Here is a 57,671-nt window from a genome sequence, read left to right as displayed (position 1 = left end):
GCAATAAAGATAGTTGCTACCCCTTGCATAATTGCTGTACCATCCATATTAATTGTCGCACCTAAAGGTTGAACAAAGGATGCAATTTCAGGTCTCACTCCCATTTTCTTCGTACATCTTAGTGATACTGGTAACGTTGCTGTCGAACTAGAAGCACTAAATCCAAGCGAAATCGCTGGAATAAATGCTTTGAAAAATTTCAATGGACTTGTTTTCCCTATAAATTTAACTGCCGATCCATAAACTACAAAGAAATGAATTGCGAGTGCTAACAATACGATAAAGAAGTACATACCTAATTGTTTAATAGCACCAAAACCTGCTCCTGTAAATGCATGTGCAACTAAACCAAACGTACCAATTGGTGCAAAGACACTCATAATCATTGTCACGATGTACATGAGTACTTCGTTGGTTTGTTCAAAAAATTTATGTACCATTTGTGCTTTGGAACCAACCATAATAAGACCGACCCCAATAAAAATAGCAAATGTGATAATTTGAAGCATATTTTCATCAGTCATTGATTGTAATGGATTCTTTGGAAATAAATTAATTAAAGTTTGATCGAACGATTGACTGGCTGCAGCACTTTGTGAGCCCTCTTCTTTATCTAAAGTTTTTTGATAACTAGAAACATCTTCACTATTTAATAAATCAGATTTACCTTCTCCTGGATTAAATATCAATGCCAAAACCATAGCAATTGTAATTGCTAAAGCTGTAGTTGCTAAAAAGAATGTAATTGTTTTTAAACCTATACCACCAAGTAGTTTCGGGTCCCCAACCCCTACCACTCCTAAAACGATTGATACAAATACTACTGGCACTACTAACATAAATATTAAATTCAAGAAAATTTGTCCAATAACATTAAACACGTATTTATCAACATTAATTACGAATGCAGACTGTGCAAACATATTAAAAATTGAACCAATGGCAATACCTAATATTAATGCTATGACAATCTTCATTGAAAGGTTTTTTGTTTTCATTGCATTATCCCCCCTATTGTTTATTACTCTGTATTATATAGTAATTTTATATAAATAAAAGCAAAATTTGAAAATAATTACAAAAAAATGAATCCGCTTCCAACACTGTAGATTCGCTATATTATATGAGATTGTTTTGCATCGCATATATCGCTGCTTGTGTGCGATCAGTTACTTGAAGTTTGTTAAAAATATGGCTCACATGTGTTTTTATAGTTTTCTCAGAAACAAATAATGATTCTGCAATTTCTTTATTTGTTTTACCTTTAGTCATCTCTGCTAGCACTTCAGATTCACGCTTTGATAATTTATTAGTAAAATGTGGCTTTTTACTCACCGCTTCGATGACACTTTGCGCTTGAGGGTGTATCGTTTTCTCGCCTGAAAGTACTTTCTTAATTGTTTTTATTAATTGGTCTGGCTCTACATCTTTCATCTCGTATCCATCTGCACCCTTATCAATTGCGGAAATGACATGTTCATCGTCCACATAACTTGTAAGGACTAAAATTTTCACTTCTGGATACGACTTTTTCATCATTTCTGTAATTTCAATACCATTCATTTCTGGCATAACTAAATCTAATAATACAATATCAGGTAATTCATTTGTTTCTAAATATTCAAAGAAAGATTTACCGTCTGAAAACCCTCCTATAACATCTATATCATCAACAGTATATAATAGGAATTCTAATCCTTGTCTTACGATATGATGATCATCCACGAGTATAATTCGATGCATGTTAAACTTCCTTTCAAAAAAACTATAATGGAACTGCTATATGAATTGTAGTGCCTTTATTTTGAGCTGAATCTATTTCTAATTTACCATTAATCAATTTTGTACGTTGTCTCATATTACTTAAACCATGAGAGTCTGGTGGATTAGATTTATTAATATTAAATCCTTTGCCCTGATCTACTATATCAATAGTTAGATAGCTATCTTTTTGAATCAACGATAACTCTATTTGTTTGGTACCACCATGTTTTTTTGTATTATTCATTGCTTCTTGTATAATACGATAAATATTTTCTTCAATTATACTTGGCAAATTGATCAGACCATCTACTTTAACAGTTAATTCAAGTTGTAAAAGCATGCTGTATTTTTTCAGTGCGTTAACTAAACCTTGTTCTAATCCAACTGGCTTTAATTGCCAAATCAAAGCTCGCATCTCGTTAACAGCTTGTTGACTTGTTTGTTCTATCACTTGAAACGCCTTGCGTGATACTTCTTCATTAGTAATTCCTTCAGCTGCATGGGCTGTTAATTTTACAGAAAAAAGCATTTGATTCACTGAATCATGTAAATCCCTTGCTAAGCGATTTCGTTCACTTATGCGAGCTGCTTCTTTTTCTTGATCCGTTAGCCAAATACGTTTGATTGCAGAGCCAATTTGAAATGCTACAGACTCAAGCATTTCTAAATCTTCTTCACTATAATGCGTTGTATGTGGTGTAGCAACGTTTAAGAGTCCGAATTGTTCTTCCCCTGACCTTAACGGTACAGTTGCATGATGCGTGACACCATCTGTTTCATCATGATATGCACGGTTTGCAAGGTTGATACGCGAACAATTAATGATATTAGAAGCTTTGGTCAATTTCTTATTTTGATAAGCTTGAACACACCAGCACGTGCCTTCACACATATATTTACAATTTTGTTTGGCTAATGCGCCTGGTAAATCTATATGAGATACAAGCTCATGTTGACCTGAATCATCAATAAAGAAAATCCAGCCTGTTGTAAACTCGCTTCCTTGAATTAAAGACTTCAATGCACCTTGCATCATACTATATGTTTCTGTTTCTACATTTAAAAATTCTGCAATTTCTTTTAATAAAGCAAGTCTAGTCGGTTTTTCCATTTAACCAGTCCATTCTTTTTATACAATATTACTTTACATATATTATACAGACTCATAAACTAATTGAAAAATATAGTTACGATTAACCTACAAAATGATTTAATTAACAATAAAATAAATTTCATAGAATTACTATGTCTAATATTTTTAACACGTTGTTTATGGTATGATTATATATGATAATCAAGGAGGATACTATGAAATTTGAAATCCCTATTAAATATAATCAATTAACATTGAGAGAAATTTTTCAACAATTGCACTTACCAAAAAAAGACTTACATAATTTAAATATGTCTAAGTTAATTACAATTAACGATGAACCGGCAACATTAATGTCTAAAGTAAACACTGGTGACATAGCTTATATTCCTACACCAGAAGAAGTAAGCAATTATTTACCAAGTTATCGCTACGCTCAGATTTATTACGAAGATGACGATATCGCTGTTGTAATGAAACCAAAAGGTGTTAAAACACACCCGAATGATTTAAAAGAGAGTAATACACTCATGAATCACGTTATCTATACAGTCAAGAGTGATTACGTTGAGCCAATACACCGCTTAGACCAAGAAACAGTTGGTTTATTGATTGTTGCTAAAAATCCATTAATGAAGAAAATTTTAGACCGTATGTTGGAAGAAAATGAAATTGATCGTATTTATAAAGCAAATGTGCACAGTTTATTACCTATCAAACCACAAACGATTGATATGCCAATTGGCAAAGATAAATTCCACTCAAATAAACGTAGAGTGTCACCTACTGGACAAACTGCAATTACACATATTATTAATTCTAAAATGATTAAAGAAGATGTAAGCGAAGTAGATTTAAAATTAGATACAGGTAGGACCCATCAAATTCGTGTTCACTTAGCTGAAATTGGCCATCCAGTAATTGGTGATCCATTATACGGTAATTCAACACTAAGACAACTTCAATTAAATAGTTATAAAATTGAATTTATCCACCCACTTACGCAAGAAACAATTTCAGTAAGTATGGACGATGAAATTTAAATCATATTAATATATTACAAAAAAAGCCAACACCTTCTATTTAAAGAAGCGTTGGCTTTTTAAAGTATTTTTTATTTTGGTTCAACCATGTCTTCAGGTTTGATCCACTGTTCAAATTGTTCTTCGGTCACATGACCTGATTGTATCGCAGATTCTTTTAATGTAAGACCTTCACGGTGTGCTTTTTTAGCAATACTTGCAGCATTTTCATATCCAATATGTGGATTTAGAGCAGTCACTAGCATTAATGATTGGTTTAAATAATTATCTATATTTTCATGAATTGGCTCAATACCAACTGCACAATTTTCATTAAATGTTTGCATACCATCTGCTAATAAATAAATTGATTGTAATGTATTATGCAAAATGACAGGTTTGTATACGTTAAGCTCAAAATTACCTTGAGAACTTCCAATACCTACTGCAGCATCGTTACCCATAACTTGTACTGCTACCATTGTTAACATTTCACATTGTGTCGGATTTACTTTTCCTGGCATAATAGATGAACCTGGTTCATTTTCAGGAATAGATAATTCAGCAAGCCCTGCACGCGGACCTGATGCTAGCCATCTTATATCATTAGCAATTTTCATCAAGTCAGTTGCTAATGCTTTTAAAGTACCATGTAATTGAACCACTTCGTCGTGTGCTGTTAAAGCATGGAATTTATTTTCAGATGATACAAATGCATAACCTGTATTTTTTGAAATGAATTTAGCTACTTTATCGCCAAATTCTGGATGTGCATTAATACCTGTACCTACAGCTGTACCGCCAATCGCTAAATTTAAAATGTGTGCTTTTGATTCGCCTAATAAAGTTTCACATTTATCAAGCATGAAACGCCATCCACTAATTTCTTGTCCTAAACGAATAGGTGTTGCATCTTGTAAATGCGTACGTCCAATTTTTATAATATCGTTAAATTGTTCTTCTTTTTCTTTAAAAGTATCACGCAACGCTTTTAAAGCTGGTTCAAGTTTTGTTTCTACTTCATTATATAATGCAACATGCATTGCTGTTGGGAATGTATCATTTGAACTTTGTGATTTATTAACGTCATCATTCGGATGAATCGTTTCATCACTGCCTTGTGATTTTAAATATTCATTAGCTACATAGCTCACAACTTCGTTTACGTTCATATTACTTTGTGTGCCACTACCTGTTTGCCAAACCACTAATGGAAAATGTTCATCTAGCTCTTTATTAATGACACGGTCACAAGCATAAACAATGGCATCTTTTTTAGCATCTGATAGTTTTCCTAATTCATTGTTAGCTAAAGCTGCCCCTCTTTTTAACTGAGCAAATCCGTAAACAACTTCAATTGGCATTTGTTCTTTACCTACTGGAAAATTGCGTTTACTTCTTTCTGTTTGAGCACCCCAATATTTATCTGCAGGTACTTCAATTTCACCGAATGTATCATGTTCAATTCTAACTGACATTTCAAATTCTCCCCTTCATTATTCGTTATTCAGCTTTAGTATAGCATTAATTATTTTAAAGGGGCAATCGTATTATAGAGCGTTTACATATTATTTTATTTTAAACTGTATTTCTGAGTTATTATTTTACTTTATTAACTAGAACACTTCACTTTTCTATAAAAAAATACCGCCAAAATCAATAAGATTTTACGGTATTTTTCATAAATCATCTAACACTATGAAATTTAACTTTCTTTAGTAATGTTTATTTTGTTGAATTGTACTTTTGCTGCTTGTATTACGCCTACTGCTGTTAATATGAGTAGAATCGCACCGATAACCATAGTAACAGGACTAATCGTAACTAATGTACCTAAGAACCCAGTTAAACCATTATAAAAATCTCCTAATGGTTTAAATAACAATACAGTTATTACAATACAACATATCACACTTATAATAATTCCTGTTTGATTACCTTTAACAAACGTAGAAGCATTAACTTGATCAACAAGTCCACGCGATAAATTTATCTGCAATTTTATAACTTTAAATAACACGGGTAAGTAGAGTGCACCAATTGCCATAGGAAAGCCTTTAATAGAAATTAAATTAACAATGACAGCACTAATCATAATGTATTTCCAATACTTACTTAACATATGTATAAGTCTCCTTAAATCTAATAATGATATAATAATAACACATTCACTTTTAACTTGGCATTTCTTTTTAAATTGAAAATAATTTATCGTGTTATTTAAAAATCGAAAAGTTAAATATTCATCTTCTTAAAATCTCGATTGCTATAAAAAGACATAGAAATAGCCCTTTGTGAATAACAAATTCAACAAAGAGCTAAATTAAAACTAATCTTTTAAATCTGAACGAACTTCTGGATCATGGGATTTATCTAACTTAGCTTCATCATTTTCCTCAGAAATTTGCTCCATTTCCTTACCAAGTTCTACTACATCTTCGTAGTCACTGACCATTTCATTTTCAGGTTCAGATGCATCATTTTGTAAATGCTTATTATCTTTTTCGTTTGTCATACCTATCACCTCACATTTTTATATTAAGCAAAACGTGCTGTGAAATAATGTCTTACATCTTCAGGTAATCCTTCTGCTGCCGCTTCATCTAAAACCACATTTACCATACGATGTGCTTTTAGATCTGAAGGTTCAAAGTTTGTTTTACCATTTTCTTCATATAATTTGTGAACAACTTCTTTTTTGTCAGCGCCAGTGATAATTAATATAACTTCACGTGCTGAAAATAGACCTTGTTTTACACTTACGTTCAATTTACCATTAGTATCAATTGATAGTACTTGTGTAATCAATTTACCTTTATTTTCTTTTGTTTTAATTTTATCACTAATAAATGATTCAGTGTCTTCATTAAATGAAACATTATAAATTTGACCTTCAGGTACACCTAAAGCTTCAAAATAAGATTTATTATCATCATAATCTAAAATGTTGATTTGACTAAAGTCTACAGGATGATTATCTACATTTTTCTTTAATTCATCTAATACTGGTGAATTATCATTGGAAAGGTGTAGACCTGCAATAGTCGTCGGATTGTTGTTAAATTGTTTTCTTAATATATCTGCAGCATATTCAGCTACAATTTTTTCATTTTCTAAAACTTTAAAGTTCATTGCCATAGTAATTACACTCCTCTTTTTTATTAAGACGCGTTCTAGCATTATTTTTATTAATACCCTTGATGTAATGGAGATAAACCACAACATCACTAATGTATCAATTTAATTAACTAAATGCTAAGTTATAAGACTTATCTCTATTATACAAATCTACCACATTATTTTCATTCATTTAGCGCATTCATTAATGTAATTCTGGAAAACTTTGTTGTCGTAATGCTTCGTAAATAAGTAATGATGCTGTATTAGATAAGTTTAATGATCTAATATTATCATTCATAGGAATACGTAATGCCGTTTCTTGATACGTTTCTTTCACCCAGTCAGGTAATCCTGTCGTTTCACGTCCGAAAATAAAGAAATGATCATGAGCAGTATCAGTAAAATCAAAATCTGAATATGTTTTCTTTCCAAATTTAGTTAATAAATAATAAGTGCCCTCTGTTGCTTCAAAAAAGTCTTCGATACTTTCATGATAAGTAATATTAACAGTTTCCCAATAATCTAAACCAGCACGCTTTAACATCTTGTCATCTGTACTGAAACCAAGTGGCTTAATCAAGTGTAAATGTGTATATGTACCTGCACATGTTCTTGCTATACTGCCTGTATTACCTGGTATCTGTGGTTGATATAATACTATGTGATTTGTCATTCTATTTTTCGCTCCTCGTTTCAAGTCCTTTTAACATTTCAATTTGAACCTCTTCTAGTTCATTTTCATAATGTTGTTCAACAAATGGTCTAGCAGCCTCGCCTTGAATTTGTCCTATCGCCCAATATGCTGTAGCTCTGATCATAGGTCTTGGATCATCTAACGCAACATCTTGTAATTCTGGTATTGATGTTTCTTCTTTAAAATGTGCTAAAGCAATAATTGCATTACGTTGAATCGGTTTCTTACCTCTCCATGCTCCTGCTAAATGACCATAAGTATTTTTAAATTCTTTATTACTCATTTTTAATAAAGGCACGAGTCTTGGTTTTAAAATTTCAGGTTCTAATACTATATCGTCATGTTGTGTGTTAATCCCTTTATTTTTCGGGCACACTTGTTGACATGTATCACATCCATAAAGTCTATTACCAATTTTATAACGATATTCATCTTCGAGATAGCCTTTCGTCTGGGTTAAAAAACTAATACATTTCTGACTATTTAACTGTCCATCTCCAACGAGTGCTCCTGTTGGACAACGATCGACACAAATCGTACAATCGCCACAGCTATCGATTAACGGGTCATCAGGAGCAAAAGGTATACTAACTAGCATCTCGCCTAAATACGTCCATGTGCCAAGGTCAGGATTGATGACAAAGCCATTTCTTCCTACAAACCCAAGCCCTGCACGTTCTGCTACAGCACGATCAGATAATGCTCCCGTATCTACCATTGATTTAATTTCAACGTCTTCTACTCTAGATTGTAAATACTCACCTAATTTGTCTAACCGTTTTCTCATAATAGTATGATAATCTTGCCCCCAAGAAGCTCTGGCAAACATACCTCTTCTGTCTCCACGGACACTTTTAGGCGCACCTTTTAATTTATTTGGATAACCAACGCCGATTGCTATAATAGATCTCGCTGTTGGCAAGTTTAATTTCGGTTCTGTTCTTAACTCTATATCAGATTCTTCAAAACCAGATGCATAACCTTTTGCATGATAATCCACTAACTTTTGCTTCATTTCATCGAAAGGATCAGCTGTCGTAAAACCAATACTATCAATACCAATTGAATGGGCATAGTCTATAACATCTTGTTTTAATTGGTTTAAATCCATTTTCATACACCCCACCTTAAAAACATACATTCTACAGTTTAACACATTCGTATGGCTTTAGAGTATTAGCTATAATACTTTTATTATAATTTAAATATAAAAAATTAAAAGACCAAATCAATAACATAAGATTGATTTTAAACAATCCTATGTTACCAATTCAGTCTTATTATTAAATAATTACAAAACTCTTGATAAGAAGTTTTTCGTTCTTTCATGTTGTTGGTGGTCAAAGACTTCTTCTGGTGTCCCAGACTCAACGATGACACCATCAGCCATAAATACTACTTTATCACTTACATCTCTAGCAAAATGCATTTCATGGGTTACAACTACCATTGTCATCCCCTCTTTAGCTAGATCTTTCATAACTTTCAATACGTCTCCTACAACCTCTGGATCAAGCGCTGATGTCGGCTCATCAAACAATAGAACTTCAGGGTTCATCGCTAATGCTCTAGCAATTGCTACCCTTTGCTTTTGACCACCAGATAATTGTGCTGGATATGCATCAGATTTATCCTCTAGACCCACTTTTTCTAATAACAACTGGGCCTCTTTTTTCAAGTCATTTTGATTCTCTTTTTTTAATAAACTAGGCGCTAAAATAACATTATCTATTACTTTTTTATGCGGAAATAAATTGAAATTTTGAAATACCATCCCCATTTGTTGACGCAATTTTTCTAATTCTGTATCTTTACTCGTTAAATTATTGTCTTTAAATATAACTTCACCACTTGTTGGCGTCTCTAGTAGATTCATGCAACGCAGTAAGGTACTTTTCCCACTACCTGAAGGACCTATGATTGCTACTACTTCGCCTTGATTTACAGTAAAATCAATACCTTTTAGAACTTCATTTTTACCAAATGACTTGTATAAGTTTTTAATATTAATCACTAACTTTCAATCTCCCTTCAAAGAAATACATAATTCTAGATAATGTAAATGTGAGAATAAAATACAGTATAGCTGCTATGATCAATGGTGTGAACGGATCAAATGAGGCACCTTGAACAACTTGTGCATTAAACATAATTTCACTAACACCGATTACAGATACTATAGAAGATTCTTTAATTACTGTTACAAACTCATTACCTAAGGCAGGTAAAATATTTTTAATAGCTTGTGGTAATATAACTGATTTCATAGTTTGGCCATAAGATAATCCTAAACTACGTGCAGCTTCAGTTTGTCCTTTATCTACTGCATTTATACCGGCTCTAATAATTTCAGCAATATATGCAGAACAGTTAATTACAAGCGCGATCATACCACAAATTAATGCAGAAATATTTAAACCTAATACTGCAGTTGTACCGAAATAAACTAAAAATACTTGCACGAGCAATGGTGTGCCTCTTAAGAATTCAATATAGGCGGAAGCTAACCATCTTAAAACTCTAACTTTACTTAGTTTTAATAACGCAATAAATGCACCAAACACTGCACCTAGCACTACTCCCACAATTGAAATGAGTATCGTATTTTGAATACCTTTTATAAAGAAGTTTCCATATTTAGTAAAGAAATTTCCTTCGTCCTTTTTCATTGCTTCTGCAGCTGATGCTTTATAATCTGCTAGTAAACCTTTATCTTCAACATCTTTAATAGTAGTATTAAGTCTTTGCATTAATTCAGGGGAATTTTTAGGTACTGCAATTGCTGTTTGTTTCGTACCTTCATTAAATTTCACGTCATCTGCAAATGCTAAATCTTCATTTTGTTTCAAGTAAGCTTCTGCAACTGGTCCTTCAATAACCATCCCGTTTATTTTGCCACTCTTCAATGACATGATAACTTCAGGTACTCTCGTTAAAGATTGTATCTGTGCATTTTCAATTTCTGTTTGAGCAATTTTTTCTTGTTGTGTTTGTTTTTGCACACCAATTTTTTGATTAGCAAAATCATCTATATTTTGAAATCTTTCTGCCTCAGACTTTTTAACAATCATTTTTTGTTCAACCGTCATATATGGATTTGAGAAATCTACCTCTTTTTCACGTTCAGGTGTTGGTGTCATTCCAGAAATGATTAAATCGATTTTCCCAGTTTTAATTGCTCCTAACAAACTATCAAATTGCATATTAACAATTTTTAGCTTTACATCATTGTCCTTTGCAATTTTCTTTGCCAAATCAATATCAATACCGGCATATTCAGATTTACCATTCACATTATGTTCAAATTCATAAGGTGCATAATCTGCAGATAAACCTACTCTCAATTCTCCACGTTCTTTAATTTTATCCCATTGATCTTCTTCTGCTGCTTGAGCATCAGGATTTATGTATGTAATTATGGCGCTAATAAATATAATAAAGACCATAAATAGTTTAATAGTGTGTTTCATCATGGTTAACCCCTCTCTATATAATTAATTATTATACATAATAACGTAATATTATTCAATAACTTTTTATACAAAAGCTATCTATAATAGTGATTTTTTTATAAAAAAGACAAAATATGCATTATTTATGTATAAAAAAAGACCTAATATACATTAGGTCAATTAAAATTACTGTTTAGGAATTTCAAAACTGTATATGTCATCAGTATATTTACCAATGAATTTTTTACATAACTCATGAACAAAAAATGCTGCAACAAAAGGAATAATGAAATAACCAAAAATTAATAATATGATATTCATTGTTGGATCTCCAGACATACGGTTAAAGGCGTTAATTGGCCCTACAAGTCCGGTATAACCAAAACCAGCTGACATCGGTGTACCTTCAATCCCAATAAAGTAAGCAATCAAGCCACCTATAATACCATTAATTGTTAAGGGTATCGCGATAATTAAATGTCTGAAATAGACAGGTATCATCATCTTAGCTGCACCAATAATTAATACTAGATTCACACCAGCACCATTAACTCTTATTGATCCAAATAGGAATGTAACACAGGCTGCAACAATTCCCATATTAGCTGCACCACTACCTAGTCCAGATAGACTAATTGCTGTTGCAATAGCTACTACCGATATTGGCGTTACCATCAGCAATGAATAAGTCACACATATTAACACTGACATCAATAATGGATTGAGTTCAGTGAATGAATGCACTATATGGCCTAAACCTTTTGTAACATTAGATACATAGCTTAATGTATATAGACCAATAATTCCGCTTACCACAGGAATTATGACTGGTAACAAGATCATTTCTAATGAGCCCAATTTATTCTGTAATATTAAGTATAAAAAGCAAGCAATAATTACAACCAAAATAGTATTAATAATATCACCAATACCATTTAGTATAAACCCATCAGGAGTAATTTTAACAGCTCCACTACCTAACATAGCAGAAACACCTATCATCGTAGCCCCTGCACCATTAAATTTAAATTGATGTGCAGCTAACACACCTATAATAAAAGCCATAAATGATTGAATCAAAACTACTAATTGATATATTGTTTCTAATAATTCATTACCTTCTTTAAAGAATTTTAATAGTTCACCTAATAATGCATTAGGTATTAACGCAATAACTACCCCTGCACCAACAGCTTGTAAGATATTAGCAAAAAATTGCCTTCCATTTGGTTTAGTTGTTTTAATTTTGGTTGATTTAGTTTTAACCATTGAATTTTCCTCCAAATATAACATTAGACTAATAATATTATACTTTACCAAAAACTACAATATTTACTTTAATTATATTAATATTGCATAGCTTATGTTATAAAATGATATTAAGCAATTGAGTAAAATAATTAAAGGCATTAGCATTTAACAAACTTTAAACATAAAAAAGCAATCCCATCTTATGAGATTGCTTAACATGTACATCTAAGTACGTTATATATACCGGCGGTCGGGATCGAACCGACACTCCAAATCAATGGAACGGGATTTTGAGTCCCGCGCGTCTGCCAATTCCGCCACGCCGGCCCAATTAAATAAATAAAAAACTTCCTATGTGGAAGTATCAATGGAGCGGAAGATAGGACTTACACCTATACCTCATTCCGGGAAGGAACGTGTTCTAAAAGTTGAACTACTCCCGCATGAAAATAATATTAAATTTGGAGCGGAAGATAGGACTTACACCTATACCTCGTTCCGGGAAGGAACGTGTTCTAAAAGTTGAACTACTCCCGCATGGGATATAATTAAATTTGGAGCGGAAGATAGGACTTACACCTATACCTCGTTCCGGGAAGGAACGTGTTCTGAAAGTTGAACTACTCCCGCATGGGATATAATTAAATTTGGAGCGGAAGATAGGACTTACACCTATACCTCGTTCCGGGAAGGAACGTGTTCTAAGAATTGAACTACTCCCGCATATTGATGGAGGCGGCAACCGGATTTGAACCGGTGATAGAGGTTTTGCAGACCTCTGCCTTACCACTTGGCTATGCCGCCAATAAAAAACTGGGCTAGCTGGATTCGAACCAACGAGTGACGGAGTCAAAGTCCGTTGCCTTACCGCTTGGCTATAGCCCAAAAATACAAAGGGCGGATGGTGGGGATCGAACCCACGAGTGTCGGAACCACAATCCGATGTGTTAACCACTTCACCACAACCGCCATGGCAGGGGCAGTAGGAATCGAACCCACATCAAAGGTTTTGGAGACCTGTATTCTACCGTTGAAATATGCCCCTATTAAATTAAAGTTATATGGTGGAGGGGGGCAGATTCGAACTGCCGAACCCGAAGGAGCGGATTTACAGTCCGCCGCGTTTAGCCACTTCGCTACCCCTCCAAAAAGATGGTGCCGGCCAGAGGACTTGAACCCCCAACCTACTGATTACAAGTCAGTTGCTCTACCAGTTGAGCTAGGCCGGCTTGCATTAAAATGATTCAGGACAGAGTCGAACTGCCGACACATGGAGCTTCAATCCATTGCTCTACCAACTGAGCTACTGAACCATAACAATAATGGCGGTCCCGATGGGATTCGAACCCACGATCTCCTGCGTGACAGGCAGGCGTGTTAACCGCTACACTACGGGACCTAAAATAAAAAATTGCGGGAGGCGGATTTGAACCACCGACCTTCGGGTTATGAGCCCGACGAGCTACCGCTGCTCCATCCCGCGGTAATAATATTAATGGCGGAGGAAGAGGGATTCGAACCCCCGCGGGCCGTTAAGCCCCTGTCGGTTTTCAAGACCGATCCCTTCAGCCGGGCTTGGGTATTCCTCCAAAAATATTAGGTAAATAAATTATATTCAATTATTATAAAAATGGCGGAGGAAGAGGGATTCGAACCCCCGCGAGCCGTTAAGCTCCTGTCGGTTTTCAAGACCGATCCCTTCAGCCGAACTTGGGTATTCCTCCAAAAAAATTATATGGACCTTGCAGGATTCGAACCTGCGACCGAACGGTTATGAGCCGTTAGCTCTAACCAACTGAGCTAAAGGTCCTAAATATAATTTACAACTAATAATTAGTGGCGGTGGAGGGGATCGAACCCCCGACCTCACGGGTATGAACCGTACGCTCTAGCCAGCTGAGCTACGCCGCCGTTGTAATTTAGATTGCATTTAAATATATGGTGGAGACTAGCGGGATCGAACCGCTGACCTCCTGCGTGCAAAGCAGGCGCTCTCCCATCTGAGCTAAGCCCCCATATTATTTTAAGGATATCGGGAAGACAGGATTCGAACCTGCGACCCCTTGGTCCCAAACCAAGTGCTCTACCAAGCTGAGCTACTTCCCGTAAAATAGTGCGCCCGACAGGGGTCGAACCTGTAACCTCTTGATTCGTAGTCAAGTACTCTATCCAGTTGAGCTACGGGCGCATAATTCTATTTTTATGGGATAATGCCGAGAACCGGAATCGAACCGGTACGGTGATCTCTCACCGCAGGATTTTAAGTCCTGTGCGTCTGCCAGTTCCGCCACCCCGGCAAAATAATGGAGCAGAAGACGGGATTCGAACCCGCGACCCCGACCTTGGCAAGGTCGTATTCTACCGCTGAACTACTTCTGCATATGCGGGTGAAGGGAGTCGAACCCCCACGCCGTGAGGCGCTAGATCCTAAGTCTAGTGCGTCTGCCAGTTCCGCCACACCCGCGATATTAAAATAATGGTGAGCCATAGTGGGCTCGAACCACTGACCCTCTGATTAAAAGTCAGATGCTCTACCAACTGAGCTAATGGCTCAAAACATGGTGCCGGCCAGAGGACTTGAACCCCCAACCTACTGATTACAAGTCAGTTGCTCTACCAGTTGAGCTAGGCCGGCTATTAAAAATAAATGGTGGAGGATGACGGGTTCGAACCGCCGACCCTCTGCTTGTAAGGCAGATGCTCTCCCAGCTGAGCTAATCCTCCGTATAAATTGCCTGGCAACGTCCTACTCTTGCGGAACGTAAGTCCGACTACCATCGGCGCTAAGGAGCTTAACTACTGTGTTCGGCATGGGAACAGGTGTGACCTCCTTGCCATTGTCACCAGACAATGAACTGTATAAAAAATTATACATTCAAAACTAGATAGTAAGTAAAATTTGATAATGCCAAACAAAACACTTTTTAAATTTGATTAAGTCTTCGATCGATTAGTATTCGTCAGCTCCACATATCGCTATGCTTCCACCTCGAACCTATTAACCTCATCATCTTTGAGGGATCTTATAACCGAAGTTGGGAAATCTCATCTTGAGGGGGGCTTCATGCTTAGATGCTTTCAGCACTTATCCCGTCCATACATAGCTACCCAGCGATGCCGTTGGCACGACAACTGGTACACCAGAGGTATGTCCATCCCGGTCCTCTCGTACTAAGGACAGCTCCTCTCAAATTTCCTGCGCCCACGACGGATAGGGACCGAACTGTCTCACGACGTTCTGAACCCAGCTCGCGTACCGCTTTAATGGGCGAACAGCCCAACCCTTGGGACCGACTACAGCCCCAGGATGCGATGAGCCGACATCGAGGTGCCAAACCTCCCCGTCGATGTGAACTCTTGGGGGAGATAAGCCTGTTATCCCCGGGGTAGCTTTTATCCGTTGAGCGATGGCCCTTCCATGCGGAACCACCGGATCACTAAGTCCGTCTTTCGACCCTGCTCGACTTGTAAGTCTCGCAGTCAAGCTTCCTTATGCCTTTACACTCTATGAATGATTTCCAACCATTCTGAGGAAACCTTTGAGCGCCTCCGTTACTCTTTAGGAGGCGACCGCCCCAGTCAAACTGTCCATCTGACACTGTCTCCCACCATGATAAATGGTGCGGGTTAGAAATCCAACACAGCAAGGGTAGTATCCCACCAACGCCTCGACGTAAGCTGGCGCTCACGTTTCAAAGGCTCCTACCTATCCTGTACAAGTTGTACCGAATTTCAATATCAGACTACAGTAAAGCTCCACGGGGTCTTTCCGTCCTGTCGCGGGTAACCTGCATCTTCACAGGTACTATGATTTCACCGAGTCTCTCGTTGAGACAGTGCCCAAATCGTTACGCCTTTCGTGCGGGTCGGAACTTACCCGACAAGGAATTTCGCTACCTTAGGACCGTTATAGTTACGGCCGCCGTTTACTGGGGCTTCGATTCGTAGCTTCGCCGAAGCTAACCACTCCTCTTAACCTTCCAGCACCGGGCAGGCGTCAGCCCCTATACATCACCTTACGGTTTAGCAGAGACCTGTGTTTTTGATAAACAGTCGCTTGGGCCTATTCACTGCGGCTCTCCTGGGCGTTAACCCTAAAGAGCACCCCTTCTCCCGAAGTTACGGGGTCATTTTGCCGAGTTCCTTAACGAGAGTTCGCTCGCTCACCTTAGAATTCTCATCTTGACTACCTGTGTCGGTTTGCGGTACGGGCACCAAAATTCTAGCTAGAGGCTTTTCTTGGCAGTGTGAAATCAACGACTCGAGGAAACAATTTCCTCTCCCCATCACAACTTGACCTTAAGAGTGCCGGATTTGCCTAACACTCAGTCTCATTGCTTGGACGTACAATCCAATAGTACGCTTCGCCTATCCTACTGCGTCCCCCCATCGCTTAAAACGAAATTTGGTGGTACAGGAATATCAACCTGTTATCCATCGCCTACGCCTATCGGCCTCAGCTTAGGACCCGACTAACCCAGAGCGGACGAGCCTTCCTCTGGAAACCTTAGTCAATCGGTGGACGGGATTCTCACCCGTCTTTCGCTACTCACACCGGCATTCTCACTTCTAAGCGCTCCACATGTCCTTGCGATCATGCTTCAACGCCCTTAGAACGCTCTCCTACCACTGTCCTTACGGACAATCCACAGCTTCGGTAATATGTTTAGCCCCGGTACATTTTCGGCGCAGTGTCACTCGACTAGTGAGCTATTACGCACTCTTTAAATGATGGCTGCTTCTAAGCCAACATACTAGTTGTCTGGGCAACGCCACATCCTTTTCCACTTAACATATATTTTGGGACCTTAGCTGGTGGTCTGGGCTGTTTCCCTTTCGAACACGGACCTTATCACCCGCGTTCTAACTCCTAAGATAAAATTGATTGGCATTCGGAGTTTGTCTGAATTCGGTAACCCGATAAGGGCCCCTCGTCCAAACAGTGCTCTACCTCCAATAATCATTACTTAAGGCTAGCCCTAAAGCTATTTCGGAGAGAACCAGCTATCTCCAGGTTCGATTGGAATTTCTCCGCTACCCACAACTCATCCGCTCACTTTTCAACGTAAGTCGGTTCGGCCCTCCATTCAGTGTTACCTGAACTTCAGCCTGGTCATGGGTAGATCACCTGGTTTCGGGTCTACGACCAAATACTCAACGCCCTATTCAGACTCGCTTTCGCTACGGCTCCACATTAACTGCTTAACCTTGCATCAAATCGTAACTCGCCGGTTCATTCTACAAAAGGCACGCCATCACCCATTAACGGGCTCTGACTACTTGTAAGCACACGGTTTCAAGTTCTATTTCACTCCCCTTCCGGGGTACTTTTCACCTTTCCCTCACGGTACTGGTTCACTATCGGTCACTAGAGAGTATTTAGCCTTGGGAGATGGTCCTCCCGGATTCCGACGGAATTTCTCGTGTTCCGTCGTACTCAGGATCCACTCAAGAGTGAACAAACTTTCGACTACAGGATTATTACCTTCTTTGATTCATCTTTCCAGATGATTCGTCTAATTTGTTCTTTTGTAACTCCGTATAGAGTGTCCTACAACCCCAACAAGCAAGCTCGTTGGTTTGGGCTCTTCCCGTTTCGCTCGCCGCTACTCAGGGAATCGATTTTTCTTTCTCTTCCTGCGGGTACTAAGATGTTTCAGTTCCCCGCGTCTGCCTTCAGATATGCTATGTATTCACATATCGATAACACGACATAACTCGTGTTGGGTTTCCCCATTCGGAAATCTCTGGATCAAAGCTTACTTACAGCTCCCCAAAGCATATCGTCGTTAGTAACGTCCTTCGTAGGCTTCTAGTGCCAAGGCATCCACCGTGCGCCCTTAATAACTTAATCTTTTCGACCTTCAACACGATAAAATCGGTTGAAAACCTAAAATGTTATTAATCTGTGAGTGTTCTTTCGAACACTAGCGATTATTTCTATTTTTTTGAATTCAAGCTTTTTAAAACTCTAATTCACTCGGTTTTGCTTGGTAAAATCATAAATTTTACTTACATATCTAGTTTTCAATGTACAAATTAAATTCTTTATGGTGGAGACTAGCGGGATCGAACCGCTGACCTCCTGCGTGCAAAGCAGGCGCTCTCCCATCTGAGCTAAGCCCCCATAGTGCTTATAAAATTCTAAATGGTGGGCCTAAGTGGACTCGAACCACCGACCTCACGCTTATCAGGCGTGCGCTCTAACCAGCTGAGCTATAGGCCCATTTCGATGTTGAATACTCGTAATGAGCATTCAAAACTGAATGCAATATGTCAATGTCATTCCTCTTCATCTTCTCAAGGAAGATGTTCCGAATATATCCTTAGAAAGGAGGTGATCCAGCCGCACCTTCCGATACGGCTACCTTGTTACGACTTCACCCCAATCATTTGTCCCACCTTCGACGGCTAGCTCCATAAATGGTTACTCCACCGGCTTCGGGTGTTACAAACTCTCGTGGTGTGACGGGCGGTGTGTACAAGACCCGGGAACGTATTCACCGTAGCATGCTGATCTACGATTACTAGCGATTCCAGCTTCATGTAGTCGAGTTGCAGACTACAATCCGAACTGAGAACAACTTTATGGGATTTGCATGACCTCGCGGTTTAGCTGCCCTTTGTATTGTCCATTGTAGCACGTGTGTAGCCCAAATCATAAGGGGCATGATGATTTGACGTCATCCCCACCTTCCTCCGGTTTGTCACCGGCAGTCAACCTAGAGTGCCCAACTAAATGCTGGCAACTAAGTTTAAGGGTTGCGCTCGTTGCGGGACTTAACCCAACATCTCACGACACGAGCTGACGACAACCATGCACCACCTGTCACTTTGTCCCCCGAAGGGGAAGGCTCTATCTCTAGAGTTTTCAAAGGATGTCAAGATTTGGTAAGGTTCTTCGCGTTGCTTCGAATTAAACCACATGCTCCACCGCTTGTGCGGGTCCCCGTCAATTCCTTTGAGTTTCAACCTTGCGGTCGTACTCCCCAGGCGGAGTGCTTAATGCGTTAGCTGCAGCACTAAGGGGCGGAAACCCCCTAACACTTAGCACTCATCGTTTACGGCGTGGACTACCAGGGTATCTAATCCTGTTTGATCCCCACGCTTTCGCACATCAGCGTCAGTTACAGACCAGAAAGTCGCCTTCGCCACTGGTGTTCCTCCATATCTCTGCGCATTTCACCGCTACACATGGAATTCCACTTTCCTCTTCTGTACTCAAGTTTCCCAGTTTCCAATGACCCTCCACGGTTGAGCCGTGGGCTTTCACATCAGACTTAAGAAACCGCCTACGCGCGCTTTACGCCCAATAATTCCGGATAACGCTTGCCACCTACGTATTACCGCGGCTGCTGGCACGTAGTTAGCCGTGGCTTTCTGATTAGGTACCGTCAAGATGTGCACAGTTACTTACACATTTGTTCTTCCCTAATAACAGAGTTTTACGATCCGAAAACCTTCATCACTCACGCGGCGTTGCTCCGTCAGACTTTCGTCCATTGCGGAAGATTCCCTACTGCTGCCTCCCGTAGGAGTCTGGACCGTGTCTCAGTTCCAGTGTGGCCGATCACCCTCTCAGGTCGGCTACGTATCGTTGCCTTGGTAAGCCGTTACCTTACCAACTAGCTAATACGGCGCGGGTCCATCTATAAGTGATAGCAAAACCATCTTTTACTTTAGAACCATGCGGTTCCAAATGTTATCCGGCATTAGCTCCGGTTTCCCGAAGTTATTCCAGTCTTATAGGTAGGTTACCCACGTGTTACTCACCCGTCCGCCGCTAACTTCAAAGGAGCAAGCTCCTTATCTGTTCGCTCGACTTGCATGTATTAGGCACGCCGCCAGCGTTCATCCTGAGCCAGGATCAAACTCTCCATAAATGAATTATGATGTTTGATTAGCTCATAAAATACTAATTTGTGTGTTATCTCTAACACGTTTGAACCAACAATTTAATGTTGTGTTCGGAATTAACGTTGACATATTGCAATTCAGTTTTCAATGTTCATTACTGTGTTAATGCGTTACAAGAAATAATTATAACATTAAGTTTTTGTTAAGTCAATAATAAATTTCTTTTTTTATTTATTAAGTTTGTTGCGTTTTTTAACTCAACATTTAATATTGTATATCCTTTTAACTGATTTAACAAGTGTCAAATTTACACTTTGTAAAAACTTCGTTGACTCGGTTGTTTTGCTATTGTGTCTTGTTTCGACGACTTTTTTATAATATCAAGTTTATTCACAACCGTCAATAATTTCCAGTAATCTTTTTAGTTAAATTTTACCTTTGTGATGTCTATTTATTGTTTTTATGTATTAAAAGTTTATTTAGTGTAAATATATCGGCATATTTCTTAACTTAATGATGTTGTTTTACTTTCTGTTATATATAGAAGGAACTAGAATGCATATCAATAAGAAACGGCGCCATTACCGTATGTACTCAACTTTTCTAGTTTACCATCATTCAACATATTCAATATAAATAAGTAAGTACAAAGAAAAAAGAAAACTCATTTGTTTTAAAAATGAGTTTTCCCTTTTCTTATATCATTAGTATAGCTGGATACTAGATAATGTTTTCTTTCTTCTATTGGCTGTTTCTTTTATCTTGGCAGTCTTTGCATAACCCATATATTTCCATACGGTGATGCGTTACATTAAAGTCTGTTACGTGCTGCGCTAATTGTTCTACTTCATCAAGTTGTGGATAATGGAAATCCACTATTTTTCCACAATTATCACAGATAACGTGATAATGATTATGTGTACTGAAGTCAAAACGGCTTGAAGAATCTCCGTATGGTAATTCTTTTACTATACCAATATCTTTAAAAACACGTAAATTATTATATATTGTAGCAACACTTATATTTGGAAAATCAGGTGAAAGTGCTTGATAAATCTCATCGGCTGTAGGATGTGTCTCTGAAGCAATTAAAAATTTCAATATTGCTTGTCGTTGAGGTGTTATTCTAATGCCATTATTTCTTAAAGACGCAATTGAATGTTCTAGTTGATGTTCAACTGTTTCCATCTCTGCACTCATTTCACTCACCATCTTTCTATTTAAGAATAATTATTACTTAATATAAATATAACTGTTTGATGTGTGAAATGTCAATCTTCATTGCTTAAAAGTCTTTAATAGCCTTGTTTAGGTTCCACTTCATTCTCAATTAAATGTCCCTTATTGAGAAAATGGTTAAGATTTTTAATGAATATATCCGTAACCTCACTCATATTTTCTTTGCCGTTACCTGTGATATGCGCAGTAATAGTAATATTATCTAATGAATATAATTCATTACTTGGAGTTAAAGGCTCATTTTCGAACACATCTATATATGCGTGTCTAATTTGTTTTTCTTTTAAAGCTTCAATTAATACACTTTCATCAACAATTGTCCCTCTGCCTACATTTATAAATAATGTTGTTTCATTCATTAATTCGAAATGCGCTTTTGTTATGAGGTGTATAGTCTGCTCAGTTTCAGGTAGTGTGTTAACAATTATGTCCGCTTCGGTTAAAGCATTAGAAAGTTCATTTAATGCGAAGGTCTTACTAAATCCCTCTACTGAATGACCATTTGTATTGATACCAATGACTTTCATATTCATTGCGTTTGCAATATTTGTCGTATATTGAGCGATACTTCCTGTACCTAGAAATAAAATTGTTTCTCCACTCACTCTTGAGCCCGTAAGTTTTGAATCATAATATCTATTTTGTTGATTAATATAGGAAGTCCTCATTTTTTTATAGTCATCTAATATATAAGCTATAATAAATTCTGACATTTGCTTGGCATGTATACCTTTACCATTAGTAAGTAATATATTATGTTTATCAATATAATCTAAAGGTAAACTATTCACACCTGTTGAATACCATGCCATCCATTTAAGGTTTGGACAATTTTCTAAAAATGATTGATTAAGTTTACCATCATAGCCGAATATTATATCTAAATCTTTCTTATCTTGTTCTTCTATTTCAGAAACACCCTCTGTAAATACAAATTCGACAGCTGGATATGCTTCTATTAATTTAGATTCTAAATCTCCCATTCGTTTCAAACTGACAGCTTTCATCTATGTTCACCCCAAGATTTCTTTTAGTTCATCCATTTGTGTTTTAACTTTAACTTTTTCAATTACATCTATTATAATACCATCTTCATCAATAACAAATGTAGTTCTTACAATACCCATCGATTCTTTACCAAATGATTTCTTCAATTGATAGACACCCACTTCTTCTGACAGTTCATAATTCTCGTCCACTAATAAATCAAAGTTTAAATCTAGTTTTTGGCTGAAATTTTCGTGTTTCTTTTTACTATCTCCACTAATACCATACACTTTGGCATTTAAATCATTAAAGATTGCTAAATTATCTCTAAAATCACATGCTTCAGTAGTACATGTAGGTGTATTATCTCTTGGATAAAAGTAAAGTACAGCTTTACTTCCTTTTATAGATTCATTAGAAATAAACTCTCCCTTTTGATTTTCTAGTTTAAATGATGGAAATTGATCGCCTTTTCTTAACATTTAACTCACCCTATTCCTTTTTATTCTTAATTTTATGATACGATAATAGACGAAATTATTAAATTAAAAGAGGTTGATATGTATGAAATTTACTGAAAGTGAAAAACTTCAAAAATTATCTAATGAGTATATTCTAGGAGGAGTCAATTCACCCTCTCGCTCATATAAGGCAGTTGGCGGTGGCGCACCAGTTATGATGCGCTCTGGTCAAGGTGCATATTTGTTTGATGTAGATGGAAATAAGTACATTGATTATTTACAAGCTTATGGCCCTATTATTACTGGTCATGCACATCCACATATTACTAAAGCTATTCAAGAACAGGCTGCACAAGGTGTATTATATGGTACGCCTACAGAACTAGAAATTGAATTTGCTAAAAAATTACGTGATGCTATGCCTTCATTAGAAAAGATTAGATTTGTTAATTCAGGTACAGAATCAGTTATGACTACAATCCGTGTCGCCCGTGCTTATACTAAAAGAACTAAAATTATCAAATTTGCTGGTCAGTATCACGGTCACTCTGATTTAGTTTTAGTTGCTGCCGGTAGTGGGCCTTCTCAACTAGGTTCACCTGATTCTGCTGGTGTTCCTGAAAGTGTCGCTCAAGAAGTAATCACAGTTCCTTTCAATGATATTGATGCTTATAAGGAAGCTATTGACTATTGGGGTGAAGATATTGCTGCCGTATTGGTTGAACCTATTGTTGGTAATTTTGGCATGGTTAAACCTAAACCTGGTTTCTTAGAACAAGTAAACGAACTTACTCATAATAATGGAAGCTTAGTTATATATGATGAAGTCATTACAGCATTCCGTTTCCATTACGGTGGCGCACAAGATCTTTATAATGTATATCCTGATTTAACAGCCTTCGGTAAAATTGTTGGTGGCGGTTTACCTATAGGTGGATATGGAGGAAAGCAAGATATTATGGAACAAGTAGCACCTTTAGGTCCAGCATACCAAGCTGGTACCATGGCAGGCAATCCACTATCCATGAAAGCTGGCATTGCACTTCTAGAAGTATTAGAGCAAGAAGGCGTTTATGAAAAATTAGATGCATTAGGTAAACGTTTAGAGGATGGGTTGCTTTCATTAATTAAAAAACATAATATTACTGCTACAGTAAATAGAGTGTATGGTGCCCTAACATTATATTTTACAGATGAAACAGTAGAAAATTATGCTCAGGCTGAAAATACTGATGGAGATGCATTTGCTAAATTCTTTAAATTAATGCTAAATCAAGGTATTAATCTTGCTCCTTCTAAATTTGAAGCTTGGTTTTTAACTACTGAACATACGGATGAAGACATTGATTCAACATTAAAAGCGGTAGATTATGCATTTAGTCAAATGGTATAAACTTGAATTTTACACCCAATCGTTGTATAACAAGTATAAACATTATTTTATTAAATATATTAAGGAGCGGTACATTTGAAATTAGGAGCCCGTATTCTCAAAACAGGTATCGCAATTATACTTGCTTTGTTTATCGCTTCTCTATTACCTGATGAAGCTGGTTTAAAAGCCATTGCTGCAGTCAGTGCTGTCATTGCAATGCAACCAAGTGTTTTTCGTTCAATAAAAACAATTGGGGAACGAGCAATAGGTAACCTTGTTGGTGCTGTTTTAGCAGTAGTGATGGTTACGATATTTGGGAATAATATTGTAATCATGGGTGTTACAGTAATTTTATTAATTGCAATCCTGTTTCGTTTCAAATTGGAACATGTTGCTACGCTAGCAAGTATAACTGCTTTAATTATTATGGGACAACATACTGGTAACTTTTATGTTTCTGCCTTTTATAGATTTGTACTTGTTATGGTTGGTGTGCTTAGTTCTTCAGCAGTAAACCTTTTATTTCTACCACCTAAATTTGAATCTAAAATTTACTATAATTCATTGAATATCTGTTCTGATATTTTTGTATGGTTTAAATTGGTTTTAAATGACACCTCTGAGTATCATCACATTAAAGAAGATAGAGGGTTAATTGTTACTCGTATTGATAAACTCGAAGAAACTTTAGGTTATTATTCAGAAGAAAAACCATGGACTAAAAAGCAACTGTATGCACAAAATAGGAAAAAAATTCTTTTTAAAGAATTAGTCCGTAGCACTCGGAGAGCCTATGAAGTGTTGAGAAAAATGAATCGTTATCAAAATGACCTTCATAATTTAAATAATGAATTACTTTTGCAGATTAAATTAGAAATAGACACATTGATTGCATATCACGAACAAATCTTCATCAGTCTTTCAAAAAAGGCACGGTATGATGTAGATCAACTTGATAGTCAGATTTCAAATCCACAGAAGAAAGATTTGATGGATGCATTTCAAAAAGAAATCATTCAAAATCCTTATCAATCAATGTACTCATATACTAATATTATGCAAATTATTTCAGCAATTGAAGAATATCGTTATATTTTAGAACATTTAGATAGACTACGTATTAGTTTCTTCACGTACCATCGAAATGATAATGAAATTGATATACTAGAAGAAGACTTCGATTTATAAATAAAATACCCTTTGAGCTTAATTTCCATCTGCTCAAAGGGTATTTTTATCGTTTAACGCAAAAGCGCACTCAGTATACGTTAAAATACCGAGTGCGCTTTTAAATATTTACTGACTATAAATTTTGAATACTATATAGATGTTCGTATGCACCTTTTTTAGCTAATAATGCTGAATGTGAACCACTTTCAACAATTTCACCATTTTCTACAACAACAATTTTATCAGCATGTGTGATTGTAGATAATCTGTGGGCAACAATAAGTGTTGTACGATTTGCACTTAATACACTCAAGGCATCTTGAATGATAGACTCACTTTCTAAATCAAGCGCGCTCGTCGCTTCATCTAAAATAATAATTGGCGGATTATTTAGGAAGATACGGGCAATAGAGACACGTTGTTTTTGTCCACCAGAGAGTTTAACCCCTCTTTCGCCTACTTCTGTATCGTAACCTTGAGATAATTCCATGATAAAATCATGCGCATTGGCCATTTTAGCAGCGTTAATAACTTCTTCATCTGAAGCATCTGGTTTACCTAATAATATATTTTCTTTAATTGTATCCGAGAATAATATATTATCTTGTTGAACTAAGCCAATTTGTCTTCTCAAGCTACCTGTTAAATATGACTTGATATTGGTACCATCAATTTTTATTTCGCCTTCGGTAACATCATAGAACCTAGGTATTAAATTGATTAAAGTAGATTTTCCTCCACCACTCATACCAACAAATGCCACAGTTTCACCTTGATTAATTTCTAAATTAATATCTTTAAGGATATTTGCTTCATTTTGATCATATTTAAACTTAACATTAGTTAATTCGATGTGTCCCTGTTTTATTTCTATTGGCAGTGCACCTTTTTTGTTTTTAATGTCGTAATCTTCATCTAAAAGTTGGAATACACGGTCCATTGACGCAAAACTTTGTGTCAATGTTGTAAATGAAGAAACTAATCTACGGAGAGGACCAAATAGTTGTTCAAGATAGCCCACGAAAGCAGCTAAAGTACCTACTGTTATCGATCCATTGATTGCTAAGAACCCACCTGTACCAATAACGATTAAAGGTCCAATATCTGTAACCGTATTAATTGCTGAGAATGAATAAGCATTCCAACGCGTATGATTAAACGCTCTTTGTAAGAAATTTTGGTTATGTTTATCAAAATTTCCTGCTTCATTATCTTCAATCGCAAAACTTTTTATAACTGACATCCCTTGTACACGTTCATGTAAGAATCCTTGTACTTCTGCCAATGCTTGTGATCTCTTTCTTGTTAAACTTCTCAAACGACCAAAGAAGAAATACACAGTTAAAATATATACAGGGAATATAATAAGTGCGGCTAAAGTTAACTGGACATCTAAGAAGAACATAATAGTTAATGCAATAATAATAGTTATGCAGTCAAGCCATATATTCATTAAACCAGTTAATATAAAATCTTTAGTTTGCTCAACATCATTAATAACCCTTGAAATAACTTGCCCTGCTTGGTTATTCGCATAAAATCTTGAACTCAAAGCTTGCAAATGATGATAAAGCTTTTTACGTATATCATATAAAATTTTGTTACTTGTCCACTGTGCTAGATATTGTCTTAAAAACTCAATTGGTGGTCTTACTATCACAAAGATAAACGCTGCTATACCCATTGCAACTAATAATTTTGTGATTTTTTCTTCTACTGTTATAGCGCCATTATTGATAATATCGTCAATGACATATTTAATTAATAATGGAATCAGCATCGGAATACCAAATTTTAGAATACCTACAAGTATAGTGGCAATGATTCGCCATTTATATGGTCGAACAAATTGTAAATATCTGCGAATCATAAAACGATTCCTCCCCACACTATATTTGCAAATGAAACAGCCTATGTTGAAGGTCCAACTAGGCTGCTAATTTATGCACTATCTAAAGTTGTTTGACAATTTCATTTGCGAATACGAATATTTTATAGCAAACTTAATTTTTTCTTGTTTGTATTGTTCACATTCATATCACTATAAATGATAATTAAATTAAAAACATTAAATCTGCTTAATAATTTCTAACTTTTTTGTATCGTTCTCGCCAAACTTTAATAAAGTCTGGAGCAAACGGACCTTTCTTCTGTTCAATCCATTGCTGTAAAATATCTACATTTCTTCTTAAAATCACGTCGATATCAGATGAATAATTCATTTGTTTCATATGCTGCTCGTATTCATCTTCGTCTAGTAAATGATATTTACCGTTTGGATATACTTTAATATCTAAATCGTAATCGATATATTTTAAAGCTTCTTCATCACAAACAAATGGTGAAGATAAATTACAATAATAATAAACGCCATCTTCTCTAAACATACATATCACGTTAAACCAATATTCAGAATGAAAATATACAATTGCAGGCTCTCTCGTAATCCATGTACGACTATCACTTTCTGTGACGAGCGTATGATCATTCCCACCGATAACAACATCTTCCGTACCTTTTAATATAGTAGTTTCAGACCAAACACGATGAATATTACCATCATGTTTATAACTTTGAATCTTAATTGTCTGACCTTCTTTAGGTATGGATTCTTTTACCATGCTCCACACCACCTTTTCTTAATTTCACATATAGAATTATAACATACCTCAAGGTACAACACCGAATCTAACAATGTTTAGTTATGAAATTATATATTTTTGTCATACTTACAGGAAAATTAAAGTCTTCTTTTTCTGTTAACTGCATCCACACCATATTCTCTGGTAAAACAATGTCATCTTTATACACTTTTTCTTGAGATATAAACACTTCAATATCCCACGTGATATGTGTAAATTGATGTTTTAATTTAAATGCAGGTGTTTGATCAAATATCACTTGTGTCCCCAATACTGTGTTGATATGCTTATCTTCCTCTGCTTCGTACATTGGAAATTCCCACATATTATTTAATAATTTTTGTGTGCGTTTTTCAATTAAATAAGCATTATCTTCATTTTGAAGAAGATAAACATGCTGTTTTATATGTTTCTTCTTAACTTTTGTTGTTTTTACAGGCAATGATTGAACTGTCCCTTGTTCAAATGCTTCACAATGATCTTGAACCGGACAGAATAAACATAATGGAGCTTTCGGTGTACATACCAATGCACCTAATTCCATCATTGCTTGGTTAAATGTACCGGCATCTTGCTCAACGTATGGTTGTAATTCATTCTCAAATGCTTTACGTGTTGATTGCAATTTCGTATCTCTCTCATCATTGTTTAGTCGTGACCATACTCTAAAGACGTTTCCATCCACAGTTGCTAAAGGTTTGTCGAAAGCAATACTCATAACTGCTGCTTGTGTATAAGGGCCTACACCTTTTAACTTTCCAAATGTCACCGGTTCGTCTGGTACGACACCGTTGTAACTTTCATGTACTTCTTTTATTGCCGTGTGAAAATTACGTGCTCTACTGTAATAGCCTAAGCCTTCCCAATATTTGAGCACTTCATCTTCATGTGCTTGACTTAACTCAGTAATAGTTGGGAAGCGATGAATGAATCTATGATAGTAATCTATAACCGTTTTAACTTGGGTTTGTTGTAACATTACTTCACTCAACCATATATAATATGGATTAGAGGTTTCTCTCCAGGGCATTTCACGTTGATGTTCGTCAAACCATGTAACGAGATTATTCTTGAATTTTGACTCATTAAACATTTTACACATCTCTTTCTATTAGTAATTCTTAAAAATTTCAAAATAAATTTTAGTATGTTATTTTTATTATTTATGATATTAGATTATAATGAATATATATTATTGACATGAAACGAGTTGAATACTTATGGATACAGGCACACATATTGTCATGGGTATCGGTTTAACAGCATTAGCTACTCAAGACCCGGCAATGGCAGGATCATTTGTAGCCACAGCTACCACATTAGTAGTTGGCTCTTTAATACCTGATGGCGACACTGTTTTTAAATTAAAAGATAACGCTACCTATATATCAAATCATAGAGGTATTACACATTCAATACCCTTTACGATATTATGGCCTTTATTAATTACTTTATTAATTTTTACATTTTTCAAAAACGTTGATATAACACATGTTTGGCTATGGGCTCAGCTTGCAGTATTTCTACATGTGTTTGTAGATATTTTCAATTCTTATGGTACACAAGCGCTAAGGCCTATTACTAACAAATGGATACAACTCAGTGTAATTAATACGTTTGATCCAATTATATTTATCTTGTGGTGTATCGGAATACTGCTTTGGTTAGTTGGGATTCATCCATATCTTGTGTTTTTCCCAATTATCGCTATTCTTGTAGTATATTATATCATTCGCTTTAGAATGCAAGCTGTGATTAAACAACAAGCTCTAAAACAAATTCAACAAGAACATAATCCAGTAAAAGTATTTGTAGCTCCGACAATTCGCTTCATGCAATGGCGTGTTGCAATACAAACTGAAGAACATGATTATGTGGGACGTAGTTTTGGTAGAAACATTGTATTTAGTGACAAATCAAAACGTCATCCATTTCCAAGTGATGATTTAATGCAATATGTTGAAGGCGATAAAAATATTAAAACATTCCTTAACTTCTCTACTATTTATCGTTGGGAAGCTAGAAAATTAGATGATGAAACAACCGAAATCAGATTAATTGATTTACGTTATTTAAAAAATGGACATTATTCTTTTGTAGCTATTGCCCATTTAGACGATGACATGACTATCGATCATTCTTATATCGGTTGGGTCTTTAGCGAAGATAAATTACAGAAAAAATTATTTGCAAAATAACACGTTAAAGAATTTAATACCTCTAAATATAATAAGAACTGGAAAAATTCGTTGATTGATAACGAATTTTTCCAGTTCTTTTCTTATTTTAGTTTAATTAATAATGCATAATCTTTAATCTTTTTCGTTTAAGTCATCCGCTTCAATCATATTTTCATCGGTATCTGAATGCGAAACAATGGTTTCATCAGGAACTGCGTACAAATATTTTCTGTGTGCCATTATTCGATATTTAGCAAAAATAACTACACAAAGTATTGCTAAAAATAATATATAATATAAATGATAAGGTATATTATTCAAGCTTAACGCACCAAGTACGACCGACTGTGAAACACCTTCAATAAGGTAATATAGTGGATTCAACATTAATATGTGCGAGACCAGTGTCGTATTACTTGTTGGTATAAAGAGTATTGGAACAATAAAAAACATTACTAATGAAATCACATAAAACATGACATTGATTTTGCGACGAACAATAGCTGAAAGACCTAATATTGTCGATACAAGTATCATGAATAGCATCGACATTACAACGTAATAAAACGTAGAGGGTATAGAACTTTCAATATTAACAGGTGTTGCATATATCATAATAATTAAAGTTATAAACATTGTTATACTCGTAATGATTGCTATAACAACATTTTGAAATATTGGATTCAAGTTAAATAGCTTACCAGTAAAGTAATCAATTTTATAAGTGTTATAGCTTCGATATACAGCAATCCAAATATAAGCAAAAGTTGTTAACCCAGCCAATCTAAAATAGGCACGAGCTTGAATTAGTTCTTCAGTGCCTTTTATTTTAAATATTAACATTAATAAAAATAGCAATGCCAAGCTTGATAAAAATGGTATGACAAGCCATACCCACTGTGATTTTAATCGGTGATATGCTTGTGTGCTAAGATATGGCACGTTTTTAAAAAAACTAATTATACTATCAATCATTCTTTACACCTACAATTCAATATATATCCATTTATTATTTTTTAAATCAGCCATAAAATAGCCTTCTCCAGATTTAGTAATCCAGAAATTATTTTCAATATCGAACTTTTCTTTTAATTCTTCCTTCTTCTTAATAGGGAATGTAAAGCCTTTAAGTTTATTTTCGTCATTAAAAATCATAGAAATAGGTTGTTGTACTATAGGTACTACAAAGCGATTGTCCTTATTATTTTCTGGAACAAGCCCTTCTGTTACTGTACTATGTTTTTTATGCAAATGACTGTTGAAAAATTCATAAAAATTAATATAGTTATTATGCATGTATGGTGCTAATGTTTTAGAACTATGTTCTTCATATAAAGCTGCTGGTTCAAAGAATCGCACTTTATTTTTAGCAACCTTATAATGTTTATTGTCTACATCAATTCTATAATTCTCATTATTTTCAGCAGTAATTGTTACAAAACCATACTGATTTATTTTTTGTTTATTTCCATTTTCCATATCTTCCACAGTAATAGATTCATCTAATACGATAGCGTAACCTAGCATTTGTTCATATGGATCTTTATTTTGATTTTGTATTGAGGCTTGATCAATATTTTGTCCAATCTGTAACTTCCCAACATTATTAAACATTAAAACTGCCATAAATAATAAGCCAACTACAAATACTGAAAGCCACGTCCAAAATCTAACGAATGCAACAGGTGGTTTCACATGATTATATCTTTCTATACGTTTGAAATTGTATGTTAATTCCGGCGTTCTTGTTCTACTTTTTTTCCAATCAACATCAAAGTTCGCCTTCTCTTGTTCATCTTCCAATGACAATCTATCTTTCTCATGGTCTTTAAATACTGGTAATACTTGATTTAAAGAGCCTTCCATTCTAAGTTGACCATGAGAGACCCAGGCAATGTAATTACTCGTCTGAGCTATACGTTGAACATCATCATCGATCATCACAATTGTTGAATTTTGATTTATGTATTCTTCTGTAAGTCCAATTGCTTTTTCGATAAAAGATTCATCTAAAAATTGTAATATATGATTAAAAATAATAATACTTGCTTTTGAAGTTCTTGCTAATGCAAATAATAATTGTGCATATTGTGAATCAGTTAATCGGCTAACTTTAACATCCGCTTTATCTTCAAGGTGTGCATACCTTATAATTTGCTCTACTTTATGATCCGAAGTTTTATATTGAAACAATATGACCGCATTAGCCACAAACTCATTTACAGAAGTATGTTGCAATAATTTATCTTCAATATCAGCAAAAAACAAGTCTCTTTTTATAACGACTTTTCCTTTATCGGGTTGTATTTCACCACTTAATAAACGCCCTATTAATGATTTAGAAGAACCCGGTTCACCTATTATCCCTAAAGCTTCACCTTGATAGATATGGAGGTTAAAATTATTCAATTCTATATCTTCTTCATCATAACCAAATGGTAAATACCATTTGGAGGATTTTTTATTTCTATAATAATGAGTTACATTTAGTAACTTTAATATAATTGAACTACCCATCCTATCTTCATCCTTCTACAATTTTAATAATGCGAGTGGTAAACCTTCTTCAGGTTCTGAACTTTTAATTCTAAAACCCCACGCAAAAACACCTTTTAACCGTTCAACTTTGAAATAGCTTTCTGTGCCATCATTTAATTTGTATATTTTACCTAATTCTACTTTGTTTCTATCTACTAGATAGCTTTCTGCAATAATTACTTTACTTGCATATACGTCATATTCATTAAAAATGCCATTCATTTCTGCTTTACGCATTTTCTCTTTATAACCTTGTATCTCATGACGTAATTCAATTTCACTCATTTCACTCAATTTCTTCTGTTCCATCTACTATTCCACTCTCTTCTAATTTAGCTTTAATTTTATCATATTTATAGCCTTTTCTCATAAGTGCTTCTATTGTTTTATTAATTAATTTTCTTCCTGAAAATTTTCTTGAATATTTATTATATGCTTTTTCTAATTCGTTTTGTAATAACTCATCTAATTGTTCTTCAGGTTGAGAAAAATCCATTTCATCCATTACTTCTTTAATTTTCTCAAAAGAATAACCTTTTTGCATTAACGATTGTGTTAATTTCTCTTTTCTTTTTACTAATGGCCCTTTTTTCTGTTTCAAAATTTTATTTGCAACTTTTAATATATCTTCCATAGATTGCTCCTGTTCATAAATCTGGCTATATTCATCAATAATTAATTGTTCAACACCAGCTTCTCGTAATTTTTGTTTATATATTCCAGGACCTTTATCTGTCGTTAAAATCATGGTATTTTTTAAACTATTCGCATAATCATTATGATCTATGAGCTTTTGCTCATGACAGTAATCTATGACTTTAGCAATAACTGACTCTGAAATTTCTTTCTTTGTAAGATGTTTTATTACTTCATGGTCAGTTCTTTTTCTATATGAAATATATTGAATAGCTGCGTTAACTGCTTGCCTGTATTGTTCATAGCTTTGGATTTCTTCCATATCTTTAGCTTCAACAATTTGACCTTTGTTTAAATTAAAATAGACAAAGGTATCAATATCGATTCCCATTTCAAATTCATCATCTAAATATAGATTAAAACGTTCTTTATTCTTTTTTTGCACTTCTATCTTTGTTATTTTAGGCATATTATTCACTCCACTTATAAGAATAACTTATATTGATTATGAATGGAATTATAGTGTATAGCATATTTGAAATTGCTATTAATCCCTGTATGTATATTTAAATTATAACATCAAAAAAGGAGTAGGATAGAAATCAAAATTTGATTTCGTATTCCCACTCCCACAAAACTGATTAGAAAAAACTAAAACACATGCATAAGAACTACTTGTCTTCATAAATGAAGTAGTAGTTCTTTAATAGCTTGATATAAATGCATTTTCAATTCTGTCAACTACTGACAATTTAATAATTGAGGCTGAAACATGTATAAATCATGCACCTACTGAATTTAGACTGTAGTATTATATTCTATTCTCTTAGTTTATTACACGCCGAGTTCTTGGATTGCATTTTCATACTGCTCATTAGTAATATAATCCTGTTGTTTCATTTTCTCTAAATCTATTTTTACACGATTGATAAAATTATCCGACATGTTATTCACATCGTATACACTTGGTGCATTAATCTTACTAGCTAAAATTGCACTTTGTAATACAGATATTTGAGGTAAATTAGGATTATTTTTATCTGTTGTTACCCCAAAAAAGTGATTTGCTGCTGACTCAACAGTGTATTGATCACTTCCAAAATAAATGTTGTTTACATAAAAACTTAAAATTTCATTTTTATCATACGTTTTTTCTGCGCGATGTGCTACAAATAATTCTTTGATTTTTCTTGTTAGTGATTGTTCATTATCATAATAATAGTTTTTCACTACTTGTTGCGTAATGGTACTTCCACCTTGCACGCTATTCTCACTTATTGTTGAAAATAGTGCGCGTGACGTACCTTTGAAATCAAATCCATTATGTTTATAATATCTTTCGTCTTCCATTGCTATAAATGCACCCTTAGTATAGTCTGGCATATTTGAAACTGAGACGAATGTTTCTTTATCTTCAATACTTCTCAATTCATCAACATCTGCTCGTAAAGAAAATGCATACATTGTAGCTATAAACGCAGCGATTAAAATGATGATAGGTATTAATATCTTTATCAACAAACCTTTTCCTTTTTTCTTTTTTGGTGGTTTATTTACTGGTTGGAAATAGGTATTATGCTGCGGTATATTTGAGTTTTTTTGACTGGTTTGTTTTTTAGTTTGCTTATAACGATCGCTTCTTTTCATGCGCTAGCTCCTTTATGTTGCTCTCATATCATTATAAGTGAGTTTATCAATAGTTTAAATGTTTATCTACACCAAATTGAAAATATCAGTCCAAGGGTGTATGTCACGCTACGCATAGAGTTTCATTGTAAGCATATTTCATATATGTTTGGGTTTATTAAGCATTATACAACCATAAGATATGAGGTTGGGATATCTATTTATGTCCCAACCTCACTATATATACTATCGCGATAATTATCATTGTAAAATATAAAAACTGGAAAAACCCATAGCTTCAGAATATATCTAAAGATTGAACTTTAAATTCAACCTATAAAATATGATCATTGCCATACGTTTTTCCAGTTATATATTATGGACAATCACGTCCAAAGTTTACGTTAATTAATAATTTTCAATTAATCTGTTAATTGATTTGCAATTTCTCTATTAAAATCATCTAAGTCATCAGGTGTACGACTCGTAACTATATTTTTATCTACAACTACTGATTCGTCTACAACTTGTGCGCCTGCGTTAGATAAATCTTTACGGACATTTAACACTGCTGTTAAAGTACGTCCATTCAAATCATCAGTATCTATTAAAATTTGAGGTCCGTGGCAAATTGCAAATGTTGGAACATCATTTTTTGTGAAATACTTAGCAAATGTACCATATCTGCCTTCTGAGTCACCACGTAGATGATCTGGAGAAAATCCACCTGGAATTAATAATCCATCGTAATCTTCTGGCTTAGCATCTGCAATACTAACTTCTACTGTAGCTTTTGCACCATGTTTACCAACAACTTCACTATTCGCTGTATCGCCAATAATTACTGTTTCATGCCCTGCTTCTTCAATTGCTTCTTGAGGGCTTGTTAATTCAACATCTTCAAATTCATTTGTTACTATGATTGCTACTTTTTTAGCCATGTATAATCACCTTTCCTATTTGCGTTCTACATTATGTATAGACGAAATTAAGAAAAGTTAAACATACAGTAGCTCAATCTCACTTATAGACAGACTGAACTTATTCAGATGTGTTTGATACAGTTTTCACTTTTTCTTCTAACTGATCTAATAAACCAATCCACTCATCAATGTCTTCCACTTTTACTTCGTTTGGATTAACTTGGTCTATATCGTCAATAAACTTTTCTAATCTTTCTTTTATTTGATCAATTGTTTGATTTTCATTCATTATCAATGAGACTCCTTTTTATAAGATATTATTATCCTAACATGGAATTAACAACTTTTGATAGTAGCATAATAATATTATAACGAAATACTAAGTGTAGTGTTACAGAGTGTCAACGCGTCTCTGACTTTGTTGACACTCTTTTTGTGCTCGTTGTGCTCAGGCACAATCTTATCTTGTAGTCTTTAGCTAGTGCTTTATTAACTACTCAGTAATCGACATAAATCACTGCCATTTTTAAAAAATATATACAGTGATAAAGGTGCATATCGGCTTGTATTAATCCGATATGCACCCTCGATTTGTATTATCCTAATTGTTGCACGCTTGATAAGAACTCAATCGTGCTTTTACTTTCTTCTCTACGTTCTTTCCTTCTCTTGACTCGAGCAGGTGCCGTATCATAAAACCACTTTTCTGTCTGTGATTCTGGATATACTTGAGGTACTTCTATTGGCTTACCATCTTCACCGAGCGCTACAAATGTTAAAAAACTTAATGCTGCTAAATGTCTTTCATTTTTAAGCACATCTTCTATAATAATTTGAACGCAGACTTCCATCGAAGATTTCCCCGCATATGAGACCATAGCTTCATAAGAAACGACAGCACCTGTTTTAATTGGTTTTAAAAAGTCTACCGAATCAGTTGAAGCTGTGACCACCTGTGAATTACTATGTTTCGTTGCTGTTATAGCAGAAATTTCGTCAATGTTCGCCATCAACATACCGCCAAACATTGTCTTTAAATGATTCGTTTCCTGTGGGAATACTTGTCTCTCTTTAATACTTCGTGCTTCAGACATCGATTTACGTTTTGGTCTTTCCATAATTTAATCAATCCCTTTTCTTTTATCAGACAAAAAGTGAGTGCTCTGAATATAGTAGACTATTTCAGAACACTTACAACTTATCCTTCTCTCTCTATTTTGACCAATTACCATTTTCGAAGACGAGTTCTTTTTCATCCTCTTGTGTCACGCCATAAATCGTTAAATCTTTACTACCAATCATAAAGTCCACATGAATAAGTGAATCATTTAATCCTTGTGCTAACTTTTCGTCTGTAGTCATTTCTGTACCACCCTCTATATTAAAACCGTAAGCTGAGCCTAATGCAATGTGACAAGATGCATTTTCATCGAACAATGTATTATAAAAAATGGTATTGCGGTTAGAAATCGGTGAATCATCAGGCACTAGTGCAACTTCACCTAATCGCTTAGCACCTTCGTCTGTATTTAATAAATCACGTAAAACCTCTTCGCCTTGCTTAGCTTTATAATCAATTACTTCTCCATCTTTAAAAGTTAATGTAAAACCATCTATAATATTACCATTATGACTTAATGGCAATTTATTCGTCACATAGCCATTTACTTTTAATCTATGAGGTGCAGTGAACACTTCTTCAGTTGGAATATTAGCTACAAAGGCTTGACCACCACTCGCATAACTTGTTGCATCTTCCCATATATGACCTTCTGGTAAACCAATTTCTAAATCTGTACCTTCAGAAATATAGTGAAGTGCCTTATAATTTTTACTTTGTAATTTATCTGCATGTTTACTTAGATTAGCAACATGGTCTTTCCAATTAGCCACTGGATCATTTCCATCTACGCGAACGATATCTAATACTTCATCAATGAACGTGTTGTAAGCAGCTTCTTCTGATAGTTCTGGATAAACACGACTTGCCCAAGCTTTTGATGGATAGGCTGCCACACACCATGGAAATTGGTTTTTCTGACTTGCTTCCATATATCCTTTATATGCAGTAGCATACTGTTTTTGGAAAGTTGATAATTTATCACGGTCAATGCCATTTAATAAATCAGGATCTTGTGTTATGAGTGCTAAATTTGCAGCGCCTCTATCTACATAATCCATGCGCTTAGCCACTTCATAATCTTTCACTTCATTATTTTCGAAATGTTCTACTGGTTCATATTCGAATTTTAGGCGAGAAAGTCGATCATCACTATAGTCAACTTTAACATCAGATGCACCTCGTTTATATGCAGCTTCTACTATGTAATGTGTTAATTCAATAGCATCAACACTTGAGCGAATAAATACTGGTTGACCTTCTTGTACATTCATTCCTACACCGACTAAAAGTTCGGCGTATTGTTTTAATTTTTCTTGTAATTGAGTCATATTTATACACTCCTTTTATTTGCGTATTTGACCAAGTGCGTCTGCAATTGCAGCTGCTTCACTTGGTGTAAATGACGCTTTTGATGTTACATATTCATGAATTTCAGTTATTTCTTGCTTATCTGCTTCTTCATATTTATCTGGATCAATCAAGCTTTGATTCACAAGATTTAAACGTTCTCTTATTTCTACTATCATTTGTTCATTAGTATTTGTCACTTCGTTCACCCCTTTTATCAATTTATTTTATCAAATTTACGTTTCTTGTAAAACTTTTATCACAATAATGCTTTAGAAATGATTAAAAAAGCTTTAAAATGGGAATTAGCAATATATAATTTGGAGGTAGTCACATGATTTCAGTAGCATTCGTTTGTTTAGGCAATATTTGTCGCTCACCAATGGCAGAAGCTATTATGCGACAAAGATTACTAGATCGAAAGATAACAGGTTTAAACGTAACCTCTAGAGGTACAGGTGAATGGAACTTAGGTCAGCCACCTCATGAGGGTACGCAAGATATTCTCACTAAAAATGATATTCCCTTTGATAACATGATCAGTGAACTATTTAAAGCTGATGATGACTTTGATTATATCATTGCAATGGATCAAAGTAATGTAGAGAATATTAAACAGATCAATTCAAACATTAATGGACAATTGTATAAACTATTAGACTTTAGTGATATGAATGAGACTGACGTACCTGATCCTTATTATACAAATAATTTCGAAGGTGTTTATAAAATGGTACAATCATCTTGTGATAACTTAATTGATTTTATAGTTAAAGATGCAAATCTAAGAGAGGGGTAAAACATCATGCAAAATAAATTAATTCCAGGAATTCTATTAGGTGCCGTAATTGGAGGCGCAGCAACATTGGCTGACAAATCAACTCGCCAATCATTAAAACAATCAATTAAAGATAGAAAAGAAGGCAATCGTTCTCAAAAACCTTCAGCGATTAACAACGTAAAAGACGAAATAGTATATTGGAAAGATGTGGTAGAAGAAATTCGCCGTAATAATCCAGAATTAGAACGTTCTTTAAAAGATGCCAAAAATACATTCGTTGAGCGTAAAAACAATCGCTTAAACAATTAATTTGTTTATAGCATAGTATTTTTGATTCCACATGTTTAAATAATTAAATTAAGGCAATACCTAATATTACATGTTTAGGTATTGTCTTTTGTATATAACTTGTAATGTGCGATATTTTAAAAATTTAAAAACAATTTAAAAAAAAGAATATAAACAGTTATTTACCTTCTTTAACTTTTAAAGTATATTAAACAATATACTGAAAATATCAATACATAAGGAGATCTGATATGTCTAAAAAAGAGAAAACAACTTCAAAGTTTCTAAACTCAACTAAAAAGGATGAAGATAAGAAGTCTAAGAAATCAAAAGATGAACAAATCGGGCGTGATCGTACGTATATCACACCTAATGAATTCAAATCAAAATCACCTAAGAAAGACAATCAAGAATTCTTTGTATCACGTATCAATAAACCAGCAAAATATACAAAAAACCCTAATTTTTTCTCTTATCTTATTTATAGAATAGGTAAAGATGATGCATCCGGTTTATCTGCACAATTATCCTATTACTTCATGTTGTCACTGTTCCCTATGCTCCTATTCTTATTATCAATAGTACCTGTAGTAGGTGTTGAACAATCAACGATTAGAGACATGATTAAAGAGCACGTCCCACCAGATTATGCAGGACAAGTATCATCAATCATTGGTGATATTATGAGTAATGCTAGTGGCAGTATATTATCTGTAGGTTTGATTTTAGCACTTTGGTCTGCTTCAAACGGTATGACAGCAATTATGAACTCTTTCAACGTCGCATATGACGTTGAAGATAGTAGAAACTTTATTGTTTCTAAATTATTTAGTGTGTTATTTACACTTGCTATGATTATCGTCTTACCTATCGCACTGATATTACCTACCTTTGGAGAACAAATCGGTTCGCTTTTATTTGGCCCACTTGGTTTAGGTGATCAAATTAAATGGATTTTTAATTTAGTACGTGTGGTATTACCATTAATCATTATTTTCATAGCGTTTATGGTTTTATATACGTTAGCGCCAAATGTTAAAATTAAAATGAAATCTGTAATACCAGGTGCAATATTCGCTACGATTGTATTTTTAGGTGGCTCATTCTTATTTGGTATATATATATCAAATTTTGCTAACTATTCTAAAACATACGGTAGTATCGCTGGTATCATTATTTTAATGTTATGGTTATACATTACGGGCTTTATTATTATTATCGGCGCTGAAATCAACGCGATTATCCACCAACGTAAAGTAGTCGCTGGTAAAACACCAGAAGAACATACAATGGCTGAGATAGAAGAGAACGAATCAACTCACGTTGGTAGCGAAGCTGATATCAATGCTGAAAATGAATCCACACATGCTACTGATTCTGATTCCAATCATAATATTTCAGACTCAAACAACAAAAAATTATAACTTAATATAAACTTTGCTAAATAGCTGATAGGTATCTAAATCATGATGTCTATCAGCTATTTTTGCTTTCTAATTTATATCAGTCCTGTTTAGTATAGAGCCCTTAAAGCACGTAAAAAGACTAAAACCGAAACGTAAATGTCTATCATCTACGTTTCGGTTTTAGCCTTTTGGAAATACTTAAAATAGAATTCATTACTGTATTAAATTATGCTGGAATGCATAAATAACTGCTTGTGTTCTATCTTGTACTTCTAATTTACTTAATATATTACTTACATGTGTTTTTACTGTTTTAATCGTTATGTGTGATGCACTCGCAATTTCTTGGTTTGAGTAACCTTTTGCGATAAGTAATAGAATTTCCATTTCTCTTTCCGTTAACATTTCATATAATTCGGCACGTTGTTTCATTCTATTTCTCATCTTCACAAGCACTTCAGCTTCAAATACAGACTCATTTTTATACGTTTTACGAATAGCCTCGGCTATATCACTAGCACTAGTCGTTTTCAAAATATAGCTGTCTACGCCAGAATCTAAAGCACGATATACTTCATTATCTTCAATGTAACTTGTTAACATTACAACTTTAATATGGGGTAAGTCTTTTTTAATTTGCTCGGTAGCATCGACACCATCCATATCGTCCATAAGCAAGTCCATTAAGATTAAATCTGGATTTAGTTGATGAGCCTTTTCAATCGCATCTTTTCCTGACTGACCTTCCCCTACAATATCAATATCTGGCTGTGTAGATAAGTAACTAGAAATTCCAATTCGAACCATTTCATGATCATCAACAAACAAAACTTTAATCGTCATGTGAATCCTCCTTATTTAATGGTGCCTTTACTTCAATTCTTGTACCTGAATCTGGTAAAGAAACAATATGAAACGTCGCACCAATTTCAAGCGCACGTTCTCTCATGTTTTTTAAACCATAACTTTGTTCTACCTTATCATCAACATTGAAACCTTTACCATTGTCTTGAATGCGTAATAATAAGTAATCTGCCATATTAAACAATTCTACTGTTACTTTGGTACCTTTTGAATGTCTCAAAGTATTAGATAAGGCTTCTTGCGTAATTCTGAACAAATGATCTTCAATACCTTTAGGTACTTCAAATTCTTCAATATCATGTACAACTTTCATAGGTACTTTTTTCTTTAAATCAACGACTAAATCTTTAATACCTTCACCTAATGATTTGTCTTTTAATCCAATAGGTCTTAAATGTAATAGTAAAGCTCTCATCTCTAACTGAGAATCTTGTACCATTTTTTCTAATATCGGAATTTGTTGATCTAAAGGTGCTTCTAATTGTGTTTCTTTAATAGCTGAAAGCATCATACTCGCTGCAAATAATTGCTGACTTACTGAATCGTGTAACTCACGTGCAAGCCTTTGTCGTTCATCTTCTATAATCTTTTTAACTTTCACATCATTTATATTATATGATTCATTTGTTAAGTTTTGCGTTTTCATACGTAATTTGTGAACTTCTTGATTTAATGGAACTAACGTTTGATACAATTCAATTGTTTCATTATATAATTCAATATTTTGGTCATTAATACCTACTGTTTGACCTTCAATAGAACGTTCTATTTGGTCTTGTAACCAGTGATTTTGTTGATTTATTTTATATGCTAATACCGATCCTACAATAATACAAAGAAAAATAACTAATAAGTTTAAAAATAGTAAAACTGGTATTCCAAAAATTTGTGTATAAAACATACCTTGAAAATATACTATGTTTACAAATACTTTATCGATAAAAAATAGAGCAAAAAATGTGCTATAAACTAATATCAACATGGATCCTATTGCTCTTATGTAGTGATTCATTTATAAATCACCTCAATATCGCCAATTAGCGTCGAAACATAAATGTTTACAGCATAGTTTTCTTCTTTCGTTTCTTCCACGATTTTAATGTTATTATTTTCTACTTTATAAGAAGTTTCATTAACATAAGCATTCCCATACAAGGCAGTGAAGTTTAAAATAATATTATAATTTAGAGGTACAATAATTTGTACTTTACCTATAATATGTCGTATCACTACAGTATTATTTTCTTTAATATTAGCAGCTTTAGACATATCTATATGAATATCACCTATGCCATGTTGCACTTGTAAGTCTTCCCATTTATATACATATACCGGTGTGCGTTGCTCTCCAAACCATTTTTGTTTAATGAAGTTTGGGGACTCAACTGCTTCATCTGTAGCGACTACTTTAAATGGTTTAAACCTATAAATAATATATCTTATGATTAGCATTATTAAAAAGATAAATAAAATGATAATTGTGTATTTGTTGGATAATAAAGTGAATGCAATCAACAAAGCACCAATCCAAAATGATAAAAGCCCCCGTATTTTATGGAAATACAAATAACCGACATAGGCTAGGATACAGCCAAGTAATAACACGAGTAGGAAACCAATTTTTTCAAAGAATATATAATAAAAATTGGCAATAATCAATAATGTTGTAAAAACAATTAACATCTCAGTCGATATATATTTATGAGTCATGTTTCGCCACCTTTCTTCAAGCGACTAAACTAATGCGTTCGATTAGATCACACTCAGTTTCAATATTAGCTCTCTCTGTTGCTTGTTGTGATAAATCGGCTTCAATACGAGCGTAGTCTGCTTCCATTTCATTTAATTCACATTTTATTTGCTCAATATCTTTATGTTCTATCTCTTCAGCACAATCAATGTACTCTTTATCCAACATATCAATATATTTATTTTCTAATGATAATGTCAGTCTATCAATTAAACTGCCTACATTACCTTTTCTTTCAATTAAGTATTTAATATACATTTCAACACTTCTCAATTTTTTATCAAGAAATCGTTGGTACTCCACTATGCTTGTGCGAAATGTGTGTTTTGTCATTTTTTCTAAATAAGACGTAATATAATTCATAGAATCACCTCATGATCGATTAGACTCTATTATAAAAAATATCCGGAACCATTGGTATAGGCTCCGGAACCATCTTATATTAGGACTTTAGACCGAAACACTATCTAATCTATTTTAGTAGTTAACACTGGTCCATCTTTGGTAACGATGACAGTATGCTCAATTTGAGCAACAAAACTTTTATCTTTTGTTTCAAATGCCCATTCATTTTTGCCTTCTGTCACAAATGTTGCTTTTGAAGAAATAAACGGTTCAACTGCAATCACTGTGCCCTCTTTAAGTAAAGTTTTATCTTTGGGGTCATAATAGTTCATCACGTGGCTTGGTGCTTCATGAAGTGATTGTCCTACGCCGTGACCTGTTAAATTTTTAATAACTGTTAAATCATTTTTTCGTGCAGTAGCATGGACTGCTTTACCGATTTGACTTAACTTCCCGCCTACTTTAACTCTTGTCATAGCCGCATCAAATGCTTCTAACGCTACGTCACAGACTTTTTGTTTCAATGGATTGTCTGCTTCGCCAACGACAAATGAAATGCCTGTATCGGCGTAATAGCCGTTCTTCAATGCTGAAACATCGATATTCACTAAATCGCCTTCGCGTATTTTACGTTTGCCTGGAATACCATGCGCTACTTCTTCATTAATACTAATACATGTTTGTCCAGGAAATTTTTCATCATGGATTGGAGCAGAAAGTGCGCCATGTTTTTCAAATAACTCTTTTGCAATATCGTCTAACTCTTTTGTTGTGATACCTGGCTTCGTTTCTGCTTGCATAGTATCTCTAATTAATGCACAAATATAACCAATTTCTTTTAAAGCTGTTAATTCTTCTTCTGTTTTTACGATCATATTATCCCGTTCCTTTTTGTAAATTATATTCTTCCTTATTATAGCAGACTTTTTTTGATATAATAAATTAGAATATTTGAACACGTATAGTTTAACATTTTGATTATATGAATAACATGGCTACTTTTTGTAATTCGTGTTAATTCTCTTTTGATACATAACATGACTAGGAGTTTTTTTATGAGCAACAATTGGTATAAAGGACTTATAGGTGCACGAACGATTAAAACAGGGTTGGCTACTTTTTTAACTGCCTTTTTTTGTTTAGCATTAGATTTAAATCCTATTTTCGCAATTTTAACTGCTATTGTCACAATTGAACCCACTGCAAAGGCATCATTAAAAAAAGGATATCGTAGACTGCCAGCTACAGTAATTGGAGCACTTTTTGCAGTTATTTTCACATTTGTTTTTGGTGACGAATCTGCTTTTGCATATGCTTTTAGTGCTACATTTACAATAATATTTTGTACTAAGTTAAAACTTCAAGCTGGAACAACTGTTGCAACATTAACAGCAATGGCTATGATACCCGGTATACATGATGCTTATTTCTTTAATTTTTTCTCAAGATTATTAACTGCAATTATTGGTCTGGTCACTGCAGGTTTAGTCAACTTTGTTGTGTTCCCACCAAAATATTATGACCAACTTGAATCTTCAATAAATGACGTAGAGTCTAAAATGTACGGGCTTTTTCATCACCGTATGCGTCAGTTACTGTTAGGCAAATTTACTAAAGGCGCACCCTACCAACAATTAAATGTATTGTTAGATTTAAATCAAAAAGTTGAGACATTACTTTCTTATCAAAAGGATGAACTAAGCTATCACAAACATCATGATTCAGAATGGATACGTTTAAAATCATTAACAACACGTACACATACAAACAGATTGTTCATCACCCATTTATCAAACTTAGTCTATTTACCTAAAGGCACGCATATCCAATTTACGAATGAAGAAAAAATCTCTATCTTAAGTATTGCTCAAAGTATTAATGACATATACACTACTGGATCTTTTGAGCGACAACAACAATCTGCTTCATTATTGAAAACTTCTGTTAAGGGCTTAGACGAATTTGATGATAATCAATTAAAAAGTCACCTTATTTATGAAATTCTATTAATCTATCGTATATTAGACCATCGTTTTGCATAACACTTAGCGTATATAAGTCTTATGCAGTGAAATTTAAAAAGTGGCTGTCAGATTTCCAATTGGATTTCTAACAGCCACTTTATTTTATTAAGCTATTTTATTTTTGTGTTACACGATTAATGATTACTTGTTTGGCAGCTTCTTCTTCAGTGTTATTTACCTGCTTAGGCGTAAATGGTATACCTTTACGTTCACATGCTTTTTCCAGTAAGTAATCAGTCACTTCATGGTTCTTAGGTAGAATTGGTCCATGTAGATAAGTTCCCAATAGGTTTTTATAATGTATACCTTCTTTAGCATCTTCATCATTATTACCATAACCATGTGTGACATTACCTAATGTGCCATATGGATGATATGTGCGGCCACCATGATTTTCAAAACCAACAATTGTACCGAATGTGTCGCTCTCAATTACTATATCGCCGGTTAGACGGTCTTTCTGTGACTCAGTATAAAAATCTAAAATATTAAGTCCTTCAAGTTCAGTACCATCAGGCGTAATATATTTACTTCCTAGAAATTGATAGCCACCACAAATTGTCAAACCAGGCATACCGTCTTCAATTACTTCTTTTAATGTCGTTTTGATTTTGCTTAATTCTTTAGTAGCTAGTGCCTGTTCCCTATCACTACCGCCACCAATAAAGAAAATATCACATTGATCAAAAGTAACGCCCTCTGTTTCATTTATATCTACAACATTTAATTTAATATCACGCATTTTTGCACGTTGTCTCAGCGCGATAATATTCCCAATATCACTGTATAAATTTAATTTATCAGGCATAAAATGATAAACAGTCAATTCATTCATCTAGCTTTGTCCTCCTCAAAAGAGTGATTTAATTGTTCTAACATAGGTGCTAGAGAAGTATAGTTAGGAATAGCTACTGTAAAGCTTTCCTTATAGTCCATCGTTTTTGCTGTCGCTTTATATATGTCTCTTTCTAAAATGATTGGTGCTTCTACACCTGCTAATTTTAATCTTAACTGCAATTCTTCTGCACGAAGCCCTGTAACAATAATTACTTCGATTTGTTGTTTGGCTAATTTTTCAAAATCAGCATCATAAATCCATGAAGTATCTCTACCGTCAGCTGCATTATCATTCAATCCTAAAACATAAACTTTACTACCTTCTAGTTGTTCTCCTATAGAAAGGCTAGCATTCATTCCAGCAGGGTTTTTGGCAAGATTAATCATTGCTTCTTTACTGTCTTTTTTAAAGTACTGCATACGTCCATTATTCGACGTATATGTTTCAAACCCACGTTTTATACCTTCATCATTGAGTCCTAATTCTTTTAGTACTGTATAAGCTGCAATCGCATTATAAGCATTAAAGTCTCCCGCGATTTTCATATTGAATGTAGCAGTTCCTACATTTAAATTAATGAATGGATTTAAATTAAATTCAGACACTTCGTATTTAGTATCTTCGCGTTTAAATCCACATTCACAATGATAATGCCCAATTTGATTATACTGAATATAATCATAATGTAATAAACGACCGCAATTTGGACAATAGCGACTCTCGTTCATTGTACTTTGTTCAAATTCATGTGCATGTGCTTTCATCCCATAATATACAACTGTATCACTAGCTATCTTCAATCTACTCACAAATGGATCGTCTGCATTTAACAATAACTTAATCCCTTTATTATTAATTGCATTTGCAATATTATTTACCATAATATCTATTTCCCCAAAACGGTCCATCTGATCACGGAAGAAATTAGTAACCACCATTATTGTTGGTGTTACTTCATTGAGTACTCTTGGAATCGAGCCTTCATCAATTTCAATGACTGCAATTTTTGTACTTTGTTTAATTTGCAAAATAAATGCTGAAGTAATACCTGCAGCCATATTTGCGCCTTCATTATTATGTATGATGTCGACATCATTTACTTTTAATGTATGACCAATTAAATTTGAAGTGGTTGTTTTCCCATTTGTGCCACTTATAAAGACAATTTCATCAACTTGTGATGCTAATTTTCTTAAAATATTTTTATCCACTTTTCTAGCAACTTGACCTGGCAAGTCTGTGCCCTTTTTCCCAGCAGCTTTACTTGCTTGTTTAGCCAATTTTGCTAAGTGGGTTGCAGTCCAATGTCTCATGTACTTCCTCCTTCACTCTTCACTCAAATATTATAACATGATTAAGTTGTATTCCAAACAATTCTCAATTGAAATAATCATGTCTTTTTTCTAGATTATAATTATTATTATTTACTAATGAGAATAGATTTGCTATACTGAAAAAAAACATACATGGAGGCTATTACTTATGTTAAACAAAGAATTGTTAAATGCATTAAATGAACAAATGAACCATGAATATTTTGCAGCACATGCGTATATGGCAATGGCCGCTTTTTGCGACAAAGAATCATACGAAGGTTTTGCAAATTTCTATGTTCAACAAGCAAAAGAAGAAAGATTCCATGGTAAAAAAATATATGATTATATCAATGATCGTGGAGAACACGCTTTATTTGCAACGATTCCTGCGCCAAAATCAGACTTCTCAAGTATCTTGGAAACATTTCAAGATGGCTTAGCGCAAGAACAAGATGTTACACGTAGATTTTATAATTTATCAGATTTAGCTAATCAAGCGAAAGATTATGCCACTATTTCATTCTTGAATTGGTTCTTAGATGAACAAGTCGAAGAAGAAGCGATGTTTGAAACACACCTTGATTACCTAAAACGTATCGGTGATGACAGCAATACACTTTACCTATACGAGAAAGAATTAGCTGCACGTTCATTTGACGAAGAGTAATCTTCATATTAAAACTTAAGTTTATTGTCTCAAAAAACTCATCCCAATATAAATTGGGATGAGTTTTTATGTTTATTATGGGCTTATAATTTGGCTTGTTAAAGTCTGATTCACTTGACTCTAAGCACATATTTATATAAAGTCATATCATATTCACACATGAGAAAGGAACCTTGCTTAATGAATTCTGACGCATTTATTGCCCTTGATTTTGAAACTGCCAATGGTAAACGTACTAGTATCTGTTCAGTCGGTATGGTTAAAGTTGTTAATCACCAAATCACTGAATCATTTTACACATTAGTCAATCCAAACGATTACTTTTCACACCAAAATATTGCTGTACATGGTATACAACCGAATGAGGTCCATGATGCACCTACGTTTGAAAAAGTATACCCTTTTATGATGCAATTCATTGACGACCTACCTGTTGTCGCACATAATGCTGCTTTTGATATGAGTGTCCTGCATGAAAGTATTAAAGCTATAGGTAGTGATACACCAAATATGAAATACTTCTGTTCATTACAACTATCAAGAAGAACAATAGAGAATCACCGCTACGGCTTGAATTATATGATGCAATATTACAATTTAGATTTTCATGGTCATCATGATGCATTAAATGATGCAAAAGCTTGTGCAATGATTACATTTCGCCTTTTAAAACACTATGATGATTTAAGTAGTATGCTTAATATTTATGGCAAAGATTTAAAGGATAAAGATTAATAAACTTAGCTTCAAATTTGAACTCACTTTTTAAATATAATCATAAATTGTCATGTTTTCATAAGATGCTTTTTCTAAATTACCTACTGTTACACCTACTAGTCTAATGGGTACATCTGGATCTTTTAATTCTGTATATAAAGTATAAGCTATATTATAAATATCCGTTTCATCTCTGACAGAGTCTCTTAAGCTTCGCTGTTTCGATAATGATTCAAATTTGTGTGTCTTTATTTTTAATGTAACTGTCTTACCGGATTTTTGTAATTTAGCTAAACGTTCTGCTGTTTTATGACTCAATTCCCATATTTTTTGTAATATTTGATCATCATCATTCATATCCGTTGCAAAAGTACGCTCTGTACCAACTGATTTTCTTATTCTTGTTGATTTAACAGGATTATAATCTATACCTCTCGCTTTGTTATATAGCCCATGGCCTCGTTTACCAAAAAGTCTTATTAATTCTCTTTCGCTTTGTTCGTATAAATCTTTACCATTGTATATTGCGTTATCGTGCATTTTCTGTTTGGAGGCTTTACCCACGCCAGGGAAATCGCCTATATCTAATCCCATTAATATCTCGTGTACATTACGATAATCAATTACTGTTAACCCATTTGGCTTGTTCATTCCGCTCGCTAATTTAGCTAAAAATTTATTATAAGATACCCCAGCTGAAGAAGTTAGTTGTGTAGCTTCAAAAATATCTTTACGTATATATTGAGCAATACTCGATGCGGGTAAATCTGGTCTAACTAGATGTGTAATGTCTAAATACGCTTCATCTAATGATAATGGTTCTACAACATCAGTATAACTTTTAAATATCTTCATAATCTTTTCTGAAGCTGCTTTATATGATTCAAATCTTGGAGTAACATAAAAACCATTTGGGCATAACTTATGCGCTTGTGCAGTGGGCATTGCAGAATGTACACCATATTTTCTAGCTTCATATGAGGCTGTTGAAACTACGCCCCTACCGCTTGCTTTTCCACCTACAATCACAGGCTTCCCTTTTAACTTTGGATTATCTCTCATTTCTACTTGCGCAAAAAAATAGTCCATATCAATATGGATAATACGTCTTTCTGACAATGCACTCACCTCCTTCATCGTCTATATACAATGAATAATATTAGTTTAATCTTACCTTTTAAAATATGTATTTTCTTTAAATTTGCTCAAATAACACGAAAAAAGAGTCAGTCATCTCTTATCAGAACAAACGACTGCTAAACGTAATCATCAGCATCTCTCTGTAAGTAAACAACTAACTCAGTTTTTAAAATTTATAAATTCAATTATTTCACTTCATTTTGAGTCTGTATTTGTGGCACTGGACTCTCTGAATAAAATATAATACCTTCTTCTGTATCTTCAATATATTGCACTTTGTTATTAAGTGCGCCTGTTAAGAAATACATGTCCATTACACAATATCCAATATGAAGACTCGCAATAAATATCATAGATGAATATGCAAAAAATGAGAATAATATAATCAACACTGTTGTAATAACGACTAAGGGAGCTAACATGATAGTGATGTATTGCCATTTTTTAAAATATACATTTGGCATATGGGTAGTAATTAAACCTTGGCGGATTCGGAAAGTAGGTTTGTTGCCTTTTGACAACAAGCGGAACATTATATTATGAATAAATTCATGTAAGAAATAAACAACTGCAAATCCTAATATACCGTATACTAAATTTAATATAATATTTTGTTCTATAATGTGTGTAAATGAATAAGCAAATTTATAAGATAATAATATACTAACCATCACTATTGTAAATTGAAAAAGTATAAATCCTTCTAACATTTTCTTGCTAGAGAACAAATCAATCTTGAACATGTGTCAACCCTCCGTGTCATCGTCATCGTTATTACCTAGACTATACAACGATTGTAACCACTAATGATGGGCTTTTCAAGTAAGTTAGTTGCTTGTAATTGAATTTTAACAAACTTACTTGTTCTGCAATATTTTGCAATAATTAGTAAACAACTTATTAATTAAAATCACACAAATCCTATATTCACGTAAAATCACCTAAATATAAAATATTATAATTTAGCGTCTTTCAAATTGTGCTACTGTTTCAACATGCGTGGTATGTGGAAACATATCTACTGGTGTAATTTGTGTTAATTTATATTGTTGTGCTAATTGTTGCGCATCACGTTGTTGCGTTGATGGATTGCAAGAAATATAGACAATCTTTCTTGGGTTCAATTCTAAAAGTGTTTCCAAGAAAGTTTCGTCACAGCCTTTTCGAGGTGGATCAACCATTACTACATCTGGTTTAATGCCTTGTGCTTTCCATTTTAGAATAACCTCTTCAGCTTTACCACAGACAAAAGTAGTATTTTCGAACTGGTTTAAGGTCGCATTTTGCTTTGCGTCTGCAATCGCTTCTGGGACAATCTCAACACCATAGACATGTTGCGCTTTCGGTGCCATGTATAATCCAATCGTACCTATACCGCAATAAGTATCTAGTATTGTTTCTTCACCTTTAAGTTCAGCATATTCAATTGCACGTTGATATAATTTTTCAGTTTGAATAGAATTGATTTGATAAAAAGATTGATCACTGATTTTGAATGTTACATCTGAAAGTGTATCTTGAATTTCATCTTTACCATATAGCGTATATGACGTTTCACCCATGATGACATTCGAATGTGTATCATTCACGTTATGTTTGACACTCACTATTTCTGGAAATGCTGCTACTAATTTTTCTGTAAGTACATCACTTTGTTTGAATTTCTTCCCATTTGTAACAAATACAACCATCAGTTCTCTAGAATGGTGTCCTGTTCTAATTACGACATGACGCATAAGACCTTGCTTTTTACGCTCATTATATATACTGATATTTAATTCATTGAACCATAATTTGAGTTGATTTAGCACGTCTTGATGCATATTGTCTTGTATTAAACATTCATCCATATCTATAATGTCATGACTTCTTTGACGATAAAATCCTGTAATCACTTTATTTTCATTGTTCTTACCTACTGGTACTTGAGATTTATTACGATAAAACCACGGATTATCCATACCAATCGTATCGTGGATAATCGTATCCTTAAAATCTGCTTTACGGTGGAACAAATTGACAACTTGCTCTTTTTTCATATTCAACTGTGCTTGATAGGTCATATGTTGTAGTTGACATCCACCACATTTATGGTAATAAACACATGGTGGTTCTACACGTTCTTCACTCTCTTTTTTAATTTCAAGTAGCTTACCTATTGCAAAATTTTTCTTAACTTTTATCACTTTAAATTCTATTGTTTCATTTATCAACGCATTTGGTACAAATATAGGATAGCGATCTAATTTAACAACACCATGCCCTTCATGTGTTAAATCTATAACTTTTCCTTCTATGACCTCATTTTTTTGAATTGCATCCATAACTTCACCCCACACTAAAAGAGGTTAGGATATTTGATGTCTTTACCTAACCTCTCAGTTTATTCTGTATCTTTAATTTTTTCGACTATTCATTTTAACTTGAAATGCTTAAGTTCTTCAAGCTGAATTTGTAATATTATACGAAGCGTACTTTTATTGTTCGACTATTTCATCATTATTAACATCACTTGGCGTAAATACTTCGATATGTTGTTTTAAATTCAAGAAATTACCTGGTAATTTACCACCATATTCACCATCTACGTTTAACTGCATATCTACAAATGATGATACACTAATAGATTTAGCTTTCTTATAATGAATCTTGGGATGCTTTATATGTTCTCCTCTAGAAGCTAGTGTCATTATATGTCCTAATTCAGCAAGGTTTGCTTTTTCAACGATAATCAATGTAAAATAACCATCATCTAATTTAGCATCTGGCACTAATTTTTCAAAACCAGCCATTGAATTCGTTAAACCTAATAAGAACAACAATGCTTCCCCTTGAAAAACTTCATTGTCATATTCTACACGAATATCAACAGCTTTCATTTGGGGTAACATTTCAAAGCCTTTTATATAATAGGCAAACGGTCCAACAATGGATTTCAATTTACTTGGCGTCTCATAAGAAACCTGTGTTAATTGACCACCGGCTGCTAAATTTATGAAATAACGACTATTCATCTTGCCAATATCAACCCGAGTTGTATGGCCTTCTATAATCACATCAATTGCACTCATAATGTCATTTGGTAAATGTAGCGCACGTCCAAAATCATTTACTGTACCCATAGGTATAATGCCTATACTTGGTCTGTTCGGCTGCTCTGCAATACCATTTACGACTTCATTAAGCGTACCGTCACCACCGGCAGCAATTAATACATCATAGTTTTGTTCTAAACTGCGTTCTGCTTCAGAAGTTGCGTCTCCAACTTTTTCAGTTGCATATGCACTTGTCTCAAACCCTGCTTTTTCTAATTTAATTAAAACATCTGGCAAGGTACGTTTAAACAATTCTTTACCAGATGTTGGATTATAAATGATTCTAGCTCGTTTTCTCATATTTTATCCCTCGACTTCTTATACTCAATATCTATATTATATGATTTAGATAAATGATAAAAGCATTTAGGCCAAATTTTACAGAATATATATAATATCGTATGAATAGTAAAAGAACCTGTAGACAAAAACGTTCTACAGGTTCTGCTATATCTATTGATGTAATGCATTATCTAATCCTTACATTACACTAAAATACAACGCGGTTTTAATTATCTTTTATCTAATTCTTGTTTTAACAATTGATTTACTAATTGAGGATTGGCTTGGCCTTTTGAAGCTTTCATAATTTGACCAACTAAGAAGCCCATTGCTTTACCTTTACCATTTTTGTAATCTTCAACTGATTGTGCATTATTATCTAACGCTTCATTTACGAATTTTAAAAGTGTAGCTTCGTCAGAAATTTGAACTAAACCTTTATCTTCCATAATTTGTTTGGCGTCCCCACCATTCTCAGCGAGTTCTGGGAATACTTTTTTAGCAATTTTACTGCTCATTGTACCGTCTTCAATTAACTTAATCATTCCAGCTAAGTTTTCAGGCGTTAATTTTGTATCTAATAAATCAATTTGATTTTTATTAAGATACTCATTCACGCCGCCCATTAACCAGTTAGAAGTTAATTTAGCATCTGCACCTTCAGCAATAGCACTTTCAAAGAAATCAGACATCTCTTTTGTAAGTGTTAAAACATGCGCATCATAAGCAGGTAAGCCAAAGTTGTTCACATATTTTTCTTTTCTTTCGTCTGGTAATTCTGGGATTGTTTGACGCACACGCTCTTTCCAAGCTTCATCCACATATAATGGCACAATGTCTGGTTCTGGGAAGTAACGATAGTCATCAGAGCCTTCTTTAACACGCATTAAAATTGTTTTACCAGTTGACTCATCATATCTACGTGTTTCTTGTAGGATTTCTCCACCATTTAATAGTTCTTCTTCTTGACGTTTTTCTTCATATTCAAGACCTTTGCGTACAAAACTAAATGAGTTTAAGTTTTTCAACTCTGCTTTTGTACCAAACTCTTCTTGACCATATGGACGTAATGAGATATTAGCATCACAACGTAGTGAACCTTCTTCCATCTTACAGTCAGAAACACCAGTATATTGAATAATAGAACGTAGTTTTTCTAAGTATGCATATGCTTCTTCTGGTGAACGAATGTCTGGTTCAGAAACAATTTCAATCAATGGTGTACCTTGTCTATTTAAATCTACTAAAGAGTATCCATCTTTATGCGTTGATTTACCAGCATCTTCTTCCATATGAAGACGTGTAATACCGATACGTTTTGTCTTACCGTCAACTTCAATATCAATATAACCATTTTCGCCAATAGGTTGATCAAATTGTGAAATTTGATATGCTTTTGGATTATCTGGATAGAAATAGTTTTTACGATCAAATTTAGATTCTGTTGCAATATCCATATTGATTGCCATTGAAGCTCTCATAGCCCAATCAACAGCGCGTCTATTTACAACCGGTAACACACCAGGATATGCAAGATCAATTACGCTTGTGTTTGAGTTAGGTTTTGCTCCAAAATGTGCTGGTGATGCAGAGAACATTTTAGATTCTGTTTTTAACTCAACATGGACTTCTAGTCCAATAACTGTTTCAAAATGCATGATTTCCACTCCTTATAATTTTTCGTATTCATTATGAAAATTGAATTTTGTTTCATATTGATAAGCGACACGATATAACGTCTTCTCATCAAATGGTTTTCCAATAAATTGTAAACCAATTGGACGTCCATTTGATTTACCACAAGGAACAGAAATACCTGGTAATCCAGCTAAGTTTACTGGTGTTGTTAATAAATCATTCGCATACATTGTAAGCGGATCATCAATTTCTTCACCTATATTAAACGCTGGTGTTGGTGTCGTTGGTCCTACAATAACATCGTAGTTTTCAAATATGCGGTCAAAATCATTTTTAATCAATGTTCTTACTTTTTGTGATTTTTTATAAAATGCATCATAATAACCAGAACTCAATGCAAAAGTACCTAAGAAGATACGACGTTTAACTTCGTCACCAAAGCCTTCACTTCTAGACATTTTGTATAAGTCTTCTAATGAGTTCGCTTCAGGTGAATGGTAACCATATCTAATACCATCAAAGCGAGATAAGTTTGATGAAGCTTCTGATGAAGCAATAACGTAATAAGAAGGGATACCATATTTAGTGTTTGGTAATGACACTTCTTCAACTGTTGCACCTAATTCTTTTAGTGTTTCAACAGCTTGTTTAACAGAAGCTTTAACATCTTCTGATACACCTTCACCAAGGTATTCTGTTGGTAACGCTACTTTAAGACCTTGAATATCTTTACCGATATCAGTAGTGAAATTTGACTCTTCAACTGGTGCACTTGTAGAGTCATTTTCATCTAATCCAGTAATTGTTTCTAATACTAATGCATTATCTTTAACATTACGTGTAAGTGGTCCGATTTGGTCTAATGATGATGCAAACGCAACTAATCCAAAACGTGATACGCGACCATATGTAGGTTTCATACCTACGATGCCACAGTAAGCCGCTGGTTGACGAATTGAACCACCAGTATCTGTACCTAAACTGAACGGAACTAATCCTGCTGCTACAGCTGCTGCTGAACCACCTGATGAACCTCCAGGTACTGCAGTGTGATCAAATGGATTAACTGTCTTTTTAAAGTATGAAGTTTCAGTTGAACCACCCATAGCGAATTCATCTAAGTTTAGTTTACCAATAAGTATTGCTTGTTCATTTCGTAATTTATTCATTACTGTTGATTCATAAATAGGCACAAATCCTTCTAACATTTTACTTGCGCAAGTTGTTTCAACGCCTTCAGTAATAATGTTGTCTTTTATACCCATAGGAATACCAAAAAGTTGACCTTCCATTTGGTCTTTAGCTTGTAATTCATCCAATTCTTGCGCTTGTTTAACTGCATTTTCTTTATCTAATGCAAGAAATGATTTGATTGTTGGATCAGTTTCTTCTATTGCATCATAAATATCATTCACAATTTGTGAAGGCTTAATTTCTTTATTTTTTATTAAGTTGATCAAATTTTCCACAGATTCATAACGGATGGTCATCTTAAGCGTCCTCCTCATTCATGATAGATGGGACTTTAAATTGTCCATCTTCCGTCTCTTTAGCATTTTTTAATGCAAGCTCTTGAGGAATACCCTCGTCTGCTTTGTCTTCACGTAATACGTTTTGTAAATCTAATACGTGATATGTTGGTTCTACTTCACTTGTATCTGCTGAATCTATATGATTAGCAAAGTTTAAAATACTTTCTAATGTTTCTTGCATCTCTGCAGTTGCATCTTCAGTAATTTCAAGTCTAGCTAAATTTGCTATATGCTCTACTTCTTCACGTGTAACTTTAGCCATTAAATAAAAGCCTCCTTTTTACTCATTCATTACAAAATTGTACCAAAATTCCGCCCAAAAATCTAAGCTTTTCGATAATAACAGTAAATTACAGTGATTTATTTTTAAACTTTTTCTAAAACTATATATTTTCACAACCCTTTTATAGCTATGTTTTCAATATGGATATAAGTATTTATCACTTTTATATGTATAATAATTCTATTATTTCTAAAAAATGAATTTA

52 protein-coding genes, 29 tRNA genes and 3 rRNA genes (1 of these 84 cut by a window edge) are annotated in these 57,671 nt (G+C 34.3%); 10 read left to right on the top strand and 74 right to left on the bottom strand.

Features of this window, described 5'->3' with window-relative positions; all coding sequences use genetic code 11:
- The 3 genes from MHB47_RS05280 to MHB47_RS05270 form a co-directional block, all read right to left on the bottom strand.
- On the bottom strand, positions 1-998 hold the 5' portion of the coding sequence (locus MHB47_RS05280; protein WP_340755509.1) for a dicarboxylate/amino acid:cation symporter. It extends 286 nt beyond the left edge of the window; only the first 998 of its 1,284 coding nucleotides appear in the window; the start codon lies at positions 996-998; its stop codon lies beyond the left edge, outside the window.
- 121 nt (positions 999-1,119) lie between these two features.
- Complete coding sequence (locus MHB47_RS05275; protein ID WP_340755507.1) at positions 1,120-1,743, bottom strand: response regulator transcription factor; 624 nt, start codon at positions 1,741-1,743, stop codon at positions 1,120-1,122.
- Positions 1,744-1,765: 22 nt separating this feature from the next.
- Positions 1,766-2,875: a GAF domain-containing sensor histidine kinase gene (locus MHB47_RS05270; RefSeq protein WP_340755505.1), complete on the bottom strand. Its 1,110-nt coding sequence runs from the start codon at positions 2,873-2,875 to the stop codon at positions 1,766-1,768.
- A gap of 197 nt (positions 2,876-3,072) precedes the next feature.
- Between MHB47_RS05270 and MHB47_RS05265 the strand changes: the two genes are divergently transcribed.
- Entirely contained in the window at positions 3,073-3,900 is an 828-nt protein-coding gene (locus MHB47_RS05265) for an RluA family pseudouridine synthase (protein WP_002507238.1), read from the top strand.
- A gap of 71 nt (positions 3,901-3,971) precedes the next feature.
- Here MHB47_RS05265 and fumC read toward each other — a convergent pair whose 3' ends face one another.
- From fumC to MHB47_RS05045, 44 genes are all read right to left on the bottom strand, one after another.
- Entirely contained in the window at positions 3,972-5,357 is a 1,386-nt protein-coding gene (gene fumC / locus MHB47_RS05260) for a class II fumarate hydratase (protein ID WP_340755501.1), read from the bottom strand.
- Positions 5,358-5,584: 227 nt separating this feature from the next.
- A complete protein-coding gene (locus MHB47_RS05255) occupies positions 5,585-6,001 on the bottom strand; it encodes a hypothetical protein (protein ID WP_002507236.1) in 417 nt (138 codons plus the stop codon).
- A gap of 207 nt (positions 6,002-6,208) precedes the next feature.
- On the bottom strand, positions 6,209-6,394 hold the full coding sequence (locus MHB47_RS05250) for an SAS053 family DNA gyrase inhibitor (RefSeq protein WP_340755496.1): 186 nt from the start codon (positions 6,392-6,394) through the stop codon (positions 6,209-6,211).
- A gap of 23 nt (positions 6,395-6,417) precedes the next feature.
- Complete coding sequence (locus tag MHB47_RS05245) at positions 6,418-7,017, bottom strand: 6-phosphogluconolactonase (RefSeq protein ID WP_002507234.1); 600 nt, start codon at positions 7,015-7,017, stop codon at positions 6,418-6,420.
- Between the two features lie 184 nt (positions 7,018-7,201).
- Positions 7,202-7,672 carry a tRNA (uridine(34)/cytosine(34)/5-carboxymethylaminomethyluridine(34)-2'-O)-methyltransferase TrmL gene (trmL, locus tag MHB47_RS05240; protein WP_002507233.1) on the bottom strand — a complete coding sequence of 157 codons (471 nt, stop codon included), beginning with the start codon at positions 7,670-7,672 and terminating at the stop codon, positions 7,202-7,204.
- 1 nt (position 7,673) lies between these two features.
- Positions 7,674-8,804 carry a tRNA epoxyqueuosine(34) reductase QueG gene (gene queG, locus MHB47_RS05235; RefSeq protein ID WP_340755495.1) on the bottom strand — a complete coding sequence of 377 codons (1,131 nt, stop codon included), beginning with the start codon at positions 8,802-8,804 and terminating at the stop codon, positions 7,674-7,676.
- Between the two features lie 180 nt (positions 8,805-8,984).
- On the bottom strand, positions 8,985-9,707 hold the full coding sequence (locus MHB47_RS05230) for an amino acid ABC transporter ATP-binding protein (RefSeq protein WP_340755494.1): 723 nt from the start codon (positions 9,705-9,707) through the stop codon (positions 8,985-8,987).
- Positions 9,700-11,163, bottom strand: a complete 1,464-nt coding sequence (locus tag MHB47_RS05225; protein WP_340757277.1) for an ABC transporter substrate-binding protein/permease — start codon at positions 11,161-11,163, stop codon at positions 9,700-9,702. Before MHB47_RS05225 ends, MHB47_RS05230 begins: the two co-directional genes overlap by 8 nt.
- 168 nt (positions 11,164-11,331) lie before the next feature.
- On the bottom strand, positions 11,332-12,414 hold the full coding sequence (locus tag MHB47_RS05220) for a PTS transporter subunit IIC (protein WP_340755492.1): 1,083 nt from the start codon (positions 12,412-12,414) through the stop codon (positions 11,332-11,334).
- Between the two features lie 223 nt (positions 12,415-12,637).
- Positions 12,638-12,723 (bottom strand) — tRNA-Leu (locus tag MHB47_RS05215).
- Between the two features lie 41 nt (positions 12,724-12,764).
- Positions 12,765-12,839 (bottom strand) — tRNA-Gly (locus MHB47_RS05210).
- A 19-nt stretch (positions 12,840-12,858) separates the two neighbouring features.
- Positions 12,859-12,933, bottom strand: a tRNA-Gly gene (locus MHB47_RS05205).
- Between the two features lie 18 nt (positions 12,934-12,951).
- Positions 12,952-13,026: transfer RNA gene (locus MHB47_RS05200), tRNA-Gly, on the bottom strand.
- A gap of 18 nt (positions 13,027-13,044) precedes the next feature.
- Positions 13,045-13,119 (bottom strand) — tRNA-Gly (locus tag MHB47_RS05195).
- Between the two features lie 7 nt (positions 13,120-13,126).
- Positions 13,127-13,200, bottom strand: a tRNA-Cys gene (locus MHB47_RS05190).
- A gap of 9 nt (positions 13,201-13,209) precedes the next feature.
- Positions 13,210-13,281: transfer RNA gene (locus tag MHB47_RS05185), tRNA-Gln, on the bottom strand.
- A gap of 11 nt (positions 13,282-13,292) precedes the next feature.
- A tRNA-His gene (locus MHB47_RS05180) sits at positions 13,293-13,365 on the bottom strand.
- A 2-nt stretch (positions 13,366-13,367) separates the two neighbouring features.
- Positions 13,368-13,441 (bottom strand) — tRNA-Trp (locus MHB47_RS05175).
- A gap of 17 nt (positions 13,442-13,458) precedes the next feature.
- Positions 13,459-13,542: transfer RNA gene (locus tag MHB47_RS05170), tRNA-Tyr, on the bottom strand.
- A gap of 7 nt (positions 13,543-13,549) precedes the next feature.
- Positions 13,550-13,625: transfer RNA gene (locus MHB47_RS05165), tRNA-Thr, on the bottom strand.
- An 11-nt stretch (positions 13,626-13,636) separates the two neighbouring features.
- Positions 13,637-13,709: transfer RNA gene (locus tag MHB47_RS05160), tRNA-Phe, on the bottom strand.
- Positions 13,710-13,719: 10 nt separating this feature from the next.
- Positions 13,720-13,795: transfer RNA gene (locus tag MHB47_RS05155), tRNA-Asp, on the bottom strand.
- 12 nt (positions 13,796-13,807) lie between these two features.
- Positions 13,808-13,879: transfer RNA gene (locus tag MHB47_RS05150), tRNA-Met, on the bottom strand.
- Between the two features lie 13 nt (positions 13,880-13,892).
- Positions 13,893-13,985: transfer RNA gene (locus MHB47_RS05145), tRNA-Ser, on the bottom strand.
- Positions 13,986-14,027: 42 nt separating this feature from the next.
- Positions 14,028-14,120: transfer RNA gene (locus MHB47_RS05140), tRNA-Ser, on the bottom strand.
- A gap of 12 nt (positions 14,121-14,132) precedes the next feature.
- A tRNA-Ile gene (locus MHB47_RS05135) sits at positions 14,133-14,206 on the bottom strand.
- Between the two features lie 27 nt (positions 14,207-14,233).
- A tRNA-Met gene (locus tag MHB47_RS05130) sits at positions 14,234-14,307 on the bottom strand.
- Positions 14,308-14,335: 28 nt separating this feature from the next.
- Positions 14,336-14,411 (bottom strand) — tRNA-Ala (locus MHB47_RS05125).
- A gap of 17 nt (positions 14,412-14,428) precedes the next feature.
- Positions 14,429-14,502, bottom strand: a tRNA-Pro gene (locus tag MHB47_RS05120).
- Positions 14,503-14,510: 8 nt separating this feature from the next.
- Positions 14,511-14,584, bottom strand: a tRNA-Arg gene (locus MHB47_RS05115).
- Between the two features lie 23 nt (positions 14,585-14,607).
- Positions 14,608-14,693: transfer RNA gene (locus MHB47_RS05110), tRNA-Leu, on the bottom strand.
- 7 nt (positions 14,694-14,700) lie between these two features.
- Positions 14,701-14,775, bottom strand: a tRNA-Gly gene (locus tag MHB47_RS05105).
- 3 nt (positions 14,776-14,778) lie between these two features.
- Positions 14,779-14,860, bottom strand: a tRNA-Leu gene (locus MHB47_RS05100).
- 13 nt (positions 14,861-14,873) lie between these two features.
- Positions 14,874-14,949: transfer RNA gene (locus tag MHB47_RS05095), tRNA-Lys, on the bottom strand.
- A gap of 6 nt (positions 14,950-14,955) precedes the next feature.
- Positions 14,956-15,031, bottom strand: a tRNA-Thr gene (locus tag MHB47_RS05090).
- Positions 15,032-15,044: 13 nt separating this feature from the next.
- Positions 15,045-15,120 (bottom strand) — tRNA-Val (locus MHB47_RS05085).
- A gap of 9 nt (positions 15,121-15,129) precedes the next feature.
- Positions 15,130-15,244: ribosomal RNA gene (gene rrf, locus MHB47_RS05080) — 5S ribosomal RNA — on the bottom strand.
- 82 nt (positions 15,245-15,326) lie between these two features.
- Positions 15,327-18,250: ribosomal RNA gene (locus tag MHB47_RS05075) — 23S ribosomal RNA — on the bottom strand.
- Between the two features lie 197 nt (positions 18,251-18,447).
- A tRNA-Ala gene (locus MHB47_RS05070) sits at positions 18,448-18,523 on the bottom strand.
- Positions 18,524-18,545: 22 nt separating this feature from the next.
- Positions 18,546-18,622, bottom strand: a tRNA-Ile gene (locus MHB47_RS05065).
- Positions 18,623-18,726: 104 nt separating this feature from the next.
- Positions 18,727-20,279, bottom strand: a 16S ribosomal RNA gene (locus MHB47_RS05060).
- Together the 16S, 23S and 5S rRNA genes with 29 tRNA genes alongside form the textbook arrangement of a ribosomal RNA operon.
- A 715-nt stretch (positions 20,280-20,994) precedes the next feature.
- The gene (gene perR, locus MHB47_RS05055; RefSeq protein ID WP_002512518.1) at positions 20,995-21,453 is read right to left on the bottom strand and encodes a peroxide-responsive transcriptional repressor PerR; all 459 of its coding nucleotides are present in this window, start codon (positions 21,451-21,453) and stop codon (positions 20,995-20,997) included.
- Between the two features lie 95 nt (positions 21,454-21,548).
- Positions 21,549-22,499: a phosphoglycerate dehydrogenase gene (locus tag MHB47_RS05050; protein WP_340755490.1), complete on the bottom strand. Its 951-nt coding sequence runs from the start codon at positions 22,497-22,499 to the stop codon at positions 21,549-21,551.
- Between the two features lie 6 nt (positions 22,500-22,505).
- Complete coding sequence (locus MHB47_RS05045) at positions 22,506-22,961, bottom strand: peroxiredoxin (RefSeq protein ID WP_002507226.1); 456 nt, start codon at positions 22,959-22,961, stop codon at positions 22,506-22,508.
- 82 nt (positions 22,962-23,043) lie between these two features.
- Here MHB47_RS05045 and MHB47_RS05040 point away from each other — a divergent pair, with 82 nt between their 5' ends.
- Both MHB47_RS05040 and MHB47_RS05035 read left to right on the top strand, forming a co-directional pair.
- Positions 23,044-24,333 (top strand): glutamate-1-semialdehyde 2,1-aminomutase, encoded by a 1,290-nt coding sequence (locus tag MHB47_RS05040; protein WP_340755488.1) that lies wholly within the window; start codon positions 23,044-23,046, stop codon positions 24,331-24,333.
- A gap of 75 nt (positions 24,334-24,408) precedes the next feature.
- Positions 24,409-25,503 (top strand): FUSC family protein, encoded by a 1,095-nt coding sequence (locus MHB47_RS05035; protein ID WP_002512520.1) that lies wholly within the window; start codon positions 24,409-24,411, stop codon positions 25,501-25,503.
- A gap of 115 nt (positions 25,504-25,618) precedes the next feature.
- Here the strand turns inward: MHB47_RS05035 and MHB47_RS05030 are convergent, their stop codons facing one another.
- From MHB47_RS05030 to mutY, 3 genes are all read right to left on the bottom strand, one after another.
- Positions 25,619-27,355 carry an ABC transporter ATP-binding protein gene (locus MHB47_RS05030; RefSeq protein ID WP_002507223.1) on the bottom strand — a complete coding sequence of 579 codons (1,737 nt, stop codon included), beginning with the start codon at positions 27,353-27,355 and terminating at the stop codon, positions 25,619-25,621.
- A gap of 208 nt (positions 27,356-27,563) precedes the next feature.
- Complete coding sequence (ntdP, locus tag MHB47_RS05025; protein WP_002507222.1) at positions 27,564-28,106, bottom strand: nucleoside tri-diphosphate phosphatase; 543 nt, start codon at positions 28,104-28,106, stop codon at positions 27,564-27,566.
- A gap of 67 nt (positions 28,107-28,173) precedes the next feature.
- Entirely contained in the window at positions 28,174-29,220 is a 1,047-nt protein-coding gene (mutY, locus tag MHB47_RS05020; RefSeq protein ID WP_340755486.1) for an A/G-specific adenine glycosylase, read from the bottom strand.
- Between the two features lie 127 nt (positions 29,221-29,347).
- On the opposite strand from mutY, the gene MHB47_RS05015 reads away from it, so the two are divergent.
- Positions 29,348-30,325 carry a metal-dependent hydrolase gene (locus MHB47_RS05015; protein ID WP_107515428.1) on the top strand — a complete coding sequence of 326 codons (978 nt, stop codon included), beginning with the start codon at positions 29,348-29,350 and terminating at the stop codon, positions 30,323-30,325.
- A 114-nt stretch (positions 30,326-30,439) separates the two neighbouring features.
- On the opposite strand, the gene MHB47_RS05010 is transcribed toward MHB47_RS05015, so the two are convergent.
- From MHB47_RS05010 to MHB47_RS04965, 10 genes are all read right to left on the bottom strand, one after another.
- Entirely contained in the window at positions 30,440-31,282 is an 843-nt protein-coding gene (locus MHB47_RS05010) for a sugar ABC transporter permease (RefSeq protein WP_107515427.1), read from the bottom strand.
- A 9-nt stretch (positions 31,283-31,291) separates the two neighbouring features.
- Positions 31,292-32,824: an ATP-binding cassette domain-containing protein gene (locus tag MHB47_RS05005; protein ID WP_340755483.1), complete on the bottom strand. Its 1,533-nt coding sequence runs from the start codon at positions 32,822-32,824 to the stop codon at positions 31,292-31,294.
- Between the two features lie 15 nt (positions 32,825-32,839).
- Positions 32,840-33,154 (bottom strand): YfhH family protein, encoded by a 315-nt coding sequence (locus tag MHB47_RS05000; RefSeq protein ID WP_002507217.1) that lies wholly within the window; start codon positions 33,152-33,154, stop codon positions 32,840-32,842.
- Complete coding sequence (recX, locus tag MHB47_RS04995) at positions 33,132-33,950, bottom strand: recombination regulator RecX (RefSeq protein WP_340755481.1); 819 nt, start codon at positions 33,948-33,950, stop codon at positions 33,132-33,134. Before recX ends, MHB47_RS05000 begins: the two co-directional genes overlap by 23 nt.
- Positions 33,951-34,315: 365 nt before the next feature.
- Positions 34,316-35,128, bottom strand: a complete 813-nt coding sequence (sgtB, locus tag MHB47_RS04990) for a monofunctional peptidoglycan glycosyltransferase SgtB (protein ID WP_340755479.1) — start codon at positions 35,126-35,128, stop codon at positions 34,316-34,318.
- Positions 35,129-35,529: 401 nt separating this feature from the next.
- On the bottom strand, positions 35,530-36,048 hold the full coding sequence (locus tag MHB47_RS04985) for a type 1 glutamine amidotransferase domain-containing protein (protein ID WP_002507214.1): 519 nt from the start codon (positions 36,046-36,048) through the stop codon (positions 35,530-35,532).
- 100 nt (positions 36,049-36,148) lie between these two features.
- Positions 36,149-36,319, bottom strand: coding sequence for an SE1561 family protein (locus MHB47_RS04980; protein WP_002507213.1), 171 nt, complete (start codon positions 36,317-36,319; stop codon positions 36,149-36,151).
- A 307-nt stretch (positions 36,320-36,626) separates the two neighbouring features.
- Entirely contained in the window at positions 36,627-37,148 is a 522-nt protein-coding gene (locus MHB47_RS04975; protein WP_002511389.1) for an acyl-CoA thioesterase, read from the bottom strand.
- A 94-nt stretch (positions 37,149-37,242) separates the two neighbouring features.
- The gene (locus MHB47_RS04970) at positions 37,243-38,481 is read right to left on the bottom strand and encodes an aminopeptidase (RefSeq protein WP_340755476.1); all 1,239 of its coding nucleotides are present in this window, start codon (positions 38,479-38,481) and stop codon (positions 37,243-37,245) included.
- A gap of 15 nt (positions 38,482-38,496) precedes the next feature.
- Positions 38,497-38,679: a DUF1128 family protein gene (locus MHB47_RS04965; protein ID WP_404969092.1), complete on the bottom strand. Its 183-nt coding sequence runs from the start codon at positions 38,677-38,679 to the stop codon at positions 38,497-38,499.
- 155 nt (positions 38,680-38,834) lie between these two features.
- On the opposite strand from MHB47_RS04965, the gene MHB47_RS04960 reads away from it, so the two are divergent.
- From MHB47_RS04960 to MHB47_RS04950, 3 genes are all read left to right on the top strand, one after another.
- Positions 38,835-39,299 (top strand): low molecular weight protein-tyrosine-phosphatase, encoded by a 465-nt coding sequence (locus MHB47_RS04960; RefSeq protein ID WP_002507209.1) that lies wholly within the window; start codon positions 38,835-38,837, stop codon positions 39,297-39,299.
- A gap of 6 nt (positions 39,300-39,305) precedes the next feature.
- Positions 39,306-39,590, top strand: a complete 285-nt coding sequence (locus MHB47_RS04955; protein ID WP_002507208.1) for a hypothetical protein — start codon at positions 39,306-39,308, stop codon at positions 39,588-39,590.
- Positions 39,591-39,820: 230 nt separating this feature from the next.
- Positions 39,821-40,993 (top strand): YihY/virulence factor BrkB family protein, encoded by a 1,173-nt coding sequence (locus MHB47_RS04950; RefSeq protein ID WP_340755472.1) that lies wholly within the window; start codon positions 39,821-39,823, stop codon positions 40,991-40,993.
- 195 nt (positions 40,994-41,188) lie between these two features.
- Here the strand turns inward: MHB47_RS04950 and vraR are convergent, their stop codons facing one another.
- From vraR to map, 5 genes are all read right to left on the bottom strand, one after another.
- Positions 41,189-41,818, bottom strand: a complete 630-nt coding sequence (gene vraR, locus MHB47_RS04945; RefSeq protein WP_002507206.1) for a response regulator transcription factor VraR — start codon at positions 41,816-41,818, stop codon at positions 41,189-41,191.
- Positions 41,808-42,851 carry a sensor histidine kinase VraS gene (gene vraS / locus MHB47_RS04940; RefSeq protein WP_002511392.1) on the bottom strand — a complete coding sequence of 348 codons (1,044 nt, stop codon included), beginning with the start codon at positions 42,849-42,851 and terminating at the stop codon, positions 41,808-41,810. The genes vraR and vraS overlap by 11 nt, the downstream gene beginning before the upstream one ends.
- On the bottom strand, positions 42,848-43,549 hold the full coding sequence (gene vraT / locus MHB47_RS04935; protein ID WP_002507204.1) for a cell wall-active antibiotics response protein VraT: 702 nt from the start codon (positions 43,547-43,549) through the stop codon (positions 42,848-42,850). The genes vraS and vraT overlap by 4 nt, the downstream gene beginning before the upstream one ends.
- Positions 43,550-43,565: 16 nt before the next feature.
- Complete coding sequence (locus MHB47_RS04930) at positions 43,566-43,952, bottom strand: hypothetical protein (protein WP_002507203.1); 387 nt, start codon at positions 43,950-43,952, stop codon at positions 43,566-43,568.
- 104 nt (positions 43,953-44,056) lie between these two features.
- Positions 44,057-44,809: a type I methionyl aminopeptidase gene (gene map / locus MHB47_RS04925; protein ID WP_002507202.1), complete on the bottom strand. Its 753-nt coding sequence runs from the start codon at positions 44,807-44,809 to the stop codon at positions 44,057-44,059.
- 180 nt (positions 44,810-44,989) lie between these two features.
- Here map and MHB47_RS04920 point away from each other — a divergent pair, with 180 nt between their 5' ends.
- Positions 44,990-45,976 (top strand): FUSC family protein, encoded by a 987-nt coding sequence (locus MHB47_RS04920; protein WP_002507201.1) that lies wholly within the window; start codon positions 44,990-44,992, stop codon positions 45,974-45,976.
- Positions 45,977-46,073: 97 nt separating this feature from the next.
- On the opposite strand, the gene MHB47_RS04915 is transcribed toward MHB47_RS04920, so the two are convergent.
- Both MHB47_RS04915 and MHB47_RS04910 read right to left on the bottom strand, forming a co-directional pair.
- On the bottom strand, positions 46,074-46,793 hold the full coding sequence (locus tag MHB47_RS04915; RefSeq protein ID WP_340755470.1) for a type 1 glutamine amidotransferase: 720 nt from the start codon (positions 46,791-46,793) through the stop codon (positions 46,074-46,076).
- The gene (locus MHB47_RS04910; protein WP_340755468.1) at positions 46,790-48,109 is read right to left on the bottom strand and encodes a Mur ligase family protein; all 1,320 of its coding nucleotides are present in this window, start codon (positions 48,107-48,109) and stop codon (positions 46,790-46,792) included. The genes MHB47_RS04915 and MHB47_RS04910 overlap by 4 nt, the downstream gene beginning before the upstream one ends.
- A 169-nt stretch (positions 48,110-48,278) precedes the next feature.
- Here MHB47_RS04910 and ftnA point away from each other — a divergent pair, with 169 nt between their 5' ends.
- Together ftnA and MHB47_RS04900 are read left to right on the top strand one after the other, a co-directional pair.
- On the top strand, positions 48,279-48,779 hold the full coding sequence (gene ftnA / locus MHB47_RS04905; protein WP_002507198.1) for an H-type ferritin FtnA: 501 nt from the start codon (positions 48,279-48,281) through the stop codon (positions 48,777-48,779).
- 180 nt (positions 48,780-48,959) lie between these two features.
- On the top strand, positions 48,960-49,514 hold the full coding sequence (locus tag MHB47_RS04900) for a 3'-5' exonuclease (protein WP_340755466.1): 555 nt from the start codon (positions 48,960-48,962) through the stop codon (positions 49,512-49,514).
- A 30-nt stretch (positions 49,515-49,544) separates the two neighbouring features.
- Here the strand turns inward: MHB47_RS04900 and dinB are convergent, their stop codons facing one another.
- The 7 genes from dinB to gatC all read right to left on the bottom strand — a co-directional run bounded on the left by dinB (position 49,545) and on the right by gatC (position 57,445).
- Positions 49,545-50,615 carry a DNA polymerase IV gene (dinB, locus tag MHB47_RS04895; RefSeq protein ID WP_340755464.1) on the bottom strand — a complete coding sequence of 357 codons (1,071 nt, stop codon included), beginning with the start codon at positions 50,613-50,615 and terminating at the stop codon, positions 49,545-49,547.
- A 206-nt stretch (positions 50,616-50,821) separates the two neighbouring features.
- A complete protein-coding gene (locus tag MHB47_RS04890; protein WP_340755462.1) occupies positions 50,822-51,379 on the bottom strand; it encodes a DUF3267 domain-containing protein in 558 nt (185 codons plus the stop codon).
- A 219-nt stretch (positions 51,380-51,598) separates the two neighbouring features.
- Positions 51,599-52,960 carry a 23S rRNA (uracil(1939)-C(5))-methyltransferase RlmD gene (gene rlmD, locus MHB47_RS04885; RefSeq protein ID WP_340755460.1) on the bottom strand — a complete coding sequence of 454 codons (1,362 nt, stop codon included), beginning with the start codon at positions 52,958-52,960 and terminating at the stop codon, positions 51,599-51,601.
- 153 nt (positions 52,961-53,113) lie between these two features.
- Positions 53,114-54,031 (bottom strand): diacylglycerol kinase, encoded by a 918-nt coding sequence (locus MHB47_RS04880; RefSeq protein WP_002507193.1) that lies wholly within the window; start codon positions 54,029-54,031, stop codon positions 53,114-53,116.
- 212 nt (positions 54,032-54,243) lie between these two features.
- On the bottom strand, positions 54,244-55,671 hold the full coding sequence (gatB, locus tag MHB47_RS04875) for an Asp-tRNA(Asn)/Glu-tRNA(Gln) amidotransferase subunit GatB (protein WP_002507192.1): 1,428 nt from the start codon (positions 55,669-55,671) through the stop codon (positions 54,244-54,246).
- Positions 55,672-55,683: 12 nt separating this feature from the next.
- The gene (gene gatA, locus MHB47_RS04870) at positions 55,684-57,141 is read right to left on the bottom strand and encodes an Asp-tRNA(Asn)/Glu-tRNA(Gln) amidotransferase subunit GatA (RefSeq protein ID WP_340755458.1); all 1,458 of its coding nucleotides are present in this window, start codon (positions 57,139-57,141) and stop codon (positions 55,684-55,686) included.
- Position 57,142: 1 nt separating this feature from the next.
- Positions 57,143-57,445 (bottom strand): Asp-tRNA(Asn)/Glu-tRNA(Gln) amidotransferase subunit GatC, encoded by a 303-nt coding sequence (gene gatC / locus MHB47_RS04865; RefSeq protein WP_002507190.1) that lies wholly within the window; start codon positions 57,443-57,445, stop codon positions 57,143-57,145.
- Between the last annotated feature and the right edge of the window lie 226 nt (positions 57,446-57,671).

Source organism: Staphylococcus sp. FSL K6-3157 (assembly GCF_038005145.1).
GTDB classification, from domain to species: Bacteria; Bacillota; Bacilli; order Staphylococcales; family Staphylococcaceae; genus Staphylococcus; species Staphylococcus equorum.
This window is presented reverse-complemented; position numbering and strand designations above follow the sequence as displayed.

Excerpts from the sequence above, each read along its gene's own strand:
- MHB47_RS05275 (WP_340755507.1), bottom strand. The coding sequence starts at position 1,743 with ATGCATCGAATTATACTCGTGGATGATCATCATATCGTAAGACAAGGA.
- MHB47_RS05270 (WP_340755505.1), bottom strand. The coding sequence starts at position 2,875 with ATGGAAAAACCGACTAGACTTGCTTTATTAAAAGAAATTGCAGAATTT.
- MHB47_RS05265 (WP_002507238.1), top strand. The coding sequence starts at position 3,073 with ATGAAATTTGAAATCCCTATTAAATATAATCAATTAACATTGAGAGAA.
- fumC (WP_340755501.1), bottom strand. The coding sequence starts at position 5,357 with ATGTCAGTTAGAATTGAACATGATACATTCGGTGAAATTGAAGTACCT.
- MHB47_RS05255 (WP_002507236.1), bottom strand. The coding sequence starts at position 6,001 with ATGTTAAGTAAGTATTGGAAATACATTATGATTAGTGCTGTCATTGTT.
- MHB47_RS05250 (WP_340755496.1), bottom strand. The coding sequence starts at position 6,394 with ATGACAAACGAAAAAGATAATAAGCATTTACAAAATGATGCATCTGAA.
- MHB47_RS05245 (WP_002507234.1), bottom strand. The coding sequence starts at position 7,017 with ATGGCAATGAACTTTAAAGTTTTAGAAAATGAAAAAATTGTAGCTGAA.
- trmL (WP_002507233.1), bottom strand. The coding sequence starts at position 7,672 with ATGACAAATCACATAGTATTATATCAACCACAGATACCAGGTAATACA.
- queG (WP_340755495.1), bottom strand. The coding sequence starts at position 8,804 with ATGGATTTAAACCAATTAAAACAAGATGTTATAGACTATGCCCATTCA.
- MHB47_RS05225 (WP_340757277.1), bottom strand. The coding sequence starts at position 11,163 with ATGAAACACACTATTAAACTATTTATGGTCTTTATTATATTTATTAGC.
- MHB47_RS05220 (WP_340755492.1), bottom strand. The coding sequence starts at position 12,414 with ATGGTTAAAACTAAATCAACCAAAATTAAAACAACTAAACCAAATGGA.
- perR (WP_002512518.1), bottom strand. The coding sequence starts at position 21,453 with ATGAGTGCAGAGATGGAAACAGTTGAACATCAACTAGAACATTCAATT.
- MHB47_RS05050 (WP_340755490.1), bottom strand. The coding sequence starts at position 22,499 with ATGAAAGCTGTCAGTTTGAAACGAATGGGAGATTTAGAATCTAAATTA.
- MHB47_RS05045 (WP_002507226.1), bottom strand. The coding sequence starts at position 22,961 with ATGTTAAGAAAAGGCGATCAATTTCCATCATTTAAACTAGAAAATCAA.
- MHB47_RS05040 (WP_340755488.1), top strand. The coding sequence starts at position 23,044 with ATGAAATTTACTGAAAGTGAAAAACTTCAAAAATTATCTAATGAGTAT.
- MHB47_RS05030 (WP_002507223.1), bottom strand. The coding sequence starts at position 27,355 with ATGATTCGCAGATATTTACAATTTGTTCGACCATATAAATGGCGAATC.
- ntdP (WP_002507222.1), bottom strand. The coding sequence starts at position 28,106 with ATGGTAAAAGAATCCATACCTAAAGAAGGTCAGACAATTAAGATTCAA.
- mutY (WP_340755486.1), bottom strand. The coding sequence starts at position 29,220 with ATGTTTAATGAGTCAAAATTCAAGAATAATCTCGTTACATGGTTTGAC.
- MHB47_RS05015 (WP_107515428.1), top strand. The coding sequence starts at position 29,348 with ATGGATACAGGCACACATATTGTCATGGGTATCGGTTTAACAGCATTA.
- MHB47_RS05010 (WP_107515427.1), bottom strand. The coding sequence starts at position 31,282 with ATGATTGATAGTATAATTAGTTTTTTTAAAAACGTGCCATATCTTAGC.
- MHB47_RS05005 (WP_340755483.1), bottom strand. The coding sequence starts at position 32,824 with ATGGGTAGTTCAATTATATTAAAGTTACTAAATGTAACTCATTATTAT.
- MHB47_RS05000 (WP_002507217.1), bottom strand. The coding sequence starts at position 33,154 with ATGGAACAGAAGAAATTGAGTGAAATGAGTGAAATTGAATTACGTCAT.
- recX (WP_340755481.1), bottom strand. The coding sequence starts at position 33,950 with ATGCCTAAAATAACAAAGATAGAAGTGCAAAAAAAGAATAAAGAACGT.
- sgtB (WP_340755479.1), bottom strand. The coding sequence starts at position 35,128 with ATGAAAAGAAGCGATCGTTATAAGCAAACTAAAAAACAAACCAGTCAA.
- MHB47_RS04985 (WP_002507214.1), bottom strand. The coding sequence starts at position 36,048 with ATGGCTAAAAAAGTAGCAATCATAGTAACAAATGAATTTGAAGATGTT.
- MHB47_RS04980 (WP_002507213.1), bottom strand. The coding sequence starts at position 36,319 with ATGAATGAAAATCAAACAATTGATCAAATAAAAGAAAGATTAGAAAAG.
- MHB47_RS04975 (WP_002511389.1), bottom strand. The coding sequence starts at position 37,148 with ATGGAAAGACCAAAACGTAAATCGATGTCTGAAGCACGAAGTATTAAA.
- MHB47_RS04970 (WP_340755476.1), bottom strand. The coding sequence starts at position 38,481 with ATGACTCAATTACAAGAAAAATTAAAACAATACGCCGAACTTTTAGTC.
- MHB47_RS04965 (WP_404969092.1), bottom strand. The coding sequence starts at position 38,679 with ATGATAGTAGAAATAAGAGAACGTTTAAATCTTGTGAATCAAAGCTTG.
- MHB47_RS04960 (WP_002507209.1), top strand. The coding sequence starts at position 38,835 with ATGATTTCAGTAGCATTCGTTTGTTTAGGCAATATTTGTCGCTCACCA.
- MHB47_RS04955 (WP_002507208.1), top strand. The coding sequence starts at position 39,306 with ATGCAAAATAAATTAATTCCAGGAATTCTATTAGGTGCCGTAATTGGA.
- MHB47_RS04950 (WP_340755472.1), top strand. The coding sequence starts at position 39,821 with ATGTCTAAAAAAGAGAAAACAACTTCAAAGTTTCTAAACTCAACTAAA.
- vraR (WP_002507206.1), bottom strand. The coding sequence starts at position 41,818 with ATGACGATTAAAGTTTTGTTTGTTGATGATCATGAAATGGTTCGAATT.
- vraS (WP_002511392.1), bottom strand. The coding sequence starts at position 42,851 with ATGAATCACTACATAAGAGCAATAGGATCCATGTTGATATTAGTTTAT.
- vraT (WP_002507204.1), bottom strand. The coding sequence starts at position 43,549 with ATGACTCATAAATATATATCGACTGAGATGTTAATTGTTTTTACAACA.
- MHB47_RS04930 (WP_002507203.1), bottom strand. The coding sequence starts at position 43,952 with ATGAATTATATTACGTCTTATTTAGAAAAAATGACAAAACACACATTT.
- map (WP_002507202.1), bottom strand. The coding sequence starts at position 44,809 with ATGATCGTAAAAACAGAAGAAGAATTAACAGCTTTAAAAGAAATTGGT.
- MHB47_RS04920 (WP_002507201.1), top strand. The coding sequence starts at position 44,990 with ATGAGCAACAATTGGTATAAAGGACTTATAGGTGCACGAACGATTAAA.
- MHB47_RS04915 (WP_340755470.1), bottom strand. The coding sequence starts at position 46,793 with ATGAATGAATTGACTGTTTATCATTTTATGCCTGATAAATTAAATTTA.
- MHB47_RS04910 (WP_340755468.1), bottom strand. The coding sequence starts at position 48,109 with ATGAGACATTGGACTGCAACCCACTTAGCAAAATTGGCTAAACAAGCA.
- ftnA (WP_002507198.1), top strand. The coding sequence starts at position 48,279 with ATGTTAAACAAAGAATTGTTAAATGCATTAAATGAACAAATGAACCAT.
- MHB47_RS04900 (WP_340755466.1), top strand. The coding sequence starts at position 48,960 with ATGAATTCTGACGCATTTATTGCCCTTGATTTTGAAACTGCCAATGGT.
- MHB47_RS04890 (WP_340755462.1), bottom strand. The coding sequence starts at position 51,379 with ATGTTCAAGATTGATTTGTTCTCTAGCAAGAAAATGTTAGAAGGATTT.
- rlmD (WP_340755460.1), bottom strand. The coding sequence starts at position 52,960 with ATGGATGCAATTCAAAAAAATGAGGTCATAGAAGGAAAAGTTATAGAT.
- MHB47_RS04880 (WP_002507193.1), bottom strand. The coding sequence starts at position 54,031 with ATGAGAAAACGAGCTAGAATCATTTATAATCCAACATCTGGTAAAGAA.
- gatB (WP_002507192.1), bottom strand. The coding sequence starts at position 55,671 with ATGCATTTTGAAACAGTTATTGGACTAGAAGTCCATGTTGAGTTAAAA.
- gatA (WP_340755458.1), bottom strand. The coding sequence starts at position 57,141 with ATGACCATCCGTTATGAATCTGTGGAAAATTTGATCAACTTAATAAAA.
- gatC (WP_002507190.1), bottom strand. The coding sequence starts at position 57,445 with ATGGCTAAAGTTACACGTGAAGAAGTAGAGCATATAGCAAATTTAGCT.